Consider the following 57671-nt stretch of genomic DNA (forward strand, 5'->3'; position numbering starts at 1 on the left):
CCTTGCCGCTCTATCCCTGGCCGCTGGGCCTGGCCCTGCTGCTCAGCCTGCTGCTGGTCAGCCGCACACTCTGGCCAAGCCTGCCGCAGCAGTGGCGTACTCGCCTGACCTTACGCAGGGGGCAAACCTCATGAGCGAACTGACCAGCCTCTGGCCACACTGGCAACGTCCCTTCTGGCTCGTGCTGCTGCCGTTGCTGAGCCTGCTGCTCTGGCAACTCTGGCACCGGGAGAAACGCACAGGGCGCTGGCAAGTGCTGCTGCCAGCGGCCTTCCAGGCGGCCCTGCTGACCAGTCGCCGCGGCCGTAGCAGTCGCCTGCCCTGGCTGGCCCTCGGCCTGGCCTGGTTGCTGGCATTGCTGGCCCTGCTGGGTCCGAGCTGGCAGCGCGTTGAACAACACAACCCCAAACCCGCCGACCCGCTGGTGGTGCTGCTCGAACTGACGCCCGAGATGCTCGCCAGCGATGCTTCGCCCAATCGCCTGGCCCAAGCCAAGCGCAAACTGCTCGATCTGCTGGAAGCACGCCAGGATGCGCAAACTGCCATCGTGGTGTATGCCGGCAGCGCGCACACGCTGGTGCCGCTGTCCGATGACCTGGCCACCAGCCGCAACCTGCTCGACGCCCTCAGCCCTGGCATCATGCCGGAGCCCGGCAAACGCGCCGACCTCGCCGTGGTCAAGGCCCTGCAACTGCTCGAACAGGGCGCTCAGGGCAATGGCCGCCTGCTGTTGCTGACCAGCAGCCTCAACGAGGCCGAACGCCTGGCCATCACCCAGGCGCTCGGACGACGTGGCGAACGCCTGCATATTCTCGGCATCGGCACCACTCAGGGGGCGCCGATCATTCAAGAAGACGGTTCATTCCTCAAGGATGCACAAGGCGCGATCCTGCTGCCACGCTTGGACAGCAACGGCCTCAAACGCTTTGCCGGCGACCTGGGTGGCCACTACCAGGGGACAACCCTGGATGAGCGCGATCTGCGCAGCCTGGGCCTGCTAAGCGCCCCCCAGCAGGTCCGCCATGATGGCGAGCTGACCCGTCTGCAGGCCTGGGCAGACCAGAGCCATTGGCTACTGCTGCCACTGCTTCTGCTGGCGGCCTGTGCAGCACGGCGCGGCTGGCTGCTGTGCCTGCCGCTGTTGCTGCTGAGCCTGCCGCAGAATAGTTACGCCGTCAGTTTCGAAGACCTCTGGCTGCGTGCCGATCAGCAGGGCCAGCGCCTGCTTGAGGCGCAGCAACCCGCAGCGGCGGCGCAGCGCTTCAGCGATCCACGCTGGCAGGGTCAGGCGCTCTACCAGGCCGGCGACTACGCTGCCGCCGCCGAGCGCTTTGCCATGGGGGAAAGCGCCAGCGATCACTACAACCGGGGTAACGCCCTGGCCCGCAGCAATGAGCTGGAAGCGGCCGTGGACGCCTACACCCAGGCCCTGGAGTTGCAGCCCGACCTGCAGCAGGCGCAAAAGAACAAGGCATTGGTCGAAGAACTGCTGCGCCAGAACCAACAGCAACAGACTGATCCGCAGCAAGAACAGAATACCGAGCAGAATCAGTCCAGCACCCAGCCGCAAAGTGGCCAGGCCGAACAGAATGGCCAGCCACAGCCTGAGCCACCTGCGGCCACGCAAAACAAACCGAGCGAAGCCCCCGCTCAACCGGAGCAGCCCAACTCAGGCGAAGAGCGCGAAACGCCTCCCGCACAACCGCAGGATGATGACGGCGAACCCGGCGAAGAACAGCTCGCCAGCGTCGAACCGGCCCTCGACGGCGAACGCCGCCAGGCGCTGGAACAGTGGCTACGGCAGATCCCCGATGACCCGGGCGAGCTGCTGCGGCGCAAATTCAGGCTGGAACAACAGCGCCAGGAACAACTGCAATGAGCCGACTGCTCTGTACCCTTCTGCTCAGCCTGCTGGCCCTGCATGCCAGCGCGCAGAGCTTTACCGCCAGCGTCGATCGCACCCGCCTGAACGCCGGTGAGAGTGTCGAACTGACCCTGGAATCGAATGACCCCACCCTGTTCGGCAAACCAGACCTACAGCCACTCAACGAGCTGTTCGAGGTGCTTGGTACCCGCCAGGTCAACCGCCTGACCAGCAACAATGCCGGTGCCCAGGCTAGCACCCGCTGGATCATTACCTTGCAGCCCAAGCACAGCGGTTATGTGGTGATCCCGCCACTGCGCCTCGGCCAGCTGCACAGCGAGCCGATCACCCTGCACATCCAGCAGGGCAGCAATGCCGATGACAACCGCCTGGCTCCGGTGTTTATCGACGCCAACCTGGATCAGGAAAGCGTCTATGTGCAGGCACAGACTGTGCTGACCCTGCGTATCTACCATTCCGTATCACTCTACGATGACAGCAGCCTGACCCAACTGGACATGCCCCAGGCCCGTGTTGAATCCCTCGGCGAACCACGCACCTATGAAAAAGACATCAATGGTGTGCGCCATGGCGTGATCGAGCTGCGCTACGCCATCTTTCCCCAGGAAAGCGGCGAACTGCTAATCCCCGCACAGACCTTCACCGCCACCGCAGTCGACCGTTCAAGCGGCACGGCCTACAACCCGTTCGGTCCACGACCGGGCAAGGTGGTACGGGTCAAATCACCGGAAATCCCCCTGACGGTCAAAGCCAAACCAGCCAGCTACCCGGCTAATGCGCCCTGGCTGCCCGCCCGCTCAGTGACCCTGAGCGAGGTGTGGAACCCACAGCCGGACAGCGCCCGCGTCGGCGACTCGCTGACCCGCAGCCTGCTGCTCAAGGTCGAAGGCCTGGCCAGCGCCCAGCTGCCGCCCTTGCCAGCCACCCAGGTCAGCGGCCTGCGCCGCTATCCCGACCAGCCGCAACTGGCCAACCAAGTTGGTGAAAACGGCCTGGTTGGCAGCCGTGAAGAACGCGAGGCACTGGTCGCCAACCGTGAAGGCTTGCTGGTTTTACCGGCCGTTGAAGTGTTGTGGTGGAATACCCGAACCGATCAACTCGAGCGCAGCAGCCTGCCCACCCGCGACCTGCAGGTAGCGGCCAACCCGAATATGGAAACCCTGCCTGTCGAGGCTGAACGCGTGGTCCCCGTCGCGGTATCAGGCTCTGCGCTGTGGCCCTGGCAACTGAGCACCGCATTACTGAGCCTGACCACCCTGCTCGGCTTTGTCCTCTGGTGGCGCGCCCGCCGCCAGCCAGCCGTACTGCCCAGCCAGCAGGCCGGCCCAAGCCCGCGCAACCTGCTCGACGACCTCAAACGCAGCTGCCTGGCCAACGACTCGCAAGCCACCCGCCATGCACTGGATGCCTGGGCCCGTCAGCAACCGGAAACCCTGGCCGACATGGCGGCGCGCTTTACCCCGCTCTCGGACGCCCTCGACGGCCTCAATGGCGCGCTGTATAGCGAAAGCGGCCAGCACTGGCAAGGCCGCAACCTGTGGCTGGCGATCCGCAGCCTGCCTGCAGTAGAAGACCTGGAAACCAGCGCCAACCAGGAAGCCAGCGCGCTGCCGCCGCTTTATCCACGCTAAAACCATTCCCAGATTTAGTGAGGGCACTTGTGCTGCGCGGCTGTGCAGCACAAGTAACAGCCCCAGCTGCCTTATCGGCACCTGTCAGTAAGCTGCCAGTGCCCATCACCAGCAGACTGACGCAGCAGAGCCAAGCAACCCACACACGTGCTTAATCGGCAGCGCAGGGCTACCCCCGTAAACAGTCAATCGCTAGAAACAGAAAACCCTCGGGAATCGCTTCACCGAGGGTTTCTGTTGAGTCATGACTCAGGTGCCCAGGGCACCCGGATCATCGCCTGCGCTTAGTGCGCCAGCAGCGAACCACCTGTCTTGCCAACCAGCTTCTCTGGTTTGATCAGGAAGCGCGCCAGTGCCGGCAGCAGCAGCAAGGCACCGAACATGTTGACGATAAACATGAAGGTCAACATCAGACCCATGTCGGCCTGGAACTTGATAGCCGAGAAGATCCAGGTCGCTACGCCAATCGCCAGGCACAGGCCGGTGAACAGTACCGCCTTACCGGTGGACTTGAGCGTCTGGTAGTAGGCCTCTTGCAACGGCAGGCCAGCACGCAGGAAGCTTTCCAGACGGCTGTAGATGTAAATGCCGTAGTCCACACCAATGCCCACACCGAGCGCGATCACCGGCAACGTCGCAACCTTCATACCGATCCCCAGGAACGCCATCAGCGCGTTACCCAGAATCGAGGTCAGGATCAGCGGCAACACGATGCAGATGGTCGCCGGTACAGAGCGGAAGGTGATCATGCACATCACCGCCACCCAGATATAAACCAGCACCAGAATGGTCAGCTCGGACGTCGAGATCACTTCGTTGGTAGCCGCCTCGATCCCTGCGTTACCAGCGGCCAGACGGAACTCCAGATCATCCTGGTTGTTCACCTTGGCGAACTCCTGCACCGCACTCACCGCACGCTTGAGCGTCTCGGCCTTGTGATCCTCAAGGAACACCAGCACCGGCGCGACCGAGCAATCCGCGTTGTACAGGCCATCAGCCCGGGCAATCGAGTTGTTCAGCACGTCCTGGTTACGTGACAGGGTTTCCCACTTCAGGTTGCCTTCGTTCATCCCCTTGATCATCTGGCGTGACACCGTGACCATGGAAACCGCCGACTGCACGCCTTTGGTGTTTTCCATCTTCCACATCAGCTCGTCCATGGCCGACAGCGTCTTGAAAGCCGAACAGCCTTCAGGTGCTGCCTTGACCATGACCACCAGCACATCCGAACTGGTCGAGTAGTTCTTGATGATGAAGTCGTTGTCCTGGTTGTAACGCGAATCCGGGCGCAACTCAGGTGCGCCCTGATCCAGGTCACCGACCTGCAGGTTGGCCTTCTGATAGAAGAAGCAGCTGACACCGCTCACCAACGCCAGTACCACCATGAACGGCGCCACATTGGGGTGAGCAACGTTGGACAGCAGACGCCACATCGGCTTCTCGGCCGACTCATCCTTCTTGCTGCGATCAATGGCCTTCTTGCTGATGCCCAGGTAGGAAATCGCCACCGGCAGCAGAATCAGGTTGGTGAAAACGATGACCGCCACACCGATCGATGCGCCGATAGCCAGCTCATGGATCACACCAATGTCGATGATCAGCAGGGTGATAAAGCCTACGGCGTCAGCCAGAATCGCGATCATCCCCGGCAGGAACAGCTGGCGGAAAGTGCGCCGTGCCGCCATCAGCGAGTTTTCAGCACCGCTGGATTGCAGGGCAATACCGTTGATCTTCTGCACGCCATGGGAAATACCAATGGCAAAGATCAGGAATGGCACCAGCATGGAATACGGATCGAGGCCAAAACCCACCAGGTTCATCAGGCCCAACTGCCAGCCCACAGCAACCAGCGTGGTAACCAGCACGCCGACGGTACTGCGGATACACCAGCTGAACCAGTACAGCAGGACAAAGGTGATCAGCAGGGCGATGGCAAAGAAGCCCACCACCATCACCAGACCATCGATCAGATCACCAACCTTCTTGGCAAAACCGATGATGTGGATCTGCACATTGGGGTTCTGTGCCTGGTACTTCTCGCGGATCTTCTCTTCCAGCTGGTGGGAGAATTTCTGGTAGTCCAGCTTGATCAGCTTGCCCTGGTCGTTAGGGTCCGGGTAGGACTCCAGCAGTGGCACATCGACGATGCTGGACTTGAAGTTGTTCGCCACCAGACGGCCGACCTGACCGGACTTGAGTACGTTGCTGCGCAACTCCTCAATGCTTTCCGGGCTGCCATCGTAGGTTTGCGGAATCACCTCACCGCCGGCAAAGCCTTCCTCGGTCACTTCGGTCCAGCGCACGCTCGGCGTCCACAGCGACTTCAGACCAGAACGGTCAACACCAGGAATATAGAAGGCCTCGTCGTTGATCTGACGCAGGGTCTCCATGTATTCCTTGGTGAAGATGTCGCCATCTTTGGCTTCTACCGAAATACGTACCGTGTTGCCCAGGTTAGCCAGGTCATTGCGGTGCTCCATCATGTTCTGAATGAACGGATGGCTCAGCGGAATCATTTTTTCGAAGCTGGTCGAAGGACGGATTTGCGTCGCTTGGTAGAACAGGAAAATGCTCACCAGCAAGCAGATCAGAATCACCGCAGGCCGGTTGTTGAAAATCAGGCGCTCAAGAAAGCTCGCCTTGTCCTGGTGATGGTTACTCATCAAACGCTACCCCAGCTTATTATTGTTGGCCAAGACTGGCATCAGTCGGCGCGGAAACATGTACGCCCCCCTGCCCGACGAGGATCAAACGGCCATTGTTATCCATGGCCACACCGGCCAAAGACAAACGATCCGGGCGATTCAGCACGCTGAAACTGCGCCCCTTATCGATGCTGCGCAGCACGCTGCCGCCATGGCCGACAATCACGATGCTGCCATCTTTGAAGACGCTGCCATTGGCCAGGCCGAACTCCAGTTCGCCCTTGTTCGCGGCCTTGAGCGAAATACGCTCCCAGGTGCTACCGAAGTCCGCCGAGCGGAACAGGTGGCCACGCAAGCCATAGACCACCAGGGCACCTGGCTCACCGACACCCAACGCGCCGAACAGCGACCCCTCGTAAGGGCTTTCCAACTGCTCCCAGGTTTGCCCCCAATCCGGCGAGCGGAACATCACACCCTGCTCACCGACGATGAACAGACCGGAATCCTTCACTTCAACAATGGCATTGAGGTGATAAGCGTCTTCGTTGTCCATACGATCGCTGACATCATCCCAGGTCGCGCCACCATCGGTGGTTGCCAGCAAGGCACCATAGGCCCCCACTGCAAAACCGTTGTTGCGATCCTTGAACCAGACGTCCAGCAATGGCGCTTCACGCTCGAGATCTTCGAACTGTTTCACCCAGGTACTGCCGCCGTCACTGCTGGCGAGAATCTGGGCATCATGACCGACAGCCCAACCGTGGCTATCGTCGAGAAAGAAAACGGCAGTCAGCATCTGCTTGGATGGCACGCTGGCCTGACTCCAGCTGTCGCCATTGTCATCGGAGTACAGGATGTGACCACGATCGCCTACGGCAACCAGACGCTTGCCGACACTGACAACATCCAGCAGCAGGCTGTGTTGAGCTTTGGCTGAAGCGACGGACTGAACTTCGGTCTTGGCAGTTTCGGCTTGCACGTGCAAAGGCGCACTGGCGAGCATCAGCATGGACAGCACACTGCACAGCGAAAGCGCTTTAGTCAGTGGCGAGTGAACGCGGAACGCCGGTGTGCGGGACGACCCCACAACATGCCCGGCCTGGGTGCGCCGCATAATGGGCTCACTCATATACCTTCCCCCTTATTCTTATAGGTAGCACTACCCTTATAGCAGTCCACCTATCCTACTGAGCTTTCAAAAGGCCTGACAATCGGTGCGACGTTATGTTTTGTTAAACCAGACCGTCTACCCTGCCCTGTTTGACCCACAAATAGCAAAAGGCCGCTACAACAGTAGCGGCCTTTTGCTCAACCTACACGCGAATTAACGTGTGCCGCGACGGCGCAGAGCAGCTGGCTTGAAGTAGCCATCGTCTGGAACCGGCTGGCTGAAGTCGATGGTACTCGGCTCTTCGTTGTCCAGGTTCTGTACGTGGTAACGACGGGCCTGCAGATCGTGGAAGGTATCCAGCGCAGACCAGGTGGTCGGCAGGTCGTAGTAGTTTTTCAGGTAGGCAATCGAAACGCGCCACAGCTCGCCACGACCGTCGTACTGATCAACCACTGCTGCTTGCCAGCTGTCCTCGTCGAGGAACAGGGTACGCTTGGAGTAGATGTGGCGAGCGCCGGATTTCAGCGTGCCCTCAACGACCCACACGCGGTGCAGTTCGTTACGAGTCACAGCTGGGTTCAGGTGGCCCACTTGCAGCAGGTCCTTGTACTTGACGTCCGGGCTGGTGACTTTGTAGCTGTTGTAAGGAATGTAGATTTCCTTCTTGCCGATCAGCTTCCAGTCATAACGGTCTGGCGAACCGTTGATCATGTCAGTGTCGTCCGCAGTACGCAGGCCGTCAGCGGCAGCAATCGGGGTGTCATAAGCCAGGTTTGGCGCACGGCGCACACGGCGCTGACCGGCGTTGTAGCCCCAAGCCTGACGCGGCTCTTTCACCTGATCCAGAGTCTCGTGCACCAGTACAGCACCACCAGCCAGACGCGCTGGGCTCTTGGTGAAGGACAGGTAGTAGAACATGATGTTGTTCAGGTCGGCTGCAGTCCCTTTCGGGTTGTAGAACTTGAACATGGCTTCCTGCTGCGAAGTCACCAGCGAGTAGCTGCCGTTACGCTGCACAGCCACTTCCGAAGCGCGACGCACGATGTAGGTACCGCGATAACGGGCGATGTGGTTCCACAGCGCTTCTACACCATTTTGCGGAATCGGGAACGGGATGCCGCCGTAGGCGTCAGCAAAACCGTTGCCGCCGTCCAGCAGCTTGGCCGTGGTGGCATTCTTGATGGTGTTGTCATACACCCATTGCGGCGCAGAACCGGAACGACGGGTCTGATAGACCGGCATCTGGTAGCTGTTCGGGTAGGTGTTGAACATGGCGATCTGACCCGGGGTCAGGTTGGCCTTGTACTGATCCAGGTTGGCTTTGGTGATGGTGAACAGCGGCTTGTCATCAGCAAACGGATCAACGTGGTGCTGGCCTGGGGTGGTGTAACCCGCCGGAGCCTTGGTGATACCACCGGTCCACTCCGGGATGGTGCCTGCGGCATTACCAGCCTTCTCGGCACCGAACGGGGTGAGGCTTGCGCCCAACTTGGCTGCTTCTGCAGGCGAAACTGCAGCCAGCGCGCTGCCAGCGGACAGTGCCAGCGCAATGGCGGCACCAATCAGCGTGTGCTTTTTCAGCATCTTGATTCTCCGTGATAAGTCATCAACCGAGTGCCCGCAGGCACTCGATATTTTCTAGTTATGTTTAGAAGGAATACTTGACGTTCAAGCCGATATTGTCGCGGTCACGGCCCGAGTTGCTCTGACCTGCGCCCATAAACTCGGTGTATTGAATTTCAGCTTCCAGGCTGTTCAGGTAGCTGGCGCGCAGACCTACAGTGTAAGCCTTGCGGTCTTCAATAAAGTTACCGGTTTGGTGCGAGTTACCCTGGAAGTCGTGCTTGAAGACAGTGAACGGCGACAGGTTTACGCCAGCGTATACGTCGTTCCAGGTGCCGGACAGTACCAAGGTGTAGCCATAAGAATCAGCAGAAGCACAGTCCTGCTTGGCCATAGCCGCGTCGGTGGAATACGACGTGTTGGCACGACCAGCAATACAACGCTCTCCATTGATGGAATCATATTTCAGACTATCGGCACGAAGATGCTCGGAGGCCAATTCCGCCACACCAAATAAAGAGTCAAAACTTAGAACATTACCAAAGTTATGGATTGCGCCAACAGAAAGATTAAAAGCCTCCAACCGGCGAGAGTTGCTAACTTTAGAATCACGATCTATTTGCTGACCCGCAATAATACCACTACCCTTATTACCATTGAAATTGTTTGCCAGTGTACCACCTTGGAGGACGAAATCGCCAAGCAGGTCGTTAGTAGCAGAAATTCCAACAGGGAGATTCGGTCGATAAGCCATCTCACCAAATACAGAAGTTTCATTGAGAGTGGTATTAAAGCTCAAACCATACATACGGATATCTTCAGCATACTCGCGCTTAGCACGGGTAGACCCCAGCATATCAACAGTAGCAATACCACCAGCAACACGCTGACACGCAACACTCAAACCGCCGCCACCACAGAGAGCCTGCACAGCACCCGAGGTTGTCAAACCGACCAAATTCACACCGTTGTAGCCATTTAGATCCGCGTAAATAGTTGGCTCTTTGGCATGATAATTAACCAAATATGCACCAAACTCTGTCGAATTCAGCTCCTCAGCAATATACTTAAACGACAAACCATACTGCCCATCATTTTTTGCATTTAAATCTTTATCAATGTCAGCAACTTTCAAAATACTACCAAAGGAAGTATTCACACCAGCCTGATAAACACCAGTACCTCTAACCTGCGCCAGAGCCGGACCACCGAAAGCACCATTAGCAATAGCGTTATAAGCGGTTATTGCACCAGAAAGAGCTGTGCCGTCAAAATTATTATATGCAAGATTTCCACCCTCACCAAACAAATCTGTTTCAGAGAAGAAAGTCCCAACCGGATCAATTGCCGACTCTTTCCAGTTGAACTGGTAGAAGGCATCCATGGAAATATTGTCAGTCAGTCCGACGCTAAAGCTCAGCGCCTCAACCGGAACCAGCACTTCTTTAACTTCTGCGCCCGGCAGACGGAACTTACCGGCATCTACCGGGTTAGTGGTGTTTACACCACCACGGTAGAACAGGCCTTCACCCCAGTTGAATACCTGCTTACCGAAGCGCACGCCAACCGGCATATTGGCGATATCCCAGTTGCCGTAAACATAGGCATCGAGGATTTCTGCGTTACGGCCTGCAGAGTGACGAGTGCCACGGGTAAAGCTGTCGTCTTTCGGCACGTTCTGGCTTGGTTGATAAGCCAGGCTGGTGTCGTAGTAGTCATTGCGCTTATCCATGATCTGGGTGTCATAGAAGGCAGTGCCACGCACAAAGGCGCCGTAGTTTTGGTAAGTGACTTCCAGATCGGAAGTCACCTTGAATACTTCAGAAACCAGGCCGGTACCGAAGTTACGGTTACCGTCGTTGGTGTTGATGTCGTTGTTGGTCTTGTCCTGACCCTGTACACGCCAGAGTTGGCCATAGGACACGGTGGTGTCGATGGAGCCGCTGATTTCATCGTCGGCAAAGCTGAATTCCACGGCTTGAGCGTGTGCCGCTACCAGCAGAGGAAGGAGGCCGACAAAAGCAAAACCTGCCTTGGCAGGTGCGAAACGCAATACGGGCTTACGGGACTTAATTTCCATCGAAACGTTACTCCGTGGACAGATCATCTTTTTTGTACCCCAACCACTGGGGCACGTTATGGCCGTACTGATGACGGCCTTAAATGTTGATTGGAAGGCAATCCCCCAACGCGTTTACACGCACCTCACTGTTTGGCATACGCCATGACGAGGTCAAATCGGCTTAACACGTGCAACCATAGTGCCAATTCAAACGAACGTATAAAAAATTCACCACCCACAGAAAGCCAACTATCCATCCACCTTGTGACTGATCATTCAGCAACCAGATAGCGGCATGCAGTGACGGATTTTTCCTTTTTTGTCCTACCATCTGGCGCGATCAGTCACTTTATCGCCGAACGCACGCGCAGATGCTTCAAACAAATTGGCCGAGGTCAAGCCAAGCAGCCCAATCAACATTGCGCAAACTTTACTTACACTTAATCAGGTAACACAAAAAGTGTTACCCGAATGACTCAGGTAACACTTTTACGAAAGAAAACAGCCGAATCAGCCGCCGGTAACCCTATGCCTTGCACATAGTTCGGCTGGATCGGCCTTTAGTGTTAGCAGTGTTGCTCATAAAACAATCAGAACACCTGCTAATACTGCAAAGTGGGTGAAGGGCTCACCCACACTGTTACTGCACAGTTATTAACCAACAAGGCTCTTGCTAACGACTTCATACACGTCGCTGGACAGCTCGCCCGAATCCAGAATGCGCTGCAACTCGGCCTTCATCTGTACCTGACGAGCACTGCCGTATTTGGCCCATCGAGTCAGCGGTGCCAGCAGGCGCGAAGCGATCTGCGGGTTGAGGACATTCAGGGTAATCACCTGATCCGCCAGGAAGCGGTAACCACTGCCATCGGCCTGATGGAAACCCAGCAGGTTCTGCCCGGCAAATGCACCGATCAACGCACGCACCTTGTTCGGGTTCTTCAAGGTAAAGGCCGGGTGCTGCATCAGTTGCTCAACACGCTGCAGCGCCCCCGGCAAGGCGCAGGCAGCCTGCACGCTGAACCACTGATCCATGACCAGTGCATTGTCCTTGAAGAACTCGGCAAAACTGACCAGCGCAGCTGATTTCTCGCTCTCGAATGGGGAATTGACCAGCACAGCCAGAGCGGCCAGACGCTCGGTCATATTGTCGGCGTTCTCGAACTGCTCCAGGCAAGACGCCAATACCTCGGCCTTGCCGCTGAGCATCAGGTAGGACAGCGCAATGTTCTGCAGGCTACGCCGGGCAAAGTGCTCGGCTTCTGCCACATAGGCGCTGGCACGGGACACCTCGCGGTTACGTTGATAACGCTGCCACAGCAAGTCGAACAGCGCCTCCGCCAGTTGCTTGCGAGCAAATTCGCGGGCGGCGTGGATGGCTTCGACATCGGCCACAGCACTGATTTCTGTCAGGTAGGCCTCGCCGGGCAACGAGAGCATCTCGGCGACCATGGCCTGATCCAGCGAATCATCCGCCAGTAGGGTGCGACAGGCCTTAACCAGGCGCTGATCCATCACCAGCGTCTCACCACGTTGATGTTGGCCAATCAGCTCCTGCAGCACCTGCACCGACAATTGCTGCCCCGCTTCCCAGCGGTTAAAGCCATCACTGTCGTGCTGCATCAGGAACATCAGCTGATCACGGCTGTAGGGGAAGCTCAGCTTGATTGGTGCCGAGAAGCCCCGCAGCAAGGACGGCAGCGGCTTTTCCGCCAGATTGACGAAGGTGAAGGCCTGTTCGGCCTCCGTTACCTGGAGCACACGGGAAGTGCCCACTGCGGCGTCTTCACTGACCAATTGCAGCGGCAGTTCACGCCCCTGAGCATCGAGCAAAGCCAGCTCGACCGGGATAACAAACGGCTGTTTATCAGCCTGCCCAGGTGTTGCCGGGCAGCTCTGGCGGAAGTGCAGGCGATAGCTGTTGGCCGCCGCGTCGTAGCTTTCACTGACCTCCAGGCGCGGTGTGCCGGCCTGGCTGTACCAACGCTTGAACTGGGTCAGGTCGATGCCATTGGCCTCTTCCATCGCGCGGATAAAGTCATCACAGGTCACGGCCTGACCATCATGGCGCTCAAAGTACAGATCGCTACCTTTACGGAAGCCCTCGGCACCGACCAGGGTGCGAATCATGCGCACCACTTCCGAGCCTTTCTCGTACACCGTCAGTGTGTAGAAGTTGGAAATTTCCATAAAGGCATCCGGACGCACCGGATGGGCCATGGGGCCGGCATCTTCAGCGAACTGATGAGTGCGCAGGTAGGCCACGTCCTCAATGCGCTTGACCGTGCGCGAGTGCATATCGGCGCTGAACTCGGCATCGCGGAACACGGTGAAGCCTTCCTTGAGCGACAGCTGGAACCAGTCGCGACAGGTCACGCGGTTGCCCGACCAGTTGTGGAAGTACTCGTGGGCCACCACCGCCTCAACGCGCTGGTGCGCGGCGTCGGTAGCCGTCTCAGCCTTGGCCAGTACACAGCTGGAGTTGAAGATATTCAGGCCCTTGTTTTCCATGGCGCCCATGTTGAAGTCGTTGACCGCAACGATCATAAAGATGTCCAGGTCGTATTCACGGCCATAGACCTCTTCATCCCACTTCATGGATTTCTTCAGGCTGTCCATGGCGTGCTGGCATTTGTCGATGTTTTCCGGCTCGACATAAATGCGCAGCCCCACCTCGCGCTGACTCATAGTGGTGAAGCTGTCTTCCACACACCAGAGATCACCGGCGACCAGTGCAAACAGGTAGGCCGGTTTCATAAACGGGTCTTCCCAGGTCGCCCAGTGACGCCCGCCCTCTTCATTGCCGCTGGCAATCGGGTTGCCGTTGGACAGTAGCACCGGGTAGTCATGCTGCGCCGCGCTCAGGGTGGTGGTGAACTTGCTCATCACGTCCGGGCGGTCGAGGTAATAGGTGATTTTGCGGAAGCCCTCGGCCTCGCACTGGGTGCAAAACATGCCGCTGGACTTGTACAGCCCTTCCAGCGCGGTGTTGCTTTCCGGGTGAATGCGCACGCTGCTGTCGATCACGAAACTGTTGCTGGTCGGTTGAAGGGTCAGGTGACTGTCACTCAGCTGGTAATCACCAGCACTCAGCTCGCGGTCATCCAGCGCCACACTGAGCAGTTCAAGCTGCTGGCCATCCAGCACCAGCGGTGGCAATCCAGCACCCGCCGCCGGGTTACGGCGCATCACCAGTTGTGCATGCACCAAAGTGTGGTCCTCGAACAACTCGAAGGTCAGGTGCGTTTCATCAATCAGATAATCCGGGGCCTGGTAGTCCTTGAGGTAGATCATCTTCGGTTGTTCGGTGCGCATGGCTTGTGGCCCTTTGTCTGCGGCGCGCGGGCGCCGGGTTCGCGAATAAGTAACTCAGGCGGCCAGTTCGTGGACGGCCAACTGGTAAGCGGTGTATTTGCGGATATTGATCACGCCGGTGTCGAACATCAGGTACTGGCCCTTGATACCCAGCAGTGTGCCTTCGGCCAGCGGACTCTTGTCCAGATTGAAGCTGGTGATCTTCGCCGGATAGGCCTCAATCGGATAGCTGATCTGCACCACCGGCTGATCACTGAGCGGCTGAATGGCCTGGATGCCAAAACGTTGCTGCAACTCAGTCAGGCCAGTACCGCATGTGGCAAACAGCTGCTCACGTACGGCCAGCAGATCGACTGGCGAGGCGTCGCCCTTGAGCAGCGCACGCCAGTTGGTTTTATCCGCCACCTGGCTGCGCAGCAGGTCTTCAACAAAGCCGGACTGCTGACGGGTGGCGACGCGCAGAATCGGCAGCGCTTGCGTCGCGCCCTGGTCGATCCAGCGTGTAGGAATTTGCGTGGCGCGGGTGATGCCCACCTTGATGCCACTGGAGTTGGCCAGGTAGACCACATGATCGGTCATGCAGAACTGCTCGCCCCAGCTCGGCTCGCGGCAGGTACCGGCCTCATAGTGGCAACGCTCCGGGCTCATGATGCAGACGTCGCACTGTGCCAGCTTCTGCATGCAGGGGTAGCAGTAACCCTGACTGAAACTGCTTTTGGTCTTGCGTCCACAGTGGGTGCAATGAATTGCACCCAGGTATTCCAGGCGCAGGGTCTTGCCGATCAGCGGGTTGACCGGCAACAGCTCATCGCCCAGGCGAAAGCTGTACTGCACCGGCGCATCCAACTGCGCCGCCATTTTGCTCAGGGCACCACGGGCCAACTCGCTCATCAGTGCAGGGTATCCGAGGACTTGAACAACAGATTGGGGATCGGCTCGGACTTGGAGCTGCATTCCTGCGGGCCCATGTAACCAATGCGCTCTTCTTCCGGCAGATTCTGGATTTCCCAGGCAATCAAGGCCTGCAACGTCAGCTCTTTCTGCTCCTGAGTCAGCTTGCGGCCATCCGGCCATTTGCCGATTTCCACGGCCAGTTTGAGGTTCTGATAAATCTCAGGGGTGATGTTTTCAATCGCTTCGAGAAAGGACGACATACGCGCCTCCAAATGCAAAGTGGCAGTTTACCAGCCTGTAGAAGAACTAACTGTTTCGCCGACGCGCCAGTGCACCACCGAGCAGCCCGCTCAGGCAACCGGCGAGCAGGCCGCCGACGTGCGCAGCATTGGCAATTGCGCCGAATTGCAGCAGCTCAAAGATGCCAGTCATACAAATCAACAGCCAGGCCAGCATCATCACCAATACTCCTGGCGGCAAACGGTATGCTGGGGTTGGCGCCAGGCGCTGGAAGATCCAGCAATGCCCGAGCAGGCCATACAGCACCCCAGACAGGCCACCAAACAGCGAAGGACCGGCGTGCAGGTATTGGGCGAAACTGGCCGCGAGGCTAAACAGCAGGGTCAGGCCCAACAGCATTACAGCACCCTGACGCGCCTCAATCCGCCGACCCAGCTCCCAGTACCAGAGGGTGTTCATCGCCAGATGAAGGATGCCAAAGTGAATCAGCATCGGCGTCAGCAGCCGCCACCATTGGCCGCTGGCCAGTGTGTCGTTCAGGTAGCTGAAGTAGATGTAATCGCCCTGCACGCGGTAGTCGACAAAGCTGAGCCAGCTGACCGTCGCCAGGTTATCGCCGAGCAAGGTGATAGCGGCTGCAATAAAGGTCAGCAACAGTACAGCAGCCGTCATGCGACTGGCTTTCAGCTGCTGGACAAAGCCCGGAGCGGCCTCTGCAGAAGCCGGTGACGGCTCAAGCACCACCCCGGCATCGCCCTGCGGGTAGCGCCCATAGAGTTCGCGCACTTGTTCGGCCAGTTGCTCGCCAGGCACCCAGAGCACTTGCTCGCCCGCTTCCTCCGCAACCCGGTGCGGCACCTGCAAACGCTGCAACAAACTAATAAAACCCGTCAGATCAACATGCTCAGGCAAACGCATTGCCGCGACAGCAGTCATGGCCGCGCCTCCGGGCTGTCGACATCAACCCAGACAAACTTGCTGGCATCCAGACGCGTTTCCTGGTCGAGGCGATAGGCCACCAGTTTGCCGTTAAGCACGGCGCTGTAGTCCAGACAGGCCAGGTTGCTGCGAATCGGTGCGGGTTTACCACTGCGCCAATAATGCCCCACAAACAGTAGCGGTTGATCGGCGCCGTATTTGAGCAACTCGCCCTTCTGCATTTCACTCAATGGCATCTGCGCTGCCAGCTCTGGTAGCGCATCGGGCTGGAAGACGATATCACCGTAGGTCTGCGGATCCTCTTCCCAGAACTTGGTGCGAAAGTGCGCGCGGGTAAAACCGTCATCACTGGTCAGGGTCATGCCATGCGGCAGGCGCATATCAGTGCCACGCAGCAGGCGATCCAGCGCGGTATTGGCAAAGCTGCCATGCACAGCCGCGGCCTGGAGAAAATGCTCATCGATACAGCCATCGGCAAACTGCGCACGCAGCGGCTCGATCAGGCTGTCATCCCAGCAGGCGTGCACCACGCGGAAACGCCCGGCATCGATAAACAGCGGCAACTCGTAGAACCAGTCAAGAAACGCCTGCCACTCCGCCGGGTAGGCATCAAACTGCTCCAGGGTTTCCTTGATCAGCCGCGCATGCCGTGGCGTGTGCTCACGGACAAACTGTCGACCGCTGCCCGGTGCCGCCGGAGTGCTCCAGCCCAGGGCATTGAACTCGTGATTGCCCATGATGCACAGCGCTTGCCCGGCGTTGACCATGTCACGCACCAGGTGCAGCGTCTCGCGAATCCGCGGGCCGCGGTCAACCAGATCACCGAGGAAGATCACCATGCGCTGCGGATGTCGCCAAACACCGGCCTGTAACCGATAACCCAGGGTGCTCAGCAGGCGCTCCAGCGTTTTCGCGCAGCCGTGAATATCACCGATCAGGTCGTAACCACGAGCGGGATCGAGGTGCATCAATCCCCTCCTCCAAGCCGGCTACCCCAGCCGAGCTTGGTCCGGCAGACCTCGTAGTAGTTGTGATCCAGCGGGTGAATCAGGCGCAGCTTCTGCGGCCGCTTGGCCACCGTGATGGTGTCTCCCGGCGCACAGGTGAAGTGGTTCTGCCCGTCACAGGAAACCAGCGGGTAAATCTGCAGGTCCTTGGAGACGACGATTTTCAGCTCGCTGTTGGCATCCACCACAATCGGCCGGCTGGACAGGGTGTGCGGGTACATCGGCACGATGACGATGGCGTCCAGCTTGGGGTGCATGATCGGGCCGCCAGCCGACAGCGCATAGGCGGTAGAACCGGTCGGCGTGGCGATAATCAGACCGTCGGCCTTCTGGCTGCAAACGAACTGGCCGTCGATGTACAGCTCAAACTCGATCATCTTGGTGGATTTGCCAGGGTGCAGCACCACATCATTGAGTGCATCGCCCTGGCCAATGGCTTCGTCATTGCGCCGCACCTCGGCTTCCAGCAGAAAGCGGTTCTCGGTCAGGTAATGCCCTTCGAGCACCTGCGCAACCTTCACTTCCAGCTCATCGGGGCGAATATCGGTCAGAAAGCCCAGACTGCCCCGGTTGATCCCCAGCACCGGCACCTTGTGCCGCGCCAGAGCACGGGCAGCGCCCAGCATGCTGCCGTCGCCACCGACGACGATCACCAGGTCACAGACTTCACCGAGAATTTTGCGCGACGAGGTCTGCAAACCGTGACCTGGTAGCACTTCAGCGATGGTGTCCTCGAGGATCACATGCAGATGACGAGCGAGCAGAAATTTCTTCAGCCGGCGAATGGTGTCGAGAACCTGGGTGCTGCCCAGTCGACCGATGATGCCGATATTACGAAATTGCTCCATGGTGCTCCCGCCAGGCTCTGGATCTAGAGGCCCAGATTATGGGCGAAAGCCCATGGCAGCGGCAAACCGTAGGCCGGCTCTGCGCTATGCTCGCCACATGACGCCTTTTCCTTCACTCACTGACCTGCCCTCGCAACTGTGCCAACCTGCCGTGCGCGACCTGGCCTGGGCGCTGCTTTCACCGCCCTTGCTGGCGCAGACTGCCTGGCCACAGCGTTACCCGCTTAAAGCCAGTAGCTGGAGCCAACAACCGGGGGGGCTGGCTGACTGGTTACTGAGCCTGGACACAGACAGCCAACCCCTGCAGCAATGGTTGAGCCAAAGCTCGGTGCGCCGTTTGGGGTTGTACTACGAACGCCTCTGGCAGTTCGCTCTGCATGCCGCGCCGGGTATCGAGGTGTTGGCGGCCAACCTGCCCATCCGCCAGCAAGGTCACACCCTGGGTGAGCTGGATATGCTGCTGCGTGACGAAGAAGGCGTGCACCACCTTGAACTGGCGATCAAGCTCTATCTAGGACAACAGCAGGCCAGCGGTAATGATCTGTCGAACTGGCTCGGCCCGGGCAGTCACGACCGCCTGGACCTCAAACTGGCGCACCTGGGCCAGCATCAGTTGCCACTATCAGCCCGCCCCGAAGCCCAGCAGCGGCTGGCGGAACTGAATATCCAACGCCCCCAGGCAGCGTTGTGGCTTGGCGGTTACCTGTTCTCACCCTGGCAGCAGCCCTACACCACCCCCCTGGCCGGCAATCCCGCGCACCTGCGTGGGCGCTGGTTGCATCGCGCCGACTGGGTGCACTTTGCCGCGCAGCACGACGGCCATTGGCAGCCGTTGGAGCGGCATGCCTGGCTGGCGCCCGCACGTATCGAAGAAGCACAACGATGGTCGCGCGAGGCGTTCACGCAATGGTTGGCGACGCTGCCTGCAGACGCCAACGCGCAGCTGCTCGTACGCTTGGTCGAAAGTTCGGAGCACAGCTGGCAGGAAGCTGAACGGGTGTTTCTGGTCAATGACCATTGGCCGACGCAGCCGGCCAGCTAGTTCAGCGGCTACGCTCGGTGCGGCCACCAGAGCGTGCCAGGTAGCCCGAGCCGCTTTCGCACAGTAATGCATCACGCTGCACCGCCGGCAAAGCATCCACTCCATCGCGCAGGGCATAGGCGCTGTACCCCAGCTGCGACAGCAGAAACACGGCGCTGCTGCTGCGCTTGCCGCTGTCGCAGTAGCACAGGTAGGTGCGCTGTTTGTCGAGCAAGCGGGCCTTCAGGCGCAGCAACTGCAAGGGCATATTCAACGATTGCAGCGCATGGGCACGCTCGTATTCATCCTGCAGGCGCACATCCAGCCATTGCGCCCCCGCAGCCAGCAAACGCGAGGCCTCACCCAGCGACACCTCATCGACCACTGGAGCCTTGAGCAAGGCGAAGAAATCCTGACGATCAAGACGCAGCACCGTACCGTCTTCCAGCATGGTGACCGTGGCATTGCGCGGGCTGTCGGCCAGCAGGGCTTCTTCACCAAAACAGGCGCCGATCTCCAGTTCAGCCAACACCTGCTGAGCACTGCCGGCACCACGAATCACTTCGGCACGACCGTTCTTCAGGAAGTAGCAACTGTCGCCCGCGCCACCCTCCTGCAACACAGTGCTGCCTGCCGGCAACTCGATGCGCTGCAAGCGTTCGAGCATCGCACGCACATTGGAAGGCGGGACCTTGGCAAACAGCGGGTTTTCCAACAGCCGCTCCAACCACTCGACTTCCTCATGGTTCTGCCCCAGTTCCAGCAGCAGGTCCTGATAGGCCAGACGCCAGGTCAGCAGACGGTTGAGGGTCGCAGTATCCAGCGCCAACACGCTGACATCGGTCAGCGCCCGCGCTTCATGCAGGCGCGGCAAACTTGGCGACAACGGGTGGCAGCTGGCTTCACTGCCAGCCTGCAAGCGCTGCTCCTGGCCATCAACCGACTGCAGCAGCAATTCACCCGCCAGCAGATAATACGTCAGGCGGGCCTGATCCCCGGGCCGAAACAGCAACTGCCCCGCCAGCAAAGGCTGCGGAATCAATTGTGCACGCAGCTCACGCCATTGCTGCTCTGACAGCACATTGAGTGGCGTCAGGCTGCGTAGCTGCTCGGGGTTAAGGGGTTCGCTCATGGAATATCCAGGCTCCGCTGGTGGAATTCAGTGTAGCCGCGTTACGTCTGTGTGCTGCAACAACGCCGCTGCCCGGCCCTGCAAGCCGCCAGTATGGACGAACACCAGGCGGCTGCCGCGAGCAAAGTAACCGGCCTCGACCTGCTGGCGCAACGCCATTAATGCCTTGGCGGTATACAGTGGTTCCAACGCTATACCGCTGGCGAGCTCACTGGCCTGCATAAAAGCCAGCAAAGCGTCATCTACCCGCGCGAAGCCGCCTCGGCAGGCGTCATGCAGGTGGTAGCGCCCTACCGCCTGCCCGGCCGCCTGCACAATGGCCTGCACCTGCTGTTCGACACCATGATCGGCCGGCACGGCCAAGGCCGCATGCACGGGTCGCGCAGCTGCCTCCCCCAGTAGCAGGCCGGCCAGGGTGGTTCCGGTTCCGGCCGCCAGCCACCATGCGTCATAGTCATCCCAACCCAGAGCGGGCAACTGCTCGCGCACCTGCTGTACCAGGCACATGCAACCCAACGCGCCCGACAGGCCACCACCACCTTCCGGCAGCGTATAGAAATGTGGGTATTGCGCCTGCCAGGGCAACCAGAAGTCGGCCGCATGCCGAGCGCGATAACCGGCATAACCCAACCAATGCAGCTGCATACCAAATGCCTGCAGGTCACTGACCGTTGGTGTTTGTTGCGGATGGCCGCGCAACAGTCCGACCGTGTTAAATGCAAAGCGCTTACCGGCGGCAGCCAGAGCATGCAGATGGTTGGAATGAGCGCCGCCCAGGCTGATCACGCCGGCAGCATCACTGGCCTGAGCAGCCGCCAGATGCTGGGACAGCTTGAACCACTTATTGCCGCTGATCAGCGGGTCCAGCAGATCCAGACGCAGTACCGCCAGCTCAACCCCGGCGGCCTGAGCCCAGTCCAGCGGCAATGGCTGCAAAGGCGCACGGGGCGCCCAGTCAGGCAGGACGACAGGCAAGGTTAACTGACAGTACGCAAACGGCTACTGGCCTTGTGCCGTGCACAGCAGTTGGATTCACCCAGGGCAAAGCGGCTGGGCGTGTCGATGCGGTCAATCGGGATGGCGCAGCGCTCGCCACTGGGCAGCAGCGCCTCACAACTGGGCTGCTGATAATGCGCCAGCCAGTGCCGGTATTGCTCTTCACTGACAAAACACTTGGCCGCGGCATAGGCCAACGGGTTGTCCTGATAGGTGGCGATATCCTGCAGTGGAATGGTCAAGTGACCGGCGCCTGGGTGGTAGACCACAAACACCACGCCGAGCTTGGCCAGACGCTCGAGAATCTGGTCGCCGCCCTGGCTGACCAGTTCGGTGTAGGCGCGTTTGAGCCGGTTGATCTCTTGCAGCGCCTGGGTGTCCTGCTCGCCACGGTAGGCCAGTTCGACGTCACGGATGGCAATCTGCTCTTTGTACTCAGCCACGGCAGCGGCAATCTTGGCCTGCATCTCGCTCTCGAACTGCGCACGCAGGCTATCCGTTTCACTGCGCCCATCACGCTCCAGCTCGCGCAGTTGTGCGGTCATTTCCTCGCGGGAACTCTGAAAACTGGCGGCCTGCGCGGCCAGCTGGGCCTTCAGTGCCGCGTTGTGTTCTTCCTGTTGGCGTAAGGCCTGATGCAGGCCATGAATCTGCGCCTGCAGATTCTTGCTCTGTTCATCACTGGTCAGTTTGAACTTGGCCAGTTCTTCCTCGTGCTGCTGGGTCAGACTGCTGATCCGCAGACGCTGCTGCTTAATCAGCTGCGCCGTTTTCAGGCGATGCTCCTGATCGAGCTTGTCACTCGCCTTGACGGCTTCTTCCTGGGCCGCATCGGGGGCATACCACTTGTCTTCGGAGGCCATCTGCAGGCGCTCGGGGGCCACTGCCTGCGGCGCGTCTTCTTCGACCAGCAGCCCCAGGCTATTACGCTTGACCACATCACGCAGCAGAGCCAGGTCATTGTTGCCGGGCGTCAGACTTGGATCCCAGAGGTGCATCTGATGCCAGGACACCGGGCACTGGCTACGGCAGGCCAGACGAATCGGCCCAGCACCCAGATCAGGACCGCGGCCAGCGCGTTCGGCCAAATGTTGCAAGGGGATATTCCAGCCAGAGTCCGGAGCGCCCTTCTCGTCGAAATCCAGGTAGAAAAACACCAGCGCCTTGATCAACAGGCGTGGGTTGATCAGCGCGTAAGCCACACGCATCTGCTGGTCAGCGAACTCCGGCATGTTCACCACACCGTCGAGCAGCGCTTCAAACTCGGGGAAGAACATTTGCTTGCAGATGCCGCCACGCTCACTGAAGAACAGTACGGCCTCGACCATCTGCGGCTTGTTCTGCATGCTCATCGGTTTTCCTCTAGGCCGAAACGGGACGCTCCGCTCAGCGCGTGGCAGGTCGTGCGTATGCTGCGCAAAAATTGGCGCACATGGCAAGACTGCCAACATTCTGACGGGTTAAGCAAGGCCCGTAGCGCAGGCAATGCACCCTTGTTCAGGCAAGTCTAGGGGAAAAACCAAGCCCAGCAATGTGACTGGGTTGGCAGTCGCCCTGCCCGCCGGCCGCGAAAAACCGGGCGACAGGGCGAAACTGTGATGGATTTGGTGCAACGCGTCAGGCTTTGGCAGCCGCCAGAAAAGGTGCCAGACGCCGGCCCATTTCGTCACCCAAGGCTTGCAGGCCGCTCATGGGACGAACCATCACCTCAAAATCAACAATCTTGCCGCTTTCATCAAAGCGGATCATGTCGATACCCTTGAGTTCGCGCTCGCCCACCTTGGCACTGAACTCCAGCACCACGTTGAGGCCATCGGCACTGGCCAACTCGCGGTGGTAAGCAAAATCGACAAATACCTTGCTCACCGTATTCAGAATCAGCGACACCACGGGCGCACCGGCATAAGGCTTGTAAGCCATGGGCGAGCGAAACACCGCCTGCGGGTGCAACAGTTCTGGCAATGGACTCAGGTCATTGTTCTGCATCAGGGTATGCCAGCGCGCCAGCGTGGCAGCGGCGGCCGGTTGCAGTTGAGCATTCTCAGTCACGGGCTTCTCCTTGTTGTTGTGAGCCACATGCAAAACGCCCCGCACAAGGCGGGGCGTCGGTTATCAGAGTTCGGCAGCGAGGCGCGAGCCCTGGTTGATGGCACGCTTGGCATCCAGCTCGCTGGCGACATCCGCGCCACCAATCAGGTGTACAACCTGGCCAGCGTTTTCCAGACCTTCCTGCAGTTCACGCAGCGGATCCTGACCTGCGCAGACGATCACGGTGTCCACCGGCAATACCTGCGGCTCGCCGCCGGCGATGCTGATATGCAGGCCGGCGTCGTCGACCTTGAGGTACTCGACCGAGTTGAGCATCTGCACGTTCTTGTTCTTCAGACCAGTACGGTGAATCCAACCAGTGGTCTTGCCCAGACCATCGCCGACCTTGGTTTTCTTGCGTTGCAGCAGGAACACTTCGCGCGCCGCCGGGTGCGGATGGGCCTCTACGCCCGCCACGCCGCCGCGAGCCTCAAGCGCGGTGTCGATGCCCCACTCTTTCCAGAACTCGTCGCGATTGAGACTGGTCGCCTCGCCTTGATGAGTGATGAACTCGGAAACGTCGAAGCCAATGCCGCCCGCGCCAATCACCGCCACTTTCTGGCCGACTGGCTTGCGCTGCAGAATGGCATCCAGGTAGCCGATCACCTTGGCGTGCTCGATGCCCGGAATAGCCGGGGTGCGCGGAGCAATACCGGTGGCCAGGATAATTTCGTCGTAGCCGCCCTTGGCCAGATCATCGACCGATACACGGGTATTCAGGCGCAGATCGACACCGGTGGTTTCCAGCTTGCGTTTGAAGTAGCGCAAGGTTTCATAAAACTCTTCCTTGCCCGGCACACGCTTGGCCACGTTGAACTGACCGCCGATTTCGCTGGCCGAATCAAACAGCGTCACGCTGTGGCCACGCTCGGCGGCTACGGTGGCAGCAGACAGACCCGCCGGGCCTGCGCCGACCACAGCAATCTTCTTCACAGCAGCGGTCGGGATGTAATTCAGTTCGGTCTCATGGCAGGCACGCGGGTTGACCAGGCAGCTGGTCAGCTTGCCGCCAAAGGTGTGGTCCAGGCAGGCCTGGTTGCAGCCGATGCAGGTGTTGATCTCGTCACTGCGACCGGCAGCGGCCTTGTTGACGAAATCCGGGTCGGCGAGGAATGGACGAGCCATGGAGACCATGTCAGCGTCGCCTTCGGCCAGGACCTGCTCAGCCACTTCCGGGGTATTGATGCGGTTGGTGGTGATCAGCGGAATACCGACTTCGCCACGCAGCTTGGCGGTGACCTTGGTGAACGCGGCGCGCGGCACTTTGGTAGCGATGGTCGGAATACGCGCTTCGTGCCAGCCGATACCGGTGTTGATCAGGGTCGCGCCAGCCTTCTCGATGGCCTTGGCCAGCAGGACGATTTCGTCCCAGGTGCTGCCGCCTTCGACCAGATCAAGCATCGACAGGCGGTAGATGATGATGAAGTTCGGGCCGACGGCCTCACGCACGCGGCGAACGATCTCCACCGGCAGGCGCATGCGGTTTTCGTAGCTGCCACCCCAACGGTCAGTGCGCTGGTTGGTGTGGGCCGCGAGGAACTGGTTAATGAAATAACCTTCCGAGCCCATGATCTCCACGCCGTCGTATTCAGCCTGCTGGGCCAGCACGGAGCAGTTGATGAAATCCTGGATCTGCTTCTCGATACCTTCCTCGTCCAGCTCTTTGGGCTTGAACGGGTTGATCGGTGCCTGGATGGCGCTTGGCGCTACCGATTTCGGACTGTAGGCATAGCGGCCGGCGTGAAGGATCTGCATGCAGATCTTGCCGTCCGCAGCATGCACGGCGCGGGTAACAATCTTGTGCTTTTCCGCTTCTTCCGGGGTGCTCAGCTTGGCTGCACCGGAATACACCCCGCCTTCCTCGTTCGGACCGATACCGCCCGTCACCATCAAGCCAACACCGCCACGGGCACGCTCGGCAAAGTAAGCCGCCATGCGCTCAAAACCATTCGGCTTTTCTTCCAGCCCGGTGTGCATCGAACCCATCAGGGTACGGTTCTTCAGCGTGGTGAAGCCCAGATCGAGCGGGGCCAGCAGGTGGGGGTACTGAGCAGTCATGAAAATCTCCACATCGGGTATTGGCTGTTCACGGGAATGCCGCAACCTCTTGCTGGGTGCGGTCGATAGGGTCTAGACGATAATCAGCCGAGCCGAACGCCTCAATGACTCAAAATTACAACTTATTGATCATAAATAGCAGCGCAGCTTGGCAAAGCCCAGGCACTTGCCTACCCTGGCGCCACCGCACTACCTGAGCAAGACAAGGGCAAAGCCAGGCGATGAAAACCACACGGGTCAAACTGGGCGATCTTTCCGTTGGCTTTGTCGACAACCTGGCTGATGCCATGCGCCACTGCGGACACAACCCACAGCCCTTGCTCGACAGCTACGGCCTGGATGCCGCACGCCTGGCCGAACCGCGCGCCCGACTGTCGATCCCGCGTTATATGCGCCTGGGCCATACCGCCATCCAGCAATGCAATCAGCCCGGACTCGGCCTGCTGATGGGCCAGGCCAGCCGCCTGAGCCAGGTCGGCCTCGCCGGCGTAACCGCAGCGCAAGCGCCGACTGTGCGCGAGGCAGCACGCGCACTGATCCGCTTCGAACCCCTGTATGCCGCCAATTACCGCGGCCAGTCGAGCCTGCACGAAGATCATCAGGGCGCCTGGCTGCGCTTCTATTCGATCAGCCCGTATAACGCCTACAACCGCTTCGTGGTCGATTCGGTATTGGCCAGTTGGACGCAGCAGTTGAGCCGGCTGGCGCAACAGCCCCTGCCGGTGGAGAAAGTGCAGATTGAATTTCCCGCGCCAGATTACGCGGCGCAGTACGGCGAATTGTTCGCCTGCCCGGTGGAGTTTGCCAGCGAGCATAACCAGCTGCGCCTGAGCCAGCAGAGCCTGAACCTGCGCAACCCGGAGCACTGCCCGAGCACCTGGCGGCACCTACTGGAAATCTGTGAACGGGAACTGACGCAACTGACCCGCACGCGCAACCTGCGCGAGCGCATTACTCAGCTGCTCGGCCCGCTGCTGCATGGCCGCGAGCCGGACTTGGCGGAAGTGGCTGCACGCCTGCAGCTACCGACCTGGACCCTGCGGCGCAAACTGGCCGAAGAAGGCACGCAGTTTCGCAGCATCCTCAACGACACTCGCCGCGACCTGGCCATGGCCTATATCCGTGACACCGAACTGGCCTTTGGTGAAATCGCCTACCTGCTCGGCTTTGCCTCGGCAGAAGCCTTCCAGCGCGCGTTTAAACGCTGGAACCAGAAAACCCCGGGCGAGTATCGCCGCGAACAACGTCGGGAACTCTAGCCGCGCATAACGGATCAGAGCTCGGTGGCGTCTTCGTCACGCTCCGGCACATCCTGCTCGGTGGCACGAGCTTCCAGCAGCTCTTCTTGATAATCGTCCATTGCCTGTTCCTCCCACTCAATATGTCAGCAACCGCTCATTGCACAAACAAAGAGCATGCCAATCAAGCTAGAGCAGGCAGATGAACGCAAGATGACAGGTTGTCGCGCAACAACCGAAAAGCGGCCGCAATTAAATCACGGGCAATAAAAAACCCGCTGATATCGCTATCAGCGGGCTTCCTATATATGGCGCAGCGGACGGGACTCGAACCCGCGACCCCCGGCGTGACAGGCCGGTATTCTAACCGACTGAACTACCGCTGCATGTCGGTGGACTTGCGTCCGTAGAACTCTTGCTTCGTCTGATGAAGTAGCCTGTTACGGCTTTTCATCTCAACCTGAGCGAACTCAAGCTGGAAAATATGGCGCAGCGGACGGGACTCGAACCCGCGACCCCCGGCGTGACAGGCCGGTATTCTAACCGACTGAACTACCGCTGCGCGTCGGTGGACTTTCGTCCAATTCACAAGAGTGGTGGGTGATGACGGGATCGAACCGCCGACCCTCTGCTTGTAAGGCAGATGCTCTCCCAGCTGAGCTAATCACCCGCTGCTTGCGAGGCGCGAAATTTACGCAAGGCCCGCACCTAAGTCAACACCCCGCTTAAAGTTTTTCTAAAAAAGTGCAAAAACTGCTGCCCTTCCCAGGTGCCACTGAAAGGCTCGCCGCACCATTATTGCGCCACCCGCAGACTTAACCGAGCTGCGACCTTATTGTCATCCGCGCGATCCAACCCGGCTTCGGCGATTTGCACGCCCTGCTCTTGCAGCACAGTGAGCCAGCGCAGCAACTGCGCAAAGGGGGCCGGTTGCAGGTTGAGCTGCAACGCACCGTCGCCAGCATTGTCCAGCCGCTCGATGGTCAGCCCCTGAGTCGCCGCACTGGCAGTCACGGTGCCTTGCAGGCGCGCCGGATCAATACTCTGCTGCGGTGCACTGGCCAAGCCGCGCGCCGCCGGTGCCTGGCTCTGCAGATAGGCATGCAGTTCGCGCTGAGTTTCAAAGGCGCTACGCGCGGCCTGCAGACGCTGCTGAGCCGGTTGCCAGAGCGTCAGATAAAGCAGCACCAACACCAGGAACAGCGCCAGGCTGCCGAGGGCGAGTTGTTCACGGGGGGGCAGGCTGCGCCAACGTTGCACCAGCTGCGAGTTATCCAGTTGCGCGGTAAAACCCTTGCCTTGCGAAGTCATGCTCATCCTCCAATCACCACGCGCGCACTGACGCCTGCGCCTTCCCGACTGGCCGAACCCAGCTGTACCGCCAGACCGCTTTCCTGCAAACGTTCACGCAGGCGTTCCAGCTCAGCAAAACCCGGAGCCTGCACCTGCATGGCCAGATCCCCGCGCACCTCGCTGAAATCCACCTGGCTGATCTGCACCTGGCCACCCACCATTGCACCACTGACCTGAGCGAGCAGGCCGAGCAGACGATTGTGTCCGGCGCCGGCACTGCCTTGCAGATGCTGATCAAGCTGCGCACGCAGATTGACCAGCTTGCTGTCCTGAGGGAACAGCTCCTTGTACAGCGCCGCACTGGCCGCCGCGTATTCATCCGCCTGCCGTTGCAGATGCCAGGCCTGAGCCAGGTTGAAGCCCCACTGCAACACCAGCCACATGCCCACCAGTCCCAGCAGCGGTCGCCAACGTTGCCATTGACCGCCACTGGACTGAACGGCGAATTCACCTTGCGCCAGGTTATTGCGCAGCGGTTGCTGGGCCAGCCAAACAAAGGGATCGACCAGCGCCATCGTTTCATCCACTGGCTGCGGCGCGCGATGCTGCGCATCACACCAGGCCACCTGCGGTTGCACACACAAGGGGCTCAGCTGCGGCCAGTCCTGCGCTTGCAAGGCCATCCGCGTGACATTCTCACCGCCCAGCAACCAGCGCCCGTGCAGTGGCAGCAGCGCCGTTCCCGGCCCTGGCAACAGGTCGGCATCCACGGCAATCGCCTGGGGTGGCACTGCACACAAGGCCAGCCAGGCCGATAACCAGCTGCGGCGCACGGCAAATACCCGATGACGTCCATCGGCCAACGGCTCGCCCAGGGCCAGATGCATCAGCTCGACCTCTTCGGCAAGCAACTCTTCCACCGCAAATGGCAGCGCCTGACGCAACCAACGGGCCTTGCGCGTTGGCAGATTGACCGCGCAGGACGTCACCGCCTCGACGGGCAGTACCAGGGTCCAGTTGCCGGTCAACTGCGCTTGCACCGCCTCGAACGCCAGGGTTTCGCTCACCCCGGCCACCACCCGCTGCACTGGCAGCTCGGCCTGTGCCGCGCTGCATGCGGCCGGCGGCAGGAACACATAGGTCTGACTCATGGTTGCACTTCCTCGACAGGCACTGGCGCCATTGCGCCCTGCCCCAGATCACGGGCTAGAACATATACGCGACCATCACTGGCACGTTGCACGGTGCTGCGCAGAATCTGTCGGCGCTCGCCGACCGTGACCTCGCTCACCACCTGAAAATACTGGCTACCCACTGCCAGGCCCTGGCTTTGCACCTGCAAACCGCTGAGCTGGGCCATAAAGCTCGGCAGATCACGATAGCCCTCGCTGCCCCGCGCAGCGACCAACCCCTGCGCCGTACTCAGCGGTAGCCCTTCTGCCAGGCTGGCCAGCACCCGCGCACTGGCCGTGTTGACGTTGAGGGTGGCGTCGGCCGGCAAAGCGCTGACATACGGCAACAGACGCTGATAGTCCGCCTCGCTCATCTCCAGCAGCAGACGCAACTCGGAGACATCAGCCAGCTCGCGGTTGCCAGCCCGATAAGGCGGCTGCGCCAGCAGGTACTGGTTATCTTCGGCACCGTAACCACCATTGGGCTGGTCATCGCCATCCAGCCAGTCGAGCAGACGCTCGGCGTAAGGCGTGTCGATCTGCAAACCGAGCAACAGGCGACGCAATTGCCCGACTGCCGCCTCGTTGGGCTGGCCCTGACGCAACAGGCTGTTGAGGTTGAAGCGCCCTGTCGGATCGCTGATCTGCACCCGCAGCGCACCGCCTTCATCCAGACTGAACGGAGGACGCGGTTTGGCCCAGACCTCGGCAAGATGATCAATTGGCGCGCGCGGGTCGCCCTGGCGCAGGTCGCGCTGCAAGATGGCCTTGGCCAGGGTTTCGCCGCCCAGGGCGTACTGCCAGGCCTGACGCACATGCAGCTGATTGGCGCTGCTGCGGATCGACAGCTGCTGGCGCGCGATGATTCCGGCGCTGACCACCGTGACCACCACAACCACGAGCAGCACGGTGATCAGTGCCATACCCCGCTGCCGCCTCATGGCTGCACCTGCGCAGCCGAGTCATCACCCGCGTCACCAGGGTCGGCAGGATTCTCGCCCGGGGCTTGTTGCGCCAGGCGCTCGGGCAAACCTTCCGGCAAGCGCAGCAGACGCCGCACCTCGCCATAACGGCGATGCTGCAAGACCAGCTCAATGGCTTGCGGCAGCACCTTGAGTGCCTCGTCGGGGTTCTTTTCCAGCGGCGGCCAGCTGCTCTGCCAGAGACCTTGCTGATCCAGATAACGCAGCTGCAGCTGTGTCACACCATCCAGTGCCTGCTGAATCTGCGGCTGGCTGTCCTGCGCCTGGTCCAGCACGGTCCAGTAGTGCCGCTGCCATTGTTCACCACTGAGCTGCCAGCGCACCCGTTGCAGACTGGCCCGTGGCTGCCCAAGCGGATTGCGCCAGCCGCTGCGGGTCAGTTCCAGCGCCGGGCTTTCCAGGTCTTCACCGAGCAGGGCCGCACGCGGGTCGCCAAACGGATCACGCGTCGGGCGCACCTGCACTTGCAGCACATCCCGCTCAAACGCCGCCATGGCTCGCACCAGCTCACGCAGTTGCTGTTCGTGGGCACGAGTGACCTTATCGGTTTGCAACACACTGTCGAGCATGCGGTAGGTGCCCAGACCCAACAATGCAAAGATGGCGATGGCAATCAGCAGTTCGAGCAGGGTGAAACCACGCGCCCGCCTCATTGCATCACCCCGAGAAAGCCATTGAGGCTGACCACGGCGCTCTCACGCACCTCGCCTGCGGCACGCTGCTCAGGCATGGGAGCGACCCACAGGGTTACGCGGCGCATATCCGGCTCGCTGGTGCCCTGCACCTCGCTTTGCCACTGCCAGCGGCGCCCGGCGAACTCCACCTCACCCTGCTCACGACCATCAGCCACCGGGCTTTGCGACAACTGCAGCTCCGTCAGGCGGTTATCGGCGATCCACATGGCCAGGGTTTTCTCTTCCAATCGCGAGGCGGTCTGCAGGCTACGCGCTGTGGCGCTCAACACACTGGCCGCGACCAGGGCGAAAATCGCCAGCGCCACCAGCACTTCAAGCAAGGTGAAGCCCTGCACACGCTTCATCGACTGCGCCCTGCCGGTTGTTCAATCTCGACTTTGGGCAGCTGAAAGCCATCACTGGCCAGTTGCAAGCGCAGGCCATTGGCCCGCCGCTCGTTCAAGCGCAGACGAAACGGGCTGATCTCGCCACTGGATAACAACAGCAACTGCGGCACCAACGCACCTTTGCGCGCAGTTTCACCTTCCGGTGCTGGCAACTCCAGCGCCGTGCCTTCCAGCTCAACACTGAGTTCGGCCCAGGTTGGCAGGGCATGAGGTTTGTCATTCAGCGCCTGCCACTGCTGCTTGAGCGGCTCATAGCGCAGCACCTGATAGGCCTCGCGACTGAGCAACAGGCCGTACTCCTGGTTGTCCAGCACGGCCTCTTCGGCGAGCACACCAATCAGCCCGGCCAGCCGTTCCGCTTCGTTATGCAACTCGCGTCCAGGGCCGGCAATGCCCACGCTGAGCACCGCAATACCGATCAGGCTGCCAAGAATCACCAGCACCACCAGCAGTTCGATCAGGGTAAAGCCCCCGGCCGGGCTCGGTTGCTGGCGCATAAGAATCAGAGATCCCAGTTACCGATATCGGCATCCTGATCGCTGCCGCCTTCCTTACCGTCGGCGCCCAGGGAATACAGGTCGAAAGCCCCCTTGGTGCCCGGTGCCAGGTATTGGTAGACGTTGCCCCAGGGATCAACCGGCAAACGCTTGAGGTAACCGTCGCGGTTCCAGTTCTTCGGCTGCGGGTTGCCGGAGGGTTTCTTCACCAGCGCTTCCAGACCCTGCTGGGTGCTCGGGTAAGCATGGTTATCCAGCTTGTACATATCCAGCGCAGCCGCTACGGCCTTGATATCGCCCTTGGCCACGGTGACCTTGGCCTGATCGGGCCGACTCATCACCTGCGGCACCACCAGGGCAGCCAGAATCCCCAGAATGACCACCACCACCATGATTTCGATCAGCGTGAAACCGGATTGACGCTTATTCACTGCTTACCCCACCAACTGATTGAGAGACAGAATCGGCAGCAGAATGGCCAGTACGATCACCAGCACCACTGCCCCCATAAAGACCAGCATAAAGGGCTCGAACAGCCCCACCAGCAGCGCCACCTGGGCACCCAGATCGTTTTCCTGATTGCGCGCTGTACGCGCCAGCATCTGGTCCAGCTCACCCGAGCGTTCGCCGCTGGCGATCATGTGCAGCATCATCGGCGGAAACTGACCGCTGGCTTCCAGCGCGCGGGTCAAGCTGCCACCTTCACGCACCTTCTGCGCGGCAATCACCACCTCAGCGCGAATCACCCGATTGGCGATCACCTGTGCGCCGATGCCCAGGGCTTCAACCAATGGCACGCCGCTGCGAGTCAGAATCGCCAGGGTCGAGGCAAACCGTGCGCAGTCAGTGGCGCGAATCAAGCGCCCTACCAGCGGGATGCGCAGCAGCAAACCGTGCCAGCGCGCTTTGAACGCATCATCACGCAACGCCCAACGCAGGGCGAACACACCCAGAATGACGAGAATCACCGCCAGCCAGCCCCAGCCCTTGACCCAATCACTCAGGGCAATCAGACCGCGCGTGAGCGCCGGCAGGGTTTGTCCAGAGTCGACAAACACCCGCACCACGTCCGGCACCACATAACCCAGCAGGAAGCCAACAATCAGCAAGGACGCGCACATCAGAATCAGCGGATAGAGCAGCGCCAGCTGGATTTTCTGCCGCGACTGCTGACGTTGCTCGGTGTAGTCGGCCAATTGCTCCAACACCGGGCCCAGGTGGCCGGCATGCTCACCCGCCGCCACCGTTGCGCGGTACAGCTCAGGGAAAGCCGAGGGGAATTCTTTCAGACTGCTGGCCAGATCATGACCTTCCAGCACCCGCGCACGCACCGCCAGCAACATGCTTTGAATGCGCGGCGAACTGGCCTGGGCAGCCGCCGCGCGCAGGGCTTCCTCAATCGGCAACGCCGCTTGCACCAGAGTCGCCAGTTGCCGGGTGATCAGCGCCAGATCGCGGGCGGAAATACCACGAGCAAAACTGAAGTGCGAACCTGCGCCAGCCTGTTCACGGGTACGCGTGGCTTTGACATCCAGCGGCGCCAGCTGGCGCTCGCGCAGAATCTGCCGCACCTGACGCGCGCTGTCAGCTTCCAGCACACCCTTCTGCTGACGACCCTTACCGTCGAGGGCGAGGTATTCGAACGCGGCCATTATTCTTCTCGCGTCACGCGCAGCACTTCCTCAACCGTGGTCGCCCCTTCCAGCACCTTGCGCCGGCCATCCTCGCGGATGCTCGGGCCGAGGCTGCGGGCGTGACGGGTCATGTCCTGCTCGGAAGCGGCGTTGTGAATCAGCGTGCGCAGGTGGTCGTCAAACACCACCAGCTCGTAGATGCCGGTTCGGCCGCGATAGCCCTGCTGATGACAGTGCGCGCAGCCACGGGCGTGATAGAGGGTTGGCGGCGTTGCCGAGGACACGCCGAGCAAGGCGCACTCGGCTTCGTCAGCCTGATAGGCCTCCTTGCACTGCGGGCAAAGCACCCGCACCAGGCGTTGCGCCAGCACCCCGAGCAGGGATGAGGACAACAGAAACGGCTCGATGCCCATATCCACCAGGCGGGTAATCGCGCCGATGGCGCTATTGGTGTGCAGGGTCGAGAGCACCAGGTGACCGGTCAGCGAGGCCTGCACGGCGATTTCAGCGGTTTCCTTGTCGCGAATTTCGCCAACCATCACCACGTCCGGGTCCTGCCGCAGAATGGCACGCAGGCCACGGGCGAAGGTCATGTCGACCTTGGAGTTGACCTGGGTCTGGCCGATGCCTTCGAGGTGATACTCGATCGGGTCTTCAACGGTGAGGATATTGCGCGTGCGGTCATTCAGGCTCACCAGGCTGGCGTACAGCGTGGTGGTCTTACCCGAACCGGTCGGCCCGGTGACCAGCAGAATGCCGTGGGGTTTACGCACCGTGGCTTCCATCAGGTCGCGGTCGCGCACGCTCATGCCCAGGTGCTGCAAATTCAGGCGACCGGCCTGTTTATCCAGCAAGCGCAGCACCACCCGCTCGCCATTGGCCGACGGCAGGGTCGAGACCCGCACATCCACCTCGCGGCCGCCGACTTTCAGGGAAATCCGCCCGTCCTGAGGGATACGCTTCTCGGCGATATCCAGCCGCGCCATGACCTTGATCCGTGACACCAGCAACGCCGCCAGCTCGCGCTTGGGCTCCAGCACCTCACGCAGGATGCCGTCCACCCGGAAGCGCACGACCAAGCGTTTTTCGAAGGTTTCCAGGTGGATGTCCGAGGCATTTTCCTTGATCGCTTCGCCGAGGATGGCGTTGATCAGGCGGATGATCGGCGCGTCGTCTTCCTGCTCCAGCAGATCCTCGGTTTCCGGCACCTGCTCGGCCAAGGCGGCCAGGTCAAGACTGCCACCGATGTCCTCGGCCAACTGCATGGACGCCGAATCATGCTGATAGGCATTGCCCAGGGCCTGTTCGAAAGCCTCTAGCGATAGCGCCTGCAATGGCAGCTGTACGCCGGCAAAACGTTGCGCCTCGGCCAATGCCACCGGGTCAACGCCTGGCCGGTAGGCCAGACTCGGCACACCGTCAGCATTCAGCAACAGCACCCCTTGGCGCTTGGCAAAGCTGAATGGCAGACGCCTTGAGGGCACTTCGATAAGCAGCGCATTCATTCGTAACATGCCTTTAGCACAGTAACCCGACGCCACGTAACGGACGCCAAACGCAGGACAGCAAGCCAGGGTTCTGTGAATTAATTGTTGTAAGTTGGCGGAAACAGCATGAAAACAGCGCGCTATCTTTAGCACATTGAGCGGATCGACACACTACCCCAACGGGGGGCTGCCAAATGCCCGGCAAGTGTCTATGATCAGCGCGCGATCCACGCCACATAATAATAAGTTCCGGAGTGACGCCCCTTGCCCTTTTTGGCTTCCCAACGCTGGCTGCAGCGCCATGCCACCACCCTGGTGGGCCTTGCGCTGGTAACCGCCATGAGCGTCAGCCTGGCCTGGCAAAGTGCCGATTGGTTGCGCCTGTTACGCACTCCGGCGAAAACGACTGAAACCTCGGCGCACAGCGCCCAAACCACTGCGCAGCCTACGGAAATCGGTCAGCTGTTCGGCACCAGCAGTGTGGCCAACGACAGCCCTGCACCCAACACCACCCTGCGTCTGACCCTGCTCGGCAGCTTTGTGCATGCCGACCCGCAGCGCTCCAGCGCGATTATTCGCAGCGAAGGCAGCAGCGCCCAGCGCTACACCATCAACAGTGAAATCAGCAGCGGTGTACGCCTGCATGCCGTCGCCGCCGACCGCGTCGAGCTGTTGCGCAATGGCCGCCGTGAAAGCCTTAGTTTCCCCATCAGCAACTCAGCGACCAGCAGCCTGCAAAGCAGCACCAGCGAGGTTGCGGCCGACCCTCTGGAGCAGCTCAGCGAGCTGGAATCCGATGACCTGGTCCAGCTGCGCGAACGCATGGACGCCCTGCGCCAGCAGATGCAGGCCTCCGGCAGCGTGCCGGACAGCCCAGAACCCACCGAACAGCCCACGGAAAACAACTGACACGATGACCCCGACTCTTTCGCGCCTTACCTTTGCTTTGTTGGCTGCGGGCCTGGCTTGCAGCCCACTGCCGCTGAGTGCTGCCGTTACTGCTGTGGCGCCCAGCGCCAGCCAGCAGGAGGAAAGCTGGACCATCAACCTCAAGGGTGCCGATATCCGCGAATTCATCGATCAGGTGGCGCAGATCAGCGGGCAGACCTTTGTCGTCGACCCGCGGGTCAAGGGCCAGGTCAGCGTGGTGTCCAACAGCCCACTGACGCTGACCGAGGTCTATCAGCTGTTTCTTTCGGTGATGGCCACCCACGGTTTCAGCGTGATTACTCAAGGCGATCAGGCGCGCATCGTGCCCAACGCCGAGGCCAAGGCCGATGCGGATGCCGGCCGCAGCGCACCAGATCGTCTGGAAACCCGACTGATCCAGGTGCAGCACGGCTCGGCCACCGAGCTGATTCCGCTGATCCGCCCACTGGTGCCGCAGTATGGTCACCTGGCGGCCATCACCACGGCCAACGCCATCATCATCAGTGACCGCACCGCCAACATTGAGCGCATTGAAGACCTGCTGCGCCAGCTGGACCAGAAAGGCCAGAATGACTACAGCGTGCTCAACCTGCAGCACGCCTGGGTCATGGACACCGCCGAAGTGCTGCGCAATGCCGTGGATCGCGGCCAGGCCAAGGGCGCGTCGGGCACTCAGGTGATCGCCGACGGCCGCACCAACCGCCTGATTCTGCTCGGCCCGCCGGCCGCACGGGCCAAACTGGTGGCCCTGGCCCAGTCACTGGACACCCCCACCAGCCGCTCGGCCAACACCCGGGTGATTCGCCTCCGCCATGGCGATGCCAAGAGCCTGGCGGAAACCCTCGGCGAGATTTCCGAGAAGCTCAAACCGGAAGCCGGCGGGGAAACCACCGGCAAGCCGCAAACCATCCTGATTCGCGCCGACGAAAGCCTCAACGCCCTGGTATTGCTGGCCGAGCCTGACGTGGTGGCGACCCTGGAAGACATCGTGCGCCAGCTGGATGTGCCGCGCGCCCAGGTGATGGTTGAAGCCGCGATTGTCGAAGTCTCCGGTGATATCAGTGACGCCCTGGGCGTGCAGTGGGCGGTGGATGCCCGCGGCAGTACCGGCGGCCTGGGTGGCACCAATTTCGCTGGCACCGGGCTGTCGATTGGCCGGGTGCTGCAAGCGATTCAGGATCGCGACAGCGATACCGACAACAACACCCTGAGCAACCTGCCCGATGGCGCCATCATCGGCCTGGGCACTGATGATTTTGGCGTACTGATCACTGCACTGTCGGCCAACAGCAAGAGCAACCTGCTGTCCACGCCGAGCCTGCTGACCCTGGATCACCAGAAAGCAGAAATCCTCGTCGGGCAGAACGTGCCCTTCCAGACCGGCTCCTTCACCACCAGCGCCTCGGGGGCCGACAACCCCTTCACCACCATCGAGCGCCAGGACATCGGCGTGACCCTCAAGGTCACCCCGCATATCAACGAAGGCGCCTCCCTGCGCCTGGAGATCGAGCAGGAAATCTCCTCCATCGCCCCCACCAGCCAGGGCGTCAATGCGGTTGACCTGATCACCAACAAGCGCTCGATCAAGAGCACCATCCTTGCCGAGAACGGCCAGGTCATCGTGCTCGGCGGGCTGATTCAGGATGACGTCACCCAGGCCGACTCCAAGGTGCCGCTGCTTGGCGATATTCCGCTGATCGGTGCACTGTTCCGCTCGACCAAGGAAACCCGTATCAAGCGCAACCTGATGGTATTCCTGCGCCCGACCGTGGTACGCGATGGTGCCGGCATGGCCGCACTGTCCGGCAAGAAGTACAGCGATATCCGCGTACTGGGCGATGTGCGTGAGGACTACCGCCCAGGCATTCTGCCGAGCAACCCAAACCACCTGTTCGACAAAGCCGAGCCCGGCGCCATCGACCTGCGCGAGTAACCCTCTCGCGTTCAGGAGAGGGCCATGCCCGCGAACAACCATCGCAAGCATGGGCCGCTCTTACAGAAAAAACAGCAGAAAATAAAAAGGCCTCGGTATCACTACCGAGGCCTTTTGCGTTGCAGCGTCTGACGCTTATTTGTCTTCGTTACGCTGGTGCTTGAAGAACACGCCGTTGTCACCGAAGGCCGAGGCGATAAAGGCCGAAGTCAGCTCCATCTCACCGATCTTCACTGCACTGTTGCGCCGCTGGGTGGCGTAGCTGCGGCTGATCGATGGAATGATCGAGGTCTTGATCTCCATCGAGGTGGCGTACACGTCATAGACCTTGGTGCCTGCATTCAGGGTCAACAGGTCGGCACGGAAATCGTGCGGTGTACTGGCGAAACGATTGCGCAGCTCAGTGCGCGGCACAAAGTAGATCTGCGTCGGCGCCTTGGGCTTGGCCACAGCAGCGCCCGCCTGAGTGACTTCTGCCATGTCGTTGAGCAGCAACAGCGTCGGCTTGAGGCTCACTGCCGAGAACAGGATGGTCGTGCCCAGGGTGTCATTGGCTTCCGGCACCACGTACTGCGACAGCTCGTTGGCGAAGAAGTTATGGTTATTGCCCTGCCCGCTCAGAGTGTACAGCGCGGACACGTTCTCCGACGGTTTGCCATCGACAAAAGCCTTCCACGCCAAGCCTGGGGCAAAACCGCGGTCGGCCGGATCACCGGTCACCGACAGACGCAGCAGGCCGTTGTCGGAGCCCTGGAACAGCCCGCTGTAGGGGTTGTTCGGTACCGCGACGAACTTGACCTTGGCCATCACGCCATGCGGATGGATCGGCTTCTCATAACCGGCCGGGGCCACGTCGCTGCGCACCTTGACCTTGTTCCACAGGATCGAGCCAATCAGCCCGCCGACATTCACCGGCTGCAACGCCGGCAGCTTGTCCGCCGCATACTGGGTGCGCAATGCGCCGTTGACCCAGAGGTTTTCCTGCTTGTTGGCACCCGGCCAGCTTTCATAATCCGCCGGGATGTTCAGACCCCAGGGTTTGAAGGCGTTCTCCACCCCAACCAGGCTGGCTTGCAGCTGCGGATTGTGACGGCGCAGCACATCAACCATGGTGGTGTGCTCGACCCAGTCGATGCCTTCCGGGGTATACACCTCAGGACGATAGTCCTTGGTGTAGAAGCGGTCGGTCATCAGGCGGCGCGAAGCGTTCATGATAAAGATCTGGAAGGCCGTTTCGCCGAAGGCAAAACCTTCCGGGCGCACGGTTTCAGCAAGCATGCCCACCAGGGTGTCGATGCGCTCGATGTTGTTGCCGTAGATGCGCTTGAGTTCGGCCAGGGTCGCGGCGTCCTTGGTCAGGTCCTCGAACTTGGTGATCGGGTTGAGGCCGATCTGCCGGCGGAATTCGTTATAGCGCGGTACGCCACGCTCACGGTCACGCAGCACGTCGATGGCGGCCAGGTCGATATCACCGACCAATGGCATCGACAGGTTGCGCAGGAAGTTCGGGTAGTTGTTCAGCGTCAACGAGCCCGGATTGGTGATACCGAAGGAGTACCACAGACGCTCCGGACGCTCGACATTGAGCAGGTTCTCGGCATCACGGTCGCGGGTGTTCTGCACAGCGATGGTACGCGACACTTGGTTGGAGCCGATGTCATACACCTGCACGTTGTCGCGCATCAGTGGGTGCATGCGGTACACCGCAACGAACTCCTCGGTAAGGGTGAACGGCACACCATAGTTATTGGGCGCAGTGGAGCCGACGATGCCGGTCAGGGCGTGGTCGATGGCGCTGTTGCCAACGCCCGGCGCAACATTCGGGTCGAAACCGAGGATGCGTTTGACGAACGAGTCGGACTTGGCCAAATCCGCCTGCAGCATGCGCACTTCGGCCTGGAAGTCGTCACGCGGGCCGCCTTGGCCGAGCAGGCCCCACCAGTTGGAGTACATGGCACGCTCGGTGATCGGGTTGGCGATCACCGCCGGGGTCCACTCCACGGTGTGAATCTTGGCCATCAGCGCCGAGTTGATCAGCCGCGCGCGGTCGTACAGCCACTGATCGCTCTGCGTCGGGTACTTCTGCTTGAGTTTGCTGGCGATGGCGTTGTGCTCAAGGGTGAACAGCTGATGCAGCATGCTCAACCCCACCCACCAGTTTTCGTTGAATCCGGTGACCGGCTTGCCGCTGAGCAGTTCGCTGGGCAGGGTGCCGTTGGCATTGACCTTGAGCTTGCCATCAACAAACGAGCGGACCTTGTCATTGGTGGCCTTGTTGCTGCCGTAGAGCTGCGAACCATCCCACCAGTGGGTGTTGTGGTTGCGGTAGGTCTGCGGCTTGCCCGCATCGGCGCTGCTACGGCTCGGGTCAGGCTGGGTACGCTTGACCGACATGCTGCCACTGCCCAGCACATCGCCCGGCGGCAGCGGGAACTGGATCGGATCGGCATCGGCATTCGGGCCATGGTCGAACCAGTCATGGACCATGAACTGAATCCAGGCGGCGGCAATAAAGTTCAGGCTGGGGGCTGGCTTGAACTCGCCACGCGCCATCAGCTTGTTACTCACCTCACGTGGGTTGGGGCTGAGCAGCGTGCTGGTTTCACCATGGGTGACCGCCGGGTTGACGTTGCGCCCGAAGCGCCGGTACACCGAGCCCTCGGCCGGGTTGCTGAGAATGTTACAGGTGCCATCCTCGGTGCGGGCCGCCAGGCTGCGGGCGTCACAGGTGATTTCGGCGTTGTAGCCGGCATAGCGTTCAACATCGAAGAGGTTGTTCTCGAACAACGACTGGCGTTCGACCGCCAGCACCAGTAGTCCGGAGACTACGCCCAGCGTTCCCAGCTTGGTCAAAGCTGGCCAGGTGACCCATACCGACATGGCAATTGCTCCCGTTTTTATTGTTGTACGGACAAGGCGGCTACCGACATAGCAGCGCAGGATCAAGCCTATTGGTCGTGCTGGCGCAACGCCCCCCTCCCGCGGAGGGGTGGTCGCCAATCAGTCGGTGGGAGGGTGGGGGTCTAGCTGAGTGAGGCGCGCGGCCGTACGGCGAGAATCGCCTCGGTGCGGCTGGAGACATTGAGCTTGGAGTAGATGTTCTTCAGGTGCCATTTGGTGGTGGACAGGGCAATACCGGTCTTGTCGCTGATCTGCGTGTTCGACAGCCCGCTGAGCAGGCACTCGAACACCTCCACTTCCCGCCCGGTGAGCAGGCCACTGGCCAGTGGATCAAACGGCGGCACGGTCTGTTCACCCTGCAGGAATTCAGCATAGTGCTCGCGGTACTTGTCTGGCACGGCGAGCAAACCGGCCTGTACCAGACTCAGCACACCCGCAGCAAAACCAGGAGCCTCATCAAATACCGAGCGGTTGATATTGACGATGCCATGGGCCTCCACCAGACGGCTGAGCGCCTCCAGTTGTTGGGTTTTGCTCTGTGTGGGCGCAGCCAAGACCAGTTGATTGGCCTCGACGATCAGCAGTCGCGCGCGCATTTCACTGCGCTGCAGCGCCGCACCGAGCACCTTGAGAATCCGCGCCGCCTGCACTTGCGCACCGCGCGCCTGCAACCAGTAGACGCAAGCCAGACCCAAACGCTCCCAGCTCTCATCATAAGGCCGCACCGTTTCCCACTCCCCGGCCTGCAAACGCGCCGGCAGATCATAACGTTGGGCCACCGCGTCCATGGCGGCTGCCTTACCGCCAAGCCAAGCCTGGCGCATACTTTCCTGAGCCACCTGGCTGACAAACCGCGCATAGTTGCCCAGTTGCAGGATGCATGACAGTTGATCAAGCAAGCGACTGGCCCGAGCGTGCTGCTGACGCCGGTGCAGCAGCCGCGACAGGGTGATGTAAACCGTGGCAATCGCCTCGGTGGCCGAAGACGAGTTGACCATCGCCATCAGCTCATCGCACAGCTGTTGCGCCTCATCCAGCTGATTCTGCTCGTAGAGCACCACCACCATTGCCGTGGCGCGGTTGACCCAGGCCGGCGAGGCCGGATCGGTGCCCTGATAATCCAGACACACCTGCTTGCGTGCGTGAGTGGCGCGCCCGGCATTGCGGTGGCACAGGGCGATGATCAGGTCGGTGTAGCTCTCCAGAAAACTGTGCCCGCATTGCGCCAGCAGTTGCTTGGACTCACTGGCAAAGCGAGTGGCCTCTTGCAGACGCGCAGCCAGCAGGTGCTGGTAGGCAATCACCGCCAGAGTACAGGCGCGGATTTCCAGATCCTGCCCTGGCCCAAGCAGCTCACGCCAGGTCGGCGGCGGCTCAAAGTCCTTGTCCTGTTCGAACAAGCCAAGCAGCAGAGCGAGAAACTGCCGCGTAGCCGGCTCCAGGTTCGCGCTCGGTGCGCGCTCCTGTAGGTCATCGAGTAATTCCAGGTGGTAATGCGCCTGATGAAAACGCCGCGACAGTGACAACGCGGCAATCAGCCAGCCCAAGAGCTTAGGCTGATCCAGCAGCAGCGCTTCCGGCAACGGCTCCAGCCAGCGCAGGATGTCACCGAACTGGCCGCTGCGAACCCAGGCCGCGCAGCTCTGCTCCAGCAGCCCGAGAAACAGCTGCTGACCCGCACAGTGGCGGGCATGCTGCAAAGCCTGCTCATGCTCGCCCAGATGCATGAAGTAATCCGCCGCACGGCTGTGCAACTGATCCAGACGGGCGTATTCCTCAATCAGCAGGCGTCGGCAGAGAAAGTCCTGCAACAGCGCATGGAAGCGAAAGCTGCCGGGCTGGTTTTCCACTGGCAGCAGGAACAACTGCCGCTCAGCCAGTTCCTCCAGCAACAGCGCCGAACCCGTGCGCTGCAGCACATGGTCACAGAGCGCACCGTCAAAACGCTCGAACAGCCCACAACAGAGGAGAAACTCGCGCAGCGGCGGTGGCAACTGCCGCAGCACCACATGGCCAAAGTAATCGACGATTTCCGGCTGGCTGCCGTTGAACCGTTGCAATGCCTGGGTGCCGAAACGCGCATAGGCCAACAAGGCGATCTTCACCCCGGCCACCCAGCCTTCGGTCATACCCAGCAGGCTGTCGAGGTAATCCGGATTCAGCGACTGCCCGCCCAGGTGGTGGTTGAGCTGCTGTACCTGCTCGGCGGACAGGCGCAAGTCGTGCTGATCAATACACAGCAGGCGGTTTTCCAGCTTCAGCTGACTCAGAGCAAAGCCTGGGTGATTGCGGCTGGCGATGATCAGATGAACATGGCTCGGAAGCTGCTCCAACAGCACCGCCATCACCTCCAGAATGCTGCGCGACTCGATCCACTGAAAATCATCGAAGGCGATAAACAGCGGCCCGTCGACCCGCTCCAGCGCATCGCCGAACAACTCGCCCAACAAGCGTGGTGACAGGCTGGACGCCAGCGCCAACGGGTTGAACCAGGAGGTATCGAAATCATTGACCTGGGCGCGGATGCCTTCGGCCAGATGGCGGAAAAAACACAGTGGGTCGTTGTCCCGCGCCTGTAGCGGGTAATGCACCAGCGTCGCCGCACAGCGAGCGCGCCAATGCTGCAGCAAGGTCGACTTGCCGGAGCCCGCAGGGGCCAGCAACAAGGTCAGGGCAAAATCTTCACTGCGCCCCAGCAGGTCCAGCAGACTCTGGCGGAGCACACCATTGGCAGACAAAACGCACGGTTGAAGTCGGTCCATCAGGCAGACCCTGTTCTTATTATTGTCGCGCAGTCAGACGCCGCGCCTGGCGATGGATGCTAGCGCCTGCGCAGGGAGAAAATTTGAAGTGCGTCAAAGTTCGCCTGCGGCTAGCCAAAGGTTGGCCCACAGTTGAGCACGCCATCAGATAGCGCGAAGCAATAAAAAGCCGCTGGTAAACAATGGAACACCTGGCGGGCCACCCGCCAGGTGCTGGGAGTGGCTTAGAGCGCCGCCAGACCGCGCGCCAGATCCGCCTGCAGATCAGCTAGATCTTCAAGACCGACGGCAACGCGGATCAGGTTGTCACGAATCCCGGCATTGGCCCGCTCGGCCGGTGTCAGACGGCCATGGGAAGTGGTCGCAGGATGGGCAATGGTGGTTTTGGTGTCACCGAGGTTGGTGGTGATGGAAATCACCCGCGTGGCATCGATAAAGCGCCAGGCGGCCTCTTTGCCACCCTTGACCTCAAAACTGACCACGGCACCGAAGGCACTCTGCTGACGCTTGGCCAGTTCATGCTGCGGATGGCTGGGCAGGCCTGCGTAATACACACGCTCAATGCCTGGTTGCTGCTCCAGCCATAACGCCAGTTGCAACGCGCTGGCGCAATGCGCCTGCATGCGGATGCGCAGGGTTTCCAGGCCCTTGAGGAAAATCCAGGCATTGAACGGGCTGAGCGTCGGCCCGGCGGTACGCAAAAAGCCCACCACCTCGGTCATCAACTTGGCCGAACCGGCGACCACGCCGCCCATGCTGCGGCCTTGACCGTCGATATATTTGGTCGCCGAGTGCATCACCACGTCGGCACCAAGCTTCAACGGCTGCTGCAACGCCGGGGTGCAGAAGCAGTTATCCACCGCCAGCAGCGCGCCTTTACTGTGGGCAATCTCGGCCAAAGCCGCGATGTCTACCAGTTCGGCCAGCGGGTTGGACGGCGACTCGACAAACAGCAGCTTGGTGTTGGATTTAAACGCGGCGGCCCAGCCGTCGAGATCCGCCAGAGGCACGTAGTCGACCTGCACGCCAAAGCGCTTGAGGTACTTCTCGAACAGGCTGATGGTCGAACCAAACACACTGCGCGACACCAGCACGTGGTCGCCAGCACTGCACAAGCTCATGACAATGGCCAGGATCGCCGACATGCCAGACGCGGTGGCTACTGCCTGCTCGGCGCCTTCCAGAGCGGCGATGCGTTCCTCGAAGGCACGCACCGTCGGGTTGGTGTAGCGCGAGTAAACGTTACCCGGCACTTCCCCGGCAAAACGCGCAGCCGCGTCGGCCGCTGAGCGGAATACATAGCTGGAGGTCGGGTAGATCGCCTCGCTGTGTTCACCCTCGGGTGAACGGTGCTGGCCGGCGCGAACCGCCAGGGTGTCGAAACCGACGCCGTCCAGATTGCTGTCCAGACGCCCGGCTTGCCATTCATTCGTCATTGCCAATTCCTTCAACCAGCCCGCCGCAGCGGGCCAGGCTGCAACCTAGTTGTTATACAGGTCGATGATTGCACTGACCGCCTGCGACTTGACCTTGCTAGCGTCGTTACGCGCCTGCTCGATGCGGTTCAGGTAGGCCTCATCAACGTCACCGGTGACGTACTTGCCGTCAAACACCGCACAGTCGAAATTGTCGATCTTGATCTTCTTGCTGCCGCTGACCGCTTCGATCAGGTCTGGCAGGTCCTGATAGACCAGCCAGTCGGCGCCGATCAGCTCACAGACTTCCTCGGTACTGCGACCGTGCGCGATCAACTCGTGCGCACTGGGCATATCGATGCCATACACGTTCGGGTAACGCACCGCCGGCGCCGCCGAGCAGAAATACACGTTCTTCGCCCCGGCTTCGCGGGCCATCTGGATGATCTGCTTGCAGGTGGTGCCACGCACAATGGAGTCATCCACCAGCATCACGTTCTTGCCGCGGAACTCCAGCTCGATGGCGTTGAGTTTCTGTCGCACAGATTTCTTGCGCGCTGCCTGGCCCGGCATGATGAAGGTGCGACCGATGTAGCGGTTCTTCACAAAACCTTCGCGGAATTTCACGCCCAGGTGGTTGGCCAACTCCAGCGCTGCGGTACGGCTGGTATCCGGAATCGGGATAACCACATCAATGTCGTGATCCGGACGCTCGCGCTGGATCTTCTCGGCCAGCTTCTCGCCCATGCGCAGGCGCGCCTTGTACACCGAGATGCCATCCATGATCGAGTCCGGACGTGCCAGGTAAACGTGTTCAAAGATGCATGGGGCGTATTTCGGATTCGCCGCGCACTGGCGGGTAAACAGCTTGCCTTCCTCGGTGATGTACACCGCTTCACCCGGCGCGAGGTCACGGATCAGGGTGAAACCGAGCACGTCGAGCGACACGCTTTCCGAGGCGATCATGTATTCCACGCCCTCGTCGGTGTGACGCTGACCGAAGACGATCGGGCGGATGCCGTTAGGGTCGCGGAAGCCGACAATGCCGTAACCGGTGATCATTGCCACAACTGCATAACCACCCAGGCAGCGTTCGTGCACGTCCGTCACGGCAGCAAACACGTCTTCTTCAGTGGGCTGCAACTTGCCGCGTTGCGCCAGCTCGTGAGCGAATACGTTGAGCAGCACTTCCGAATCGGAACTGGTGTTGACGTGGCGCAGGTCGGACTCGTAGATCTCCTTGGCCAGCTGTTCAACGTTGGTCAGGTTGCCGTTGTGCGCCAGGGTGATGCCATACGGCGAGTTGACGTAGAACGGTTGCGCTTCGGCCGAGCTGGAACTGCCCGCAGTCGGGTAACGCACATGGCCGATACCCATATGGCCGACCAGACGCTGCATGTGGCGCTGCTGGAACACATCACGCACCAGGCCGTTATCCTTGCGCAGGAACAGGCGGCCATCATGGCTGGTGACAATACCGGCAGCATCCTGGCCGCGGTGCTGGAGGACGGTCAGCCCGTCATACAGCGCCTGATTGACGTTCGATTTACCGACGATACCGACAATGCCGCACATGTGACGCAACCCCTACTCAATGAAACACGATGATTCGCAATGCACTTACGGCAGCTTGGGCTGCAGCAGCGCCTCTTTGAACGGTAACTCCACCGGCGCTGTCACGCCGCTGGCAAGCCACTGACTGGACATCCCCAGGATCAGGTTTTTCGACCAGTCTGCAACCATCAGAAAATGTGGCAGAAGTGCTGACTCCTGCCACCAGCTGTCTTGCTGCACCGGGGCCAGGCTGATCAGCCCGACCAGCACCACGACCAGCAGGCCACCGCGCGCCGCGCCGAAGACCATGCCGAGAAAGCGATCAGTGCCCGACAGACCTGTCACCCTGATCAGCTCACCAATCAGATAATTGACCAGAGCCCCCACCAGCAGGGTGACTACAAACAGAATGGCGCACCCTGCAATCACGCGCGCCGAGGGGGTATCGATATAGTCCACCAGGTGCTGCGAGAGCGCGCCGCCGAACATCCAGGCGACCACGCCAGCAATGATCCAGGTAAGCAGCGACAGGGCTTCCTTGACGAAGCCTCGGCTCAGACTGATCAGACTTGAAATGGCGACAACGGCGATAATCGCCCAATCGACCCAGGTGAATGCCACGATGCAGGTTACCGACGGGAAAGGCGCTGCATTTTAGCAGAGCACCTGCAAAGGGAGTAAGCAAAGGATTCACCAACCGCTGAAATGCCCGGCCAATCCGGCGACTGCCTGAACTGACAGGGCCTATCAAGCCGATTGATCAGCCTGCTTCTGGCTGAAAGCGCACCACAAACCCATTGAGCTTGTGCTGACGGTTGAGCTGATCACGCAGGCGATCCGCCTCGGCACGCTCAATCAGCGGCCCGACAAACACCCGGTTCATACCATCGACGCTGCGGATATAGGCGTTATAGCCCTGGCTGCGCAGGGTTTTCTGCAACTTCTGCGCACCATCACTGCTGGACAGACTGGCCAGTTGCACCGACCAGCTGATCGGCAGGCTATTGGCATCCAGCTTACTCGGTGCAACAGGTAGCGCGGCCGCTGGCACAGCAGCAGGGACTGGCGCAGCAACCACGGCCGGCTGTTCAAGCGACGGCGCCTCGACCGGCTCCAGACTTTGCACGGCGTCGGGACCAACCGGCTCATCTGGCAGCAACTGCGGCTCAGGCACAGCCACTGGCTGTGCCTCAATATTCGGCATTTCAGGCACAGCCGGCATTTCGGGAGCATCCACCAGCACCCGGCGCGACTCGTCTTCACGCGATAACAGCATAGGCAAGAAGATCACTGCCAGCGCCAGCAACACCAGCGCACCGACCATGCGCTGCTTCAATCCTTTATCCAGCAAAGCCATCCTGCACGCCCCCATTGGCTTGGCGGGCCAGCCAATCCAGGGCCTCGGCCACGCAATAGAAAGATCCAAACAACAGCACTTCATCGCCATCGGCGGCCTGCTCGCACTGCGCTTCAAGTGCCGCCTGCACACTGGCGTAAGCCACCACTTGCGCGCCACAGTGCTGCAGGTGCGCCTGCAACTCGGCGACTTCACGGCTACGACTGGTTGGCAATGGTGCCACTGCCCAGTTGTCCACTTCGCTCAACAAGGGCCCCACCACACCACTCAGGTCCTTGTCAGCAAGCAGACCAAACACTGCCAAACGCTTGCCCGGCAAGGCTCGCGATGCCAGACGCTGGGCCAGATAGTCCGCTGCATGGGGATTATGCCCAACATCGAGCAGCAGCGTGAGTGACTTGCCCTGCCAATTGAACATTCTGCGATCCAGTCGCCCGGTTACCCGGGTTTGCAACAATGCCTTGCTGATCGCCTCAGGCTGCCAAGGCAGTTGCATCACGGCATAGACCTGTAGGGCCAGGGCAGCGTTTTCCATAGGCAAATCAAGCAACGGCAGCTGACTCAGACGCAGCACTTCGCCGTGATCATTCAGCCCATACCAGGACCAGCCTTGCTCACCAACACTCAAGTCATAATCGCGGCCACGCAGGAAAAATGGCGCATCCAGCAGCGCTACCTGATCGAGCAGCGGTTGCGGCGGATCAATATCGCCGCACAGAGCAGGTTTAGCAGCGCGCAGAATGCCAGCCTTTTCAAAGGCGACTGACTCGCGGCTATCGCCGAGCCAGTCGGCATGGTCGATGCCTATGCTGGTCACCACGGCAATATCGGCATCCAGCAGGTTCACCGCATCCAGCCGACCGCCCAGGCCCACTTCCAAAACCAGAGCATCCAGCCCCGCCTGCTGGAACAGCCAGAAAGCCGCCAGGGTACCCATTTCGAAATAGGTCAATGAGGTATCGCCGCGCGCCACTTCAACCACGGCAAAGGCTTCGCAGAGCTGTGCATCACTGGCTTCAACACCGGCAATCTGCACGCGCTCGTTATAGCGCAGCAGATGGGGAGAGCTGTAAACACCAACCTTGAGCCCCTGCCCTTGCAGCAGCGAGGCGATAAAGGCACAGGTCGACCCCTTGCCATTGGTACCGGTGACGGTGATCACCCGCGGAGCAATCCTGGCCAGCCCCAGGCGCTGCAGCACGATCCGCGAACGCTCCAGCCCCATATCAATGGCGCTGGGGTGCAGTTGCTCCAGATAGCTCAGCCAATCGGCAAGGGAACGTTCAGTCATGCAGTCGCCGGCAGTGCAACAGGTGATGGCAGCCCCATCAGCTGGGCCAACAGGCGCGCCAGACGCGGACGCAGCTCAGCACGGTGAATGATCATATCGATGGCGCCATGCTCCAGCAGGAATTCGCTGCGCTGGAAACCTTCTGGCAGTTTCTCGCGCACGGTCTGCTCGATCACGCGCGGACCAGCAAAGCCAATCAGAGCACGAGGCTCGGCAACAATCACATCACCAAGCATGGCAAGGCTGGCCGATACGCCACCATATACCGGGTCGGTCAGTACGGAAATAAACGGAATACCTTCTTCACGCAGACGTGCCAGCACGGCCGAGGTCTTGGCCATCTGCATCAGCGAGATCAGCGCCTCCTGCATACGCGCGCCACCGGAGGCGGAGAAGCACACCAGCGGGCAACGCTGCTCCAGCGCGGCATTGGCAGCACGGACAAAGCGCTCACCGACGATGGCGCCCATCGAACCGCCCATAAAGGAGAATTCAAACGCGCAGGTCACAATCGGCATGCCTTCCAGGGTGCCGCGAATCGACACCAGGGCATCTTTCTCACCGGTCTGCTTTTGCGCGCCAGCAAGGCGATCCTTGTACTTTTTGCTGTCGCGAAACTTCAACCGGTCAACCGGCTCAAGGTCGGCACCCAGCTCTTCACGCCCCTCGGCATCGAGGAATATATCCAGGCGCGCACGGGCATCAATGCGCATGTGGTGATTGCACTTGGGGCAGACGTCCAAGGTCTTTTCCAATTCGGGTTTGTACAACACCGCGTCACAGGACGGGCACTTGTGCCACAGGCCTTCGGGCACCGAACTCTTCTTGACCTCGGATCGCATGATCGATGGGATCAGTTTGTCTACCAACCAGTTGCTCATGCTCTTGACTCTCCAACGCTGTTAACCGGGCGGCTGCGCTATATGCGACCGGGCCTACCAGGGAAAATTCATGAGTACAGCCATTTCAGGGGCCGGTGCTAACACCAGCCACCTTGAAACGACCGCCTGCAGTGTTCATACAACCTGCAACAGGGTTATGGACGGCCAAGCCAGCGGCGTCGTCACATCCCCCGACATCACTCAAGCACGCTTGACTGCCTGCATGAACGCGCTGATCTTCGCCGCGTCCTTGATGCCTTTGGCCGACTCGACACCGCCACTGACATCCACGGCGTAGGGACGCACCTGAGTAATGGCCTGTGCCACATTCTCGGCCGTCAGGCCACCTGCCAGGATGACCGGCTTACTCAATTGCGCCGGCACCAGCGACCAGTCGAAAGCCTCGCCCGTGCCTCCTGGGATGCCTGAGACATAGGTGTCCAACAGTACACCGCTGGCATTCTTGTACATCGCGACCTGCGCAGCGATGTCATCACCTGGCTTGACGCGAAGCGCCTTGATATAGGGGCGGTGAAAACCATCACAGGCGGCCGGGGTCTCGTCACCGTGGAATTGCAGCAAGTCGAGCGGCACCGCATCAAGAATTTCGCCCAACTCACAGCGGCTGGCATCAACGAACAGGCCAACCGTGGTCACAAAAGGCGGCAAGGCAGCAATAATGGCCCGCGCCTGCTGCACGCTGACCGCCCGCGGGCTCTTGGCATAAAACACCAGACCAATCGCATCCGCGCCCGCTGCTACTGCGGCCAGTGCATCCTCTATGCGGGTAATGCCACAAATCTTGCTGCGAACGGCTGACAACAGGAAGACCTCAGTAAATTCAGTGAAAGCCGGATGCTAGGGTTTGTTGGCGCCTCTACGCAAGCTGCACACTCACAAAAGCGCAGCAGCCCGTGGTTGATGCGCTTCAGATATCGACGGCAACGTCCGGTAAACCAGAGAGGAAATGCGGCCCCAGGTAACGTTGGGGCAAGTCGAACTCCTTGGGATAGTCGACCTGCACCAGGTACAACCCATAGGGATGCGCAGTCACGCCCCCGGTACGCCGCACGCGAGTTTCCAGCACTTCCTGCGCCCATTCCACCGGCCGCTCGCCCTCCCCAATGGTCATCAGCACACCGGCAATATTGCGCACCATATGATGCAAAAAGGCATTGGCGCGGATATCCAGCACGATAAATCGGCCATGCTGGAGTAACTCCAGGTGGTGCACCGTCTTGATTGGCGATTTGGCCTGACATTGGCGCGCGCGGAACGCACTGAAATCGTGGGTACCAATAAAACACCGCGCCGCCTGGCGCATGCGTTCGATATCCAGAGGCCGGTGATTCCAGGTGACCTCTTCAGCCATATGCGCCGGGCGAATCTGGTCGTTATAAATCACATAACGGTAACGCCGCGCCTGGGCGCAGAAACGCGCATCAAAGTGCGCGGGCATCGACTTGGCCCAGGTCACGCTGATATCACCGGGCAAATTCATGTTCGCACCCATCACCCAAGCATGCATGGAGCGCTCGACCGGTGTATTGAAATGCACGACCTGGCCACTGGCATGCACCAGCGCATCGGTACGCCCGGCACAACTTAAGGTTACGGGAACACCGCCGGCGACTTTCGCCAGGGCTTTCTCCAACGACTCCTGGATTGAAGGCACACCGGCGCGCTGGCGCTGAAAGCCGCGATAGCGCGAACCCTTGTACTCGACACCCAGAGCTATCTTGAAAACGCCAACGGCAGCCGAGTCGGCTGCCGTTGTAGTAATACCATCAGACATGTATCAAACCAGTTTAGCGATCAGCTCACGCGCTTCCTGTTGCTGACCTTCATTACCTTCGGTGATGACTTCATCAAGGATGTCGCGAGCACCTTCGGTATCACCCATGTCGATGTAGGCGCGCGCCAGATCAAGCTTGGTGGCCGTTTCATCGGTACCAGAGAGGAAGTCGAAGTCATCGTCATTATCCAGTGCAGCGCTGGCAGGCGCGGTGCTTGGCGATAGATCCAGATCAGCAGGCTGATCCAGGTCATCGGAAAGCAGATCCAGCTCGGCGCTGACTTCGTCCAGTTGCGCCGCAAAACTATCGCTCGACGGCTGAGCTGGGGCGTCATCACTCAGCGACAGATCAAAGTCAGCTGACAGGTCAAAGTCACCTGCCGCATCTTCCGCTGGCAATTCAAAACTTGGTTCAGCAGCAGCCGGCGCAACCTTGGGCTCATCATCCAGGCTCAGCAGGAAATCATCTTCGGCCGCAGCGCTTTCGGTCGATTTGGCCGGTGCATCCAGATCCAGACTGAAGTCCGCCAGATCGCCGCCCAAGTCCAGGCTGTCGCTGGTACTGTCCGCCAGGCTCAGGTCAAAACCCAGATCATCTTCTTTGCTGTCGGCTTGCTCAATCGGAGAACTGAAGTCCAGGTCGCTGTCCAGCGCCAAGCTGTCCAAATCATTCAGCGAAGCATTGTCACCCGCCGCTTGCAGGTCACGGTCCAGTTCAGATTCAAGGTCGTCCAGGCTCAGGTCAAATGCATCGTCCTGATCACCAGCCGGCGCTTTCGGAGCAGGATCATCCAGAGTCAGGTCATCCAGGCTGAAGCTGTCCAGATCCTCAGCAGACGAAGCCGCTGCAAAACCGGCACCGGCAGCTGCCGCCGCCATTGCAGGGTACTTGGCTTTGATCTGATCGACTTCAGCGGCGCTACCACCAATTTCACGCAGTTCATCGTCCTGACGGGCAAAACCGTTGCGGTCGCCCATCTCGGCATAGACTTCCATGAGTTTCAGACGCAGATCACTGCGCTGCGGCTCATCATTGATTGCCGTCTGCAGCAACTCGGCAGCCTGTGGGAAACGGCCATAGGCGATGTAGATATCGGCCTCACCCAAGGCATCACCAGTCTGCGCGGTTACCCGCTCTTCGCTCGGCGCATCGGACTGCTGGCTGCCGAGGTCATCGCTCAGACCATCAAAGCTGTCGTCAGGCAAATCCAGCCCCGCACCCAGGTCAGAAGCATTATCGTCGGCGGCCAGGCTTTCCTGCAGCTCCGCCTCTTTCAAAGCATTACGACGGGACAGCATCATCAATGCCAATAGCAGCACCAACAATGCACCACCACCGGCAACCCCCAACAGCACCGGGTTAGCCAACAAATCGTCAATGACATTACTCTCGGCCTGTGGCTCTGCAACCACCGGAGCCTCAACAACAGGCGCTGGCGGAGCTACCGGGGCAGGCTCAGGTGCAACAACCGGAGCGGGCTCCTGCACTGCGGGCGCAGCTGCTTCAGGCTGTGCAGCAGGCTCTTCGCTGTAGTTGAAATCGGTTTCACCTGTTGCGGCCGGCTCAACCGGAGCAGGCACGACCGCAGGCTCTTGCGGTACAGCTGCTGCCGCAGGTGTTACCGGGGCTTCAGTAACCACGGGGGTTTCAACCACTACTGCAGGTGCCGGGACAGCAGCCGGAGCTGGTGCGTTGTTTTGTGCAGCCAGATCAGCCTGTAGCTTGGCCATCTGATCGTCTTTAAGCTGGATCAGACGCTGAAGTTTGTCGAGCTGGCTCTGCAAGTCGGTCATACGGCCTTTCAGCTCGTCGTTTTCACGGCGACTGGAGTCCAGGCTTTCCTGGGTCACGGCCAGCTTGTCGGTCAAAGCCTTACTGTCAGCTGCGCCCTTGTCACTGCCGGTAGTGGCCTTGCCACTCTCAGCGGCAACCAGTTTCAAGCTATCGCCGGCCTCGACCTTGGCCGGCGCGGCAGCAGCGCTGGTGCGTTTGGTGGCATCTAGCTGACGAGCGCTGGTCGCTACGCTACGACCTTCACGCCAGGCAGCATTCTGCTCGGCGACCTGGGCAATGGCCTCACCCTGGGCACGACTCTTGATCTGCTGTTCATCCGGCAGACGCAGCACCTGGCCGCTTTTCAGACGGTTGATATTACCGCCGACAAAGGCATCCGGGTTCAGGTCCTGAATAGCCAGCATGGCTTGATGCACACTGCCACCCGCACGTGCGCGCTGGGCAATTTCCCAAAGGGTGTCATTGGCAGTGGTTTTGTATTCATTGCCATCCAGCGGCTTGGCTGCTGGCGCAGCCGGGGCGGCAGGGGCAGCTGGAGCAGCAGGACGAGCAACCGGAGCAGCTGCAACAGCTGGACGCGGAGCGGCTACAGGAGCCTGTACACGTGGCGTTGGTGCGGCAACAGGCAGTTGCGCAGTAGCTGGGATTACGCTCTGCGGGGTATAGAGCGGTGGATCGAGCAACAAGGTGTATTCACGCAGCAAACGGCCATTGGGCCACAGCACTTCAACCAGGAAGTTCAGGTAGGGCTCGCGCATGGGCTTGCTGGAAGTCACCCGAATGACACTTTTGCCATTGGGTTTGAGCACGGGTGTGAACTTGAGGTCCGTCAGGAAGTACTGACGGTCAACACCAGCCTTGGTGAATGCTTCGGGGGACGCTAGGGTTGGAATGACCTCATTGGAAGCCAGGTCGCGCACTTCCAGCAACTCGATCTCTGCGACCAGCGGCTGATTGAGCGCCGATTGCAGGGTCACCTCACCCAGCCCCAGCGCGTGCGCCATACCGGATGACAGCGCCGAAGCAGCTGCGATTGCCAGCACCAGTTTGCGAACCCGAACCATAGCGTTATCCCTTGTTTTATCTTTTTTTCTCGACCAGCGAGAGGATCTTGAAAATTGCTGCCTGCCCCACCCGAAGGTGTTACCCCATTCAGCAATCAACTCAGCCAGTATTGCCAAGCTCGAAAGATTCTTCAAATTTCTAGGTAAGTATCTTTTACAGATAGTGTTTTATCAACAACTCGGCTATTTGCACAGCATTCAGCGCCGCGCCTTTTCTCACATTATCAGACGTGATCCACAAATTGAGTTGGGCTGGATCATCCAGACCCGCACGTACCCGGCCCACATAGACCACGTCCTGACCGACGGCATCGCCCACCGCAGTCGGGTAATCATCCGACTCAACCAGCTCCAGCGCAGGTGCGCCGTCCAGCGCAGCACAGACCTGCTGCAAGTCGATAGACGACTCGGCCTGCAGGGAAACGCTCAAACTGTCGCCAAAAAACACCGGCGCCTGGATACAGGTTATGGCAACTGGTAGGTGCGGCACGCCAAGCAATTGCCTGATTTCACCGGCTATTTGCCGCTCCAGCGCAGCATGCCCATCGCTATCGGGCTGTTCGACCTGCGCCAACAAGTTGAACGCCACCTGCCGATCAAACAGCCGTGGCTCAAGAGCACGACCGTTGAGCAATTCAGCGGTCTGGCGCGCCAGTTCGGATACAGCTTCACGGCCGCGACTGGAAACAGCCAGGCAAGCAGTCACGGTCAGGCGCTGAATAACCAGGGACTCCGGCAGCGCGGCCAGCACTGCCGCCAGGGCGATTGCCGGCGCGCTCGGACTGGTCAGCAGGTATGGCGCATTCAGCGCAGCGAGCACCTGCGCATTGACCTCAGGCACCAGCCGCGGCGCCTGCTCAGCGGGCAGACCGCTGGCCAGATCAATCACCGCACAGCCGGCCGCAGCCGCCTGCGCCGCATACGCCTGGGTAATCTTGCTGCCTGCGGCAAAGAACGTCAGGCGCACATTGGCAAAATCAAAGCCCTGCACATCGCGAACGCGCAGGCTTTTGCCGTTGAAGGTCAGCGAGCGCCCTGCCGACTCTCCGCTGGCCAGCAAATACAGATTGGCTACCGGGAAGTCGCGCTCTTCCAGCAGTTGCACCAAGGCTTCGCCAACGCTACCGGTGGCACCGATCACGGCAATATCAAAGGTTCGGGTCATGACGGCACTTCAAGCGAAATAAGCCCAGCACTGTATAGCCAGGCCCGACAAATGCAAAGAAGCGGGCTGCCAAGCGCCCGATTTGACTCGAACACCCGACAACCCGCTCTTTTAACAGCGGGTTGCGTATCAGCGCTCCAGCAGGATACGCAGCATACGGCGCAGCGGTTCGGCCGCGCCCCACAGCAGTTGATCACCGACCGTGAACGCGCCGAGGTACTGCGAGCCCATATTGAGCTTGCGCAGACGGCCGACCGGCACGCTCAGGGTACCGGTTACAGCAGTCGGGCCCAGCTCGCGAATGCTCGCTTCACGCTGGTTTGGCACCAGCTTGACCCAAGGGTTGTGCTGGCTGATCAGACCTTCGATGTCCGATAGCGGCACATCCTTGTTCAGTTTGATGGTCAGCGCCTGACTATGGCAGCGCATGGCACCGATGCGCACGCACAGGCCATCGACCGGGATCGGGTTTTTGAAGCGACCGAGAATCTTGTTGGTTTCCGCCTGGCCCTTCCACTCTTCACGGCTCTGCCCATTTGGAAGTTCCTTGTCGATGTAAGGAATCAGGCTGCCGGCCAGCGGCACGCCGAAATTGTCGACCGGGAACGACTCACCGCGCATGGCTTCGGCCACTTTACGGTCAATATCCAGAATGGCGCTGGCTGGATCGGCCAGCTCATCGGCCACCGAGGCGTTGATCGCGCCCATTTGTTTGATCAGCTCACGCATATTCTGCGCACCGGCGCCGGAGGCCGCCTGATAGGTCATGGCACTCATCCACTCGACCAGACCGGCTTCGTACAGACCACCCAACGCCATGAGCATCAGGCTGACGGTGCAGTTACCGCCGACATAGTTCTTGGTGCCCGCATCCAGTTGCTGATCGATCACCTTGCGGTTGACCGGGTCAAGCACGATGACCGAACTGTCATCCATACGCAGCGACGAGGCGGCATCGATCCAGTAGCCCTGCCAGCCGGCTTCGCGCAGCTTGGGGAAGACTTCGTTGGTGTAGTCGCCGCCCTGGCAGGTCAGGATCACGTCCAGGCTTTTCAGCTCGTCGATGCTGTAGGCGTCCTTCAAGGGCGCCGTTTCCTTGCCAATCGCCGGACCTTGGCCGCCGACATTGGAGGTGGTGAAGAACACCGGCTCGATCAAGTCGAAATCCTGCTCTTCCAGCATGCGTTGCATCAGCACGGAACCGACCATGCCGCGCCAACCGATCAGACCTACACGTTTCATAACACTCAAACCTCTATATGCGGCCCCGCCTAGTACGACGGGGCCGGAAAGATTACAGACTACGCAGCGCTTCGACTACCGCATCACCCATTGCCGCAGTGCCGACCTTGGTCGTACCTGCGCTGTAGATGTCACCGGTACGCAGGCCCTGATCAAGCACCTTGCTTACAGCCAATTCAATGGCATCGGCGACCGCTGTCTGATTGAAGCTGTAACGCAGCATCATCGACACCGAGAGAATGGTGGCCAACGGGTTGGCGATGCCCTTGCCGGCGATGTCCGGCGCAGAGCCGTGGCACGGCTCGTACATGCCCTTATTGTTGGCGTCCAAAGATGCCGACGGCAGCATGCCGATGGAACCAGTGAGCATCGAAGCTTCGTCAGACAAAATGTCACCAAACATGTTGTCGGTGACCATCACGTCGAACTGCTTGGGCGCACGCACCAGTTGCATGGCGGCGTTGTCGACGTACATGTGGCTCAACTCGACGTCCGGGTAGTCCTTGGCCACTTCCTCGACCACGGCGCGCCACAGTTGGCTGGAGGCCAGGACGTTGGCCTTGTCCACCGAGCACAGCTTCTTGCCGCGCACACGGGCCATGTCGAAACCCACCTTGGCAATACGACGGATTTCGCTCTCGCTGTACGGCAGCGTGTCGTAGGCCATGCGCTCGCCGTTCTCCAGCACCTTGCTCTCACGTGGCTGACCGAAGTAGATGCCACCGGTCAGCTCGCGGACGATGAGGATATCCAGACCAGCGACCAC

General features: G+C 60.3%; 45 protein-coding genes and 3 tRNA genes (2 of these 48 running past the window's edge). 7 read left to right on the forward strand and 41 right to left on the reverse strand.

What is annotated here, in order from left to right; genetic code table 11:
- The 3 genes in view from IOD17_RS16225 to IOD17_RS16235 are tightly spaced (each overlapping or abutting the next) and all read left to right on the forward strand, a layout consistent with a single transcriptional unit that may run on beyond the window.
- Window positions 1-134, forward strand: the 3' end of a protein-coding gene (locus tag IOD17_RS16225; RefSeq protein WP_233686080.1) for a vWA domain-containing protein. 898 nt of this gene lie to the left of the window's left edge; the window shows 134 of its 1032 coding nt (coding positions 899-1032); the start codon falls outside the window, past its left edge; it ends in the stop codon at window positions 132-134.
- Window positions 131-1879, forward strand: a complete 1749-nt coding sequence (locus tag IOD17_RS16230; RefSeq protein WP_418904281.1) for a VWA domain-containing protein — start codon at window positions 131-133, stop codon at window positions 1877-1879. Before IOD17_RS16225 ends, IOD17_RS16230 begins: the two co-directional genes overlap by 4 nt.
- A complete protein-coding gene (locus IOD17_RS16235) occupies window positions 1876-3516 on the forward strand; it encodes a BatD family protein (RefSeq protein ID WP_233686081.1) in 1641 nt (546 codons plus the stop codon). The genes IOD17_RS16230 and IOD17_RS16235 overlap by 4 nt, the downstream gene beginning before the upstream one ends.
- 284 nt (window positions 3517-3800) lie before the next feature.
- On the opposite strand, the gene IOD17_RS16240 is transcribed toward IOD17_RS16235, so the two are convergent.
- From IOD17_RS16240 to IOD17_RS16285, 10 genes are all read right to left on the reverse strand, one after another.
- Complete coding sequence (locus IOD17_RS16240) at window positions 3801-6179, reverse strand: efflux RND transporter permease subunit (protein WP_233686082.1); 2379 nt, start codon at window positions 6177-6179, stop codon at window positions 3801-3803.
- Window positions 6180-6198: 19 nt separating this feature from the next.
- Complete coding sequence (locus IOD17_RS16245; protein ID WP_418904282.1) at window positions 6199-7290, reverse strand: WD40/YVTN/BNR-like repeat-containing protein; 1092 nt, start codon at window positions 7288-7290, stop codon at window positions 6199-6201.
- Between the two features lie 195 nt (window positions 7291-7485).
- Window positions 7486-8856: a DUF1329 domain-containing protein gene (locus tag IOD17_RS16250; protein WP_233686083.1), complete on the reverse strand. Its 1371-nt coding sequence runs from the start codon at window positions 8854-8856 to the stop codon at window positions 7486-7488.
- Window positions 8857-8920: 64 nt separating this feature from the next.
- Window positions 8921-10915, reverse strand: coding sequence for a DUF1302 domain-containing protein (locus IOD17_RS16255; RefSeq protein WP_233686084.1), 1995 nt, complete (start codon window positions 10913-10915; stop codon window positions 8921-8923).
- 636 nt (window positions 10916-11551) lie between these two features.
- Window positions 11552-14212, reverse strand: a complete 2661-nt coding sequence (gene pepN / locus IOD17_RS16260; protein ID WP_233686085.1) for an aminopeptidase N — start codon at window positions 14210-14212, stop codon at window positions 11552-11554.
- A 54-nt stretch (window positions 14213-14266) separates the two neighbouring features.
- Window positions 14267-15103: a DUF2797 domain-containing protein gene (locus tag IOD17_RS16265; RefSeq protein ID WP_233686086.1), complete on the reverse strand. Its 837-nt coding sequence runs from the start codon at window positions 15101-15103 to the stop codon at window positions 14267-14269.
- On the reverse strand, window positions 15103-15366 hold the full coding sequence (locus IOD17_RS16270; RefSeq protein WP_233686087.1) for a YeaC family protein: 264 nt from the start codon (window positions 15364-15366) through the stop codon (window positions 15103-15105). The genes IOD17_RS16265 and IOD17_RS16270 overlap by 1 nt, the downstream gene beginning before the upstream one ends.
- Before the next feature lie 46 nt (window positions 15367-15412).
- A complete protein-coding gene (locus tag IOD17_RS16275) occupies window positions 15413-16282 on the reverse strand; it encodes a rhomboid family intramembrane serine protease (RefSeq protein WP_233686088.1) in 870 nt (289 codons plus the stop codon).
- Window positions 16279-17253: a metallophosphoesterase gene (locus IOD17_RS16280; RefSeq protein WP_233686089.1), complete on the reverse strand. Its 975-nt coding sequence runs from the start codon at window positions 17251-17253 to the stop codon at window positions 16279-16281. The genes IOD17_RS16275 and IOD17_RS16280 overlap by 4 nt, the downstream gene beginning before the upstream one ends.
- Window positions 17253-18140: an NAD(+) kinase gene (locus tag IOD17_RS16285; RefSeq protein ID WP_233686090.1), complete on the reverse strand. Its 888-nt coding sequence runs from the start codon at window positions 18138-18140 to the stop codon at window positions 17253-17255. Before IOD17_RS16285 ends, IOD17_RS16280 begins: the two co-directional genes overlap by 1 nt.
- Window positions 18141-18237: 97 nt before the next feature.
- Between IOD17_RS16285 and IOD17_RS16290 the strand changes: the two genes are divergently transcribed.
- Window positions 18238-19182: a DUF1853 family protein gene (locus IOD17_RS16290; protein WP_233686091.1), complete on the forward strand. Its 945-nt coding sequence runs from the start codon at window positions 18238-18240 to the stop codon at window positions 19180-19182.
- 1 nt (window position 19183) lies between these two features.
- Here the strand turns inward: IOD17_RS16290 and IOD17_RS16295 are convergent, their stop codons facing one another.
- The 5 genes from IOD17_RS16295 to IOD17_RS16315 form a co-directional block, all read right to left on the reverse strand.
- Window positions 19184-20293 carry a cyclic nucleotide-binding domain-containing protein gene (locus IOD17_RS16295; protein WP_233686092.1) on the reverse strand — a complete coding sequence of 370 codons (1110 nt, stop codon included), beginning with the start codon at window positions 20291-20293 and terminating at the stop codon, window positions 19184-19186.
- 27 nt (window positions 20294-20320) lie between these two features.
- Window positions 20321-21268 carry a 1-aminocyclopropane-1-carboxylate deaminase/D-cysteine desulfhydrase gene (locus tag IOD17_RS16300; RefSeq protein ID WP_233686093.1) on the reverse strand — a complete coding sequence of 316 codons (948 nt, stop codon included), beginning with the start codon at window positions 21266-21268 and terminating at the stop codon, window positions 20321-20323.
- A gap of 2 nt (window positions 21269-21270) precedes the next feature.
- Complete coding sequence (locus IOD17_RS16305) at window positions 21271-22641, reverse strand: chromosome partitioning protein ParA (RefSeq protein ID WP_233686094.1); 1371 nt, start codon at window positions 22639-22641, stop codon at window positions 21271-21273.
- A 265-nt stretch (window positions 22642-22906) separates the two neighbouring features.
- A complete protein-coding gene (locus tag IOD17_RS16310; protein WP_108486135.1) occupies window positions 22907-23275 on the reverse strand; it encodes a polyketide cyclase in 369 nt (122 codons plus the stop codon).
- 126 nt (window positions 23276-23401) lie between these two features.
- Window positions 23402-25435, reverse strand: a complete 2034-nt coding sequence (locus IOD17_RS16315) for an NADPH-dependent 2,4-dienoyl-CoA reductase (RefSeq protein WP_233686095.1) — start codon at window positions 25433-25435, stop codon at window positions 23402-23404.
- Window positions 25436-25656: 221 nt separating this feature from the next.
- On the opposite strand from IOD17_RS16315, the gene IOD17_RS16320 reads away from it, so the two are divergent.
- Window positions 25657-26694 carry an AraC family transcriptional regulator gene (locus IOD17_RS16320; RefSeq protein ID WP_233686096.1) on the forward strand — a complete coding sequence of 346 codons (1038 nt, stop codon included), beginning with the start codon at window positions 25657-25659 and terminating at the stop codon, window positions 26692-26694.
- A 288-nt stretch (window positions 26695-26982) separates the two neighbouring features.
- On the opposite strand, the gene IOD17_RS16325 is transcribed toward IOD17_RS16320, so the two are convergent.
- From IOD17_RS16325 to gspE, 12 genes are all read right to left on the reverse strand, one after another.
- Window positions 26983-27059 (reverse strand) — tRNA-Asp (locus IOD17_RS16325).
- A 99-nt stretch (window positions 27060-27158) separates the two neighbouring features.
- Window positions 27159-27235, reverse strand: a tRNA-Asp gene (locus tag IOD17_RS16330).
- Between the two features lie 32 nt (window positions 27236-27267).
- Window positions 27268-27343: transfer RNA gene (locus IOD17_RS16335), tRNA-Val, on the reverse strand.
- A 125-nt stretch (window positions 27344-27468) separates the two neighbouring features.
- Window positions 27469-27990 carry a type II secretion system protein M gene (locus tag IOD17_RS16340; RefSeq protein WP_418904284.1) on the reverse strand — a complete coding sequence of 174 codons (522 nt, stop codon included), beginning with the start codon at window positions 27988-27990 and terminating at the stop codon, window positions 27469-27471.
- Entirely contained in the window at window positions 27987-29117 is a 1131-nt protein-coding gene (gene gspL, locus IOD17_RS16345) for a type II secretion system protein GspL (RefSeq protein WP_233686098.1), read from the reverse strand. The genes IOD17_RS16340 and gspL overlap by 4 nt, the downstream gene beginning before the upstream one ends.
- Window positions 29114-30079, reverse strand: a complete 966-nt coding sequence (gene gspK, locus IOD17_RS16350) for a type II secretion system minor pseudopilin GspK (protein ID WP_233686099.1) — start codon at window positions 30077-30079, stop codon at window positions 29114-29116. Before gspK ends, gspL begins: the two co-directional genes overlap by 4 nt.
- Window positions 30076-30774 carry a type II secretion system minor pseudopilin GspJ gene (gene gspJ / locus IOD17_RS16355; RefSeq protein WP_233686100.1) on the reverse strand — a complete coding sequence of 233 codons (699 nt, stop codon included), beginning with the start codon at window positions 30772-30774 and terminating at the stop codon, window positions 30076-30078. Before gspJ ends, gspK begins: the two co-directional genes overlap by 4 nt.
- Window positions 30771-31160: a type II secretion system minor pseudopilin GspI gene (gene gspI / locus IOD17_RS16360; RefSeq protein ID WP_233686101.1), complete on the reverse strand. Its 390-nt coding sequence runs from the start codon at window positions 31158-31160 to the stop codon at window positions 30771-30773. The genes gspJ and gspI overlap by 4 nt, the downstream gene beginning before the upstream one ends.
- On the reverse strand, window positions 31157-31699 hold the full coding sequence (gene gspH, locus IOD17_RS16365; RefSeq protein WP_233686102.1) for a type II secretion system minor pseudopilin GspH: 543 nt from the start codon (window positions 31697-31699) through the stop codon (window positions 31157-31159). Before gspH ends, gspI begins: the two co-directional genes overlap by 4 nt.
- Window positions 31700-31704: 5 nt before the next feature.
- Window positions 31705-32130, reverse strand: a complete 426-nt coding sequence (gspG, locus tag IOD17_RS16370; RefSeq protein ID WP_257778607.1) for a type II secretion system major pseudopilin GspG — start codon at window positions 32128-32130, stop codon at window positions 31705-31707.
- A 3-nt stretch (window positions 32131-32133) separates the two neighbouring features.
- On the reverse strand, window positions 32134-33351 hold the full coding sequence (gene xcpS, locus IOD17_RS16375; protein ID WP_233686103.1) for a GspF family T2SS innner membrane protein variant XcpS: 1218 nt from the start codon (window positions 33349-33351) through the stop codon (window positions 32134-32136).
- Entirely contained in the window at window positions 33351-34838 is a 1488-nt protein-coding gene (gspE, locus tag IOD17_RS16380; protein WP_418904285.1) for a type II secretion system ATPase GspE, read from the reverse strand. The genes xcpS and gspE overlap by 1 nt, the downstream gene beginning before the upstream one ends.
- A 246-nt stretch (window positions 34839-35084) precedes the next feature.
- Here gspE and IOD17_RS16385 point away from each other — a divergent pair, with 246 nt between their 5' ends.
- Window positions 35085-35729 carry a type II secretion system protein N gene (locus IOD17_RS16385; protein WP_233686105.1) on the forward strand — a complete coding sequence of 215 codons (645 nt, stop codon included), beginning with the start codon at window positions 35085-35087 and terminating at the stop codon, window positions 35727-35729.
- A gap of 4 nt (window positions 35730-35733) precedes the next feature.
- Window positions 35734-37683, forward strand: coding sequence for a type II secretion system secretin GspD (gene gspD / locus IOD17_RS16390; protein WP_233686106.1), 1950 nt, complete (start codon window positions 35734-35736; stop codon window positions 37681-37683).
- A 135-nt stretch (window positions 37684-37818) separates the two neighbouring features.
- Here the strand turns inward: gspD and IOD17_RS16395 are convergent, their stop codons facing one another.
- From IOD17_RS16395 to leuB, 14 genes are all read right to left on the reverse strand, one after another.
- Complete coding sequence (locus tag IOD17_RS16395; protein WP_233686107.1) at window positions 37819-40563, reverse strand: peroxidase family protein; 2745 nt, start codon at window positions 40561-40563, stop codon at window positions 37819-37821.
- 143 nt (window positions 40564-40706) lie between these two features.
- Window positions 40707-43346, reverse strand: a complete 2640-nt coding sequence (locus IOD17_RS16400; RefSeq protein WP_233686108.1) for a LuxR C-terminal-related transcriptional regulator — start codon at window positions 43344-43346, stop codon at window positions 40707-40709.
- Window positions 43347-43570: 224 nt separating this feature from the next.
- On the reverse strand, window positions 43571-44782 hold the full coding sequence (locus tag IOD17_RS16405; protein ID WP_233686109.1) for an O-succinylhomoserine sulfhydrylase: 1212 nt from the start codon (window positions 44780-44782) through the stop codon (window positions 43571-43573).
- 45 nt (window positions 44783-44827) lie between these two features.
- Window positions 44828-46336 (reverse strand): amidophosphoribosyltransferase, encoded by a 1509-nt coding sequence (gene purF, locus IOD17_RS16410; protein ID WP_233686236.1) that lies wholly within the window; start codon window positions 46334-46336, stop codon window positions 44828-44830.
- Between the two features lie 45 nt (window positions 46337-46381).
- Window positions 46382-46936 (reverse strand): CvpA family protein, encoded by a 555-nt coding sequence (locus tag IOD17_RS16415; RefSeq protein ID WP_233686110.1) that lies wholly within the window; start codon window positions 46934-46936, stop codon window positions 46382-46384.
- A gap of 139 nt (window positions 46937-47075) precedes the next feature.
- Window positions 47076-47672 (reverse strand): SPOR domain-containing protein, encoded by a 597-nt coding sequence (locus IOD17_RS16420; RefSeq protein WP_233686111.1) that lies wholly within the window; start codon window positions 47670-47672, stop codon window positions 47076-47078.
- Complete coding sequence (gene folC, locus IOD17_RS16425) at window positions 47656-48963, reverse strand: bifunctional tetrahydrofolate synthase/dihydrofolate synthase (RefSeq protein WP_233686112.1); 1308 nt, start codon at window positions 48961-48963, stop codon at window positions 47656-47658. The genes IOD17_RS16420 and folC overlap by 17 nt, the downstream gene beginning before the upstream one ends.
- Window positions 48960-49844, reverse strand: a complete 885-nt coding sequence (gene accD, locus IOD17_RS16430; RefSeq protein ID WP_233686113.1) for an acetyl-CoA carboxylase, carboxyltransferase subunit beta — start codon at window positions 49842-49844, stop codon at window positions 48960-48962. The genes folC and accD overlap by 4 nt, the downstream gene beginning before the upstream one ends.
- A gap of 201 nt (window positions 49845-50045) precedes the next feature.
- The gene (locus IOD17_RS16435; protein WP_233686114.1) at window positions 50046-50666 is read right to left on the reverse strand and encodes a phosphoribosylanthranilate isomerase; all 621 of its coding nucleotides are present in this window, start codon (window positions 50664-50666) and stop codon (window positions 50046-50048) included.
- A 106-nt stretch (window positions 50667-50772) separates the two neighbouring features.
- Window positions 50773-51639 carry a tRNA pseudouridine(38-40) synthase TruA gene (gene truA, locus IOD17_RS16440; RefSeq protein ID WP_233686115.1) on the reverse strand — a complete coding sequence of 289 codons (867 nt, stop codon included), beginning with the start codon at window positions 51637-51639 and terminating at the stop codon, window positions 50773-50775.
- A gap of 3 nt (window positions 51640-51642) precedes the next feature.
- The gene (locus IOD17_RS16445; protein WP_233686116.1) at window positions 51643-54498 is read right to left on the reverse strand and encodes a FimV/HubP family polar landmark protein; all 2856 of its coding nucleotides are present in this window, start codon (window positions 54496-54498) and stop codon (window positions 51643-51645) included.
- Between the two features lie 154 nt (window positions 54499-54652).
- Window positions 54653-55663 carry an aspartate-semialdehyde dehydrogenase gene (locus IOD17_RS16450; RefSeq protein ID WP_233686117.1) on the reverse strand — a complete coding sequence of 337 codons (1011 nt, stop codon included), beginning with the start codon at window positions 55661-55663 and terminating at the stop codon, window positions 54653-54655.
- Between the two features lie 129 nt (window positions 55664-55792).
- Window positions 55793-56905 carry an aspartate-semialdehyde dehydrogenase gene (gene asd, locus IOD17_RS16455; RefSeq protein ID WP_233686118.1) on the reverse strand — a complete coding sequence of 371 codons (1113 nt, stop codon included), beginning with the start codon at window positions 56903-56905 and terminating at the stop codon, window positions 55793-55795.
- Between the two features lie 52 nt (window positions 56906-56957).
- Window positions 56958-57671 carry the 3' portion of a 3-isopropylmalate dehydrogenase gene (gene leuB / locus IOD17_RS16460; protein WP_233686119.1) on the reverse strand. Its footprint extends 369 nt past the window's final position, so 714 of the gene's 1083 nt are visible here — the last part of the coding sequence; its start codon lies off the right edge, out of view; it ends in the stop codon at window positions 56958-56960.

This window comes from Pseudomonas anguilliseptica, assembly GCF_021375795.1.
Classification (GTDB): domain Bacteria; phylum Pseudomonadota; class Gammaproteobacteria; order Pseudomonadales; family Pseudomonadaceae; genus Aquipseudomonas; species Aquipseudomonas anguilliseptica_A.

Excerpts from the sequence above, each read along its gene's own strand:
- IOD17_RS16230 (WP_418904281.1), top strand. The coding sequence starts at position 131 with ATGAGCGAACTGACCAGCCTCTGGCCACACTGGCAACGTCCCTTCTGG.
- IOD17_RS16235 (WP_233686081.1), top strand. The coding sequence starts at position 1,876 with ATGAGCCGACTGCTCTGTACCCTTCTGCTCAGCCTGCTGGCCCTGCAT.
- IOD17_RS16240 (WP_233686082.1), bottom strand. The coding sequence starts at position 6,179 with ATGAGTAACCATCACCAGGACAAGGCGAGCTTTCTTGAGCGCCTGATT.
- IOD17_RS16245 (WP_418904282.1), bottom strand. The coding sequence starts at position 7,290 with ATGAGTGAGCCCATTATGCGGCGCACCCAGGCCGGGCATGTTGTGGGG.
- IOD17_RS16250 (WP_233686083.1), bottom strand. The coding sequence starts at position 8,856 with ATGCTGAAAAAGCACACGCTGATTGGTGCCGCCATTGCGCTGGCACTG.
- IOD17_RS16255 (WP_233686084.1), bottom strand. The coding sequence starts at position 10,915 with ATGGAAATTAAGTCCCGTAAGCCCGTATTGCGTTTCGCACCTGCCAAG.
- pepN (WP_233686085.1), bottom strand. The coding sequence starts at position 14,212 with ATGCGCACCGAACAACCGAAGATGATCTACCTCAAGGACTACCAGGCC.
- IOD17_RS16265 (WP_233686086.1), bottom strand. The coding sequence starts at position 15,103 with ATGAGCGAGTTGGCCCGTGGTGCCCTGAGCAAAATGGCGGCGCAGTTG.
- IOD17_RS16270 (WP_233686087.1), bottom strand. The coding sequence starts at position 15,366 with ATGTCGTCCTTTCTCGAAGCGATTGAAAACATCACCCCTGAGATTTAT.
- IOD17_RS16275 (WP_233686088.1), bottom strand. The coding sequence starts at position 16,282 with ATGACTGCTGTCGCGGCAATGCGTTTGCCTGAGCATGTTGATCTGACG.
- IOD17_RS16280 (WP_233686089.1), bottom strand. The coding sequence starts at position 17,253 with ATGCACCTCGATCCCGCTCGTGGTTACGACCTGATCGGTGATATTCAC.
- IOD17_RS16285 (WP_233686090.1), bottom strand. The coding sequence starts at position 18,140 with ATGGAGCAATTTCGTAATATCGGCATCATCGGTCGACTGGGCAGCACC.
- IOD17_RS16290 (WP_233686091.1), top strand. The coding sequence starts at position 18,238 with ATGACGCCTTTTCCTTCACTCACTGACCTGCCCTCGCAACTGTGCCAA.
- IOD17_RS16295 (WP_233686092.1), bottom strand. The coding sequence starts at position 20,293 with ATGAGCGAACCCCTTAACCCCGAGCAGCTACGCAGCCTGACGCCACTC.
- IOD17_RS16305 (WP_233686094.1), bottom strand. The coding sequence starts at position 22,641 with ATGAGCATGCAGAACAAGCCGCAGATGGTCGAGGCCGTACTGTTCTTC.
- IOD17_RS16310 (WP_108486135.1), bottom strand. The coding sequence starts at position 23,275 with ATGCAGAACAATGACCTGAGTCCATTGCCAGAACTGTTGCACCCGCAG.
- IOD17_RS16315 (WP_233686095.1), bottom strand. The coding sequence starts at position 25,435 with ATGACTGCTCAGTACCCCCACCTGCTGGCCCCGCTCGATCTGGGCTTC.
- IOD17_RS16320 (WP_233686096.1), top strand. The coding sequence starts at position 25,657 with ATGAAAACCACACGGGTCAAACTGGGCGATCTTTCCGTTGGCTTTGTC.
- IOD17_RS16340 (WP_418904284.1), bottom strand. The coding sequence starts at position 27,990 with ATGAGCATGACTTCGCAAGGCAAGGGTTTTACCGCGCAACTGGATAAC.
- gspL (WP_233686098.1), bottom strand. The coding sequence starts at position 29,117 with ATGAGTCAGACCTATGTGTTCCTGCCGCCGGCCGCATGCAGCGCGGCA.
- gspK (WP_233686099.1), bottom strand. The coding sequence starts at position 30,079 with ATGAGGCGGCAGCGGGGTATGGCACTGATCACCGTGCTGCTCGTGGTT.
- gspJ (WP_233686100.1), bottom strand. The coding sequence starts at position 30,774 with ATGAGGCGGGCGCGTGGTTTCACCCTGCTCGAACTGCTGATTGCCATC.
- gspI (WP_233686101.1), bottom strand. The coding sequence starts at position 31,160 with ATGAAGCGTGTGCAGGGCTTCACCTTGCTTGAAGTGCTGGTGGCGCTG.
- gspH (WP_233686102.1), bottom strand. The coding sequence starts at position 31,699 with ATGCGCCAGCAACCGAGCCCGGCCGGGGGCTTTACCCTGATCGAACTG.
- xcpS (WP_233686103.1), bottom strand. The coding sequence starts at position 33,351 with ATGGCCGCGTTCGAATACCTCGCCCTCGACGGTAAGGGTCGTCAGCAG.
- gspE (WP_418904285.1), bottom strand. The coding sequence starts at position 34,838 with ATGAATGCGCTGCTTATCGAAGTGCCCTCAAGGCGTCTGCCATTCAGC.
- gspD (WP_233686106.1), top strand. The coding sequence starts at position 35,734 with ATGACCCCGACTCTTTCGCGCCTTACCTTTGCTTTGTTGGCTGCGGGC.
- IOD17_RS16395 (WP_233686107.1), bottom strand. The coding sequence starts at position 40,563 with ATGTCGGTATGGGTCACCTGGCCAGCTTTGACCAAGCTGGGAACGCTG.
- IOD17_RS16400 (WP_233686108.1), bottom strand. The coding sequence starts at position 43,346 with ATGGACCGACTTCAACCGTGCGTTTTGTCTGCCAATGGTGTGCTCCGC.
- IOD17_RS16405 (WP_233686109.1), bottom strand. The coding sequence starts at position 44,782 with ATGACGAATGAATGGCAAGCCGGGCGTCTGGACAGCAATCTGGACGGC.
- purF (WP_233686236.1), bottom strand. The coding sequence starts at position 46,336 with ATGTGCGGCATTGTCGGTATCGTCGGTAAATCGAACGTCAATCAGGCG.
- IOD17_RS16420 (WP_233686111.1), bottom strand. The coding sequence starts at position 47,672 with ATGGCTTTGCTGGATAAAGGATTGAAGCAGCGCATGGTCGGTGCGCTG.
- folC (WP_233686112.1), bottom strand. The coding sequence starts at position 48,963 with ATGACTGAACGTTCCCTTGCCGATTGGCTGAGCTATCTGGAGCAACTG.
- accD (WP_233686113.1), bottom strand. The coding sequence starts at position 49,844 with ATGAGCAACTGGTTGGTAGACAAACTGATCCCATCGATCATGCGATCC.
- truA (WP_233686115.1), bottom strand. The coding sequence starts at position 51,639 with ATGTCTGATGGTATTACTACAACGGCAGCCGACTCGGCTGCCGTTGGC.
- IOD17_RS16445 (WP_233686116.1), bottom strand. The coding sequence starts at position 54,498 with ATGGTTCGGGTTCGCAAACTGGTGCTGGCAATCGCAGCTGCTTCGGCG.
- IOD17_RS16450 (WP_233686117.1), bottom strand. The coding sequence starts at position 55,663 with ATGACCCGAACCTTTGATATTGCCGTGATCGGTGCCACCGGTAGCGTT.
- asd (WP_233686118.1), bottom strand. The coding sequence starts at position 56,905 with ATGAAACGTGTAGGTCTGATCGGTTGGCGCGGCATGGTCGGTTCCGTG.